At 55.3% G+C, this 55,996-nt stretch carries 53 protein-coding genes and 1 pseudogene; 52 read left to right on the top strand and 2 right to left on the bottom strand.

Features of this window, described 5'->3' with window-relative positions:
- Window positions 1-93 precede the first annotated feature (93 nt).
- The 14 genes from HMPREF7545_RS09050 (at window position 94) to HMPREF7545_RS08985 (ending at window position 12,578) form a co-directional block, all read left to right on the top strand.
- On the top strand, window positions 94-603 hold the full coding sequence (locus HMPREF7545_RS09050; protein WP_006695440.1) for a hypothetical protein: 510 nt from the start codon (window positions 94-96) through the stop codon (window positions 601-603).
- 225 nt (window positions 604-828) lie between these two features.
- A complete protein-coding gene (locus HMPREF7545_RS10480) occupies window positions 829-1,932 on the top strand; it encodes a methyl-accepting chemotaxis protein (RefSeq protein WP_040571363.1) in 1,104 nt (367 codons plus the stop codon).
- A gap of 111 nt (window positions 1,933-2,043) precedes the next feature.
- A complete protein-coding gene (locus HMPREF7545_RS09040; RefSeq protein WP_081443570.1) occupies window positions 2,044-2,532 on the top strand; it encodes a GNAT family N-acetyltransferase in 489 nt (162 codons plus the stop codon).
- A 128-nt stretch (window positions 2,533-2,660) separates the two neighbouring features.
- Window positions 2,661-3,320, top strand: coding sequence for an amino acid ABC transporter permease (locus HMPREF7545_RS09035; protein WP_006697006.1), 660 nt, complete (start codon window positions 2,661-2,663; stop codon window positions 3,318-3,320).
- The gene (locus tag HMPREF7545_RS09030; protein WP_006695436.1) at window positions 3,313-4,032 is read left to right on the top strand and encodes an amino acid ABC transporter ATP-binding protein; all 720 of its coding nucleotides are present in this window, start codon (window positions 3,313-3,315) and stop codon (window positions 4,030-4,032) included. Before HMPREF7545_RS09035 ends, HMPREF7545_RS09030 begins: the two co-directional genes overlap by 8 nt.
- A 3-nt stretch (window positions 4,033-4,035) precedes the next feature.
- Window positions 4,036-4,923 (top strand): DMT family transporter, encoded by an 888-nt coding sequence (locus HMPREF7545_RS09025; protein ID WP_006695435.1) that lies wholly within the window; start codon window positions 4,036-4,038, stop codon window positions 4,921-4,923.
- 18 nt (window positions 4,924-4,941) lie between these two features.
- Window positions 4,942-5,922 (top strand): cell division protein FtsZ, encoded by a 981-nt coding sequence (locus HMPREF7545_RS09020; protein ID WP_006695434.1) that lies wholly within the window; start codon window positions 4,942-4,944, stop codon window positions 5,920-5,922.
- A gap of 31 nt (window positions 5,923-5,953) precedes the next feature.
- Window positions 5,954-6,742, top strand: a complete 789-nt coding sequence (locus tag HMPREF7545_RS09015; protein WP_006695433.1) for an HD domain-containing protein — start codon at window positions 5,954-5,956, stop codon at window positions 6,740-6,742.
- Between the two features lie 30 nt (window positions 6,743-6,772).
- Window positions 6,773-8,440, top strand: a complete 1,668-nt coding sequence (locus tag HMPREF7545_RS09010) for a glutamine--tRNA ligase/YqeY domain fusion protein (RefSeq protein WP_006695432.1) — start codon at window positions 6,773-6,775, stop codon at window positions 8,438-8,440.
- Window positions 8,441-8,495: 55 nt separating this feature from the next.
- Window positions 8,496-8,792 (top strand): hypothetical protein, encoded by a 297-nt coding sequence (locus HMPREF7545_RS09005; RefSeq protein ID WP_040571362.1) that lies wholly within the window; start codon window positions 8,496-8,498, stop codon window positions 8,790-8,792.
- 71 nt (window positions 8,793-8,863) lie between these two features.
- Window positions 8,864-10,150: an ArsB/NhaD family transporter gene (locus tag HMPREF7545_RS09000; RefSeq protein ID WP_006695430.1), complete on the top strand. Its 1,287-nt coding sequence runs from the start codon at window positions 8,864-8,866 to the stop codon at window positions 10,148-10,150.
- 98 nt (window positions 10,151-10,248) lie between these two features.
- The gene (locus tag HMPREF7545_RS08995) at window positions 10,249-11,175 is read left to right on the top strand and encodes a DUF1848 domain-containing protein (protein WP_040571361.1); all 927 of its coding nucleotides are present in this window, start codon (window positions 10,249-10,251) and stop codon (window positions 11,173-11,175) included.
- A gap of 234 nt (window positions 11,176-11,409) precedes the next feature.
- Window positions 11,410-11,703 carry a zinc-ribbon domain containing protein gene (locus HMPREF7545_RS08990; RefSeq protein ID WP_006695428.1) on the top strand — a complete coding sequence of 98 codons (294 nt, stop codon included), beginning with the start codon at window positions 11,410-11,412 and terminating at the stop codon, window positions 11,701-11,703.
- A gap of 101 nt (window positions 11,704-11,804) precedes the next feature.
- Window positions 11,805-12,578, top strand: coding sequence for a basic amino acid ABC transporter substrate-binding protein (locus HMPREF7545_RS08985; protein ID WP_006695427.1), 774 nt, complete (start codon window positions 11,805-11,807; stop codon window positions 12,576-12,578).
- 55 nt (window positions 12,579-12,633) lie between these two features.
- On the opposite strand, the gene HMPREF7545_RS08980 is transcribed toward HMPREF7545_RS08985, so the two are convergent.
- Both HMPREF7545_RS08980 and uraA read right to left on the bottom strand, forming a co-directional pair.
- Window positions 12,634-13,506 (bottom strand): RluA family pseudouridine synthase, encoded by an 873-nt coding sequence (locus HMPREF7545_RS08980; protein ID WP_006695426.1) that lies wholly within the window; start codon window positions 13,504-13,506, stop codon window positions 12,634-12,636.
- Window positions 13,503-14,762 carry a uracil permease gene (uraA, locus tag HMPREF7545_RS08975; RefSeq protein ID WP_006695425.1) on the bottom strand — a complete coding sequence of 420 codons (1,260 nt, stop codon included), beginning with the start codon at window positions 14,760-14,762 and terminating at the stop codon, window positions 13,503-13,505. The genes HMPREF7545_RS08980 and uraA overlap by 4 nt, the downstream gene beginning before the upstream one ends.
- Before the next feature lie 168 nt (window positions 14,763-14,930).
- Here uraA and HMPREF7545_RS08970 point away from each other — a divergent pair, with 168 nt between their 5' ends.
- The 38 genes and pseudogenes from HMPREF7545_RS08970 to HMPREF7545_RS10495 form a co-directional block, all read left to right on the top strand.
- Window positions 14,931-15,896 carry a type I phosphomannose isomerase catalytic subunit gene (locus HMPREF7545_RS08970; protein WP_040571360.1) on the top strand — a complete coding sequence of 322 codons (966 nt, stop codon included), beginning with the start codon at window positions 14,931-14,933 and terminating at the stop codon, window positions 15,894-15,896.
- A 79-nt stretch (window positions 15,897-15,975) separates the two neighbouring features.
- Window positions 15,976-16,902: a DUF2156 domain-containing protein gene (locus HMPREF7545_RS08965; protein ID WP_006695423.1), complete on the top strand. Its 927-nt coding sequence runs from the start codon at window positions 15,976-15,978 to the stop codon at window positions 16,900-16,902.
- Window positions 16,903-17,025: 123 nt separating this feature from the next.
- Window positions 17,026-18,693, top strand: a complete 1,668-nt coding sequence (locus tag HMPREF7545_RS08960) for a 2-isopropylmalate synthase (protein WP_006695422.1) — start codon at window positions 17,026-17,028, stop codon at window positions 18,691-18,693.
- 3 nt (window positions 18,694-18,696) lie between these two features.
- Window positions 18,697-20,526, top strand: coding sequence for an excinuclease ABC subunit UvrC (gene uvrC / locus HMPREF7545_RS08955; RefSeq protein ID WP_006695421.1), 1,830 nt, complete (start codon window positions 18,697-18,699; stop codon window positions 20,524-20,526).
- Window positions 20,527-20,636: 110 nt separating this feature from the next.
- A pseudogene (locus HMPREF7545_RS08950) lies at window positions 20,637-21,646 on the top strand (ABC transporter substrate-binding protein).
- 92 nt (window positions 21,647-21,738) lie between these two features.
- Window positions 21,739-22,806: an ABC transporter ATP-binding protein gene (locus tag HMPREF7545_RS08945; RefSeq protein WP_006695418.1), complete on the top strand. Its 1,068-nt coding sequence runs from the start codon at window positions 21,739-21,741 to the stop codon at window positions 22,804-22,806.
- Window positions 22,803-24,476 carry an ABC transporter permease gene (locus HMPREF7545_RS08940; RefSeq protein ID WP_006695417.1) on the top strand — a complete coding sequence of 558 codons (1,674 nt, stop codon included), beginning with the start codon at window positions 22,803-22,805 and terminating at the stop codon, window positions 24,474-24,476. The genes HMPREF7545_RS08945 and HMPREF7545_RS08940 overlap by 4 nt, the downstream gene beginning before the upstream one ends.
- 7 nt (window positions 24,477-24,483) lie before the next feature.
- Window positions 24,484-26,169 (top strand): sensor histidine kinase, encoded by a 1,686-nt coding sequence (locus HMPREF7545_RS08935; RefSeq protein WP_040571376.1) that lies wholly within the window; start codon window positions 24,484-24,486, stop codon window positions 26,167-26,169.
- The gene (locus HMPREF7545_RS08930) at window positions 26,162-26,929 is read left to right on the top strand and encodes a response regulator transcription factor (protein WP_006695415.1); all 768 of its coding nucleotides are present in this window, start codon (window positions 26,162-26,164) and stop codon (window positions 26,927-26,929) included. The genes HMPREF7545_RS08935 and HMPREF7545_RS08930 overlap by 8 nt, the downstream gene beginning before the upstream one ends.
- A gap of 155 nt (window positions 26,930-27,084) precedes the next feature.
- Window positions 27,085-27,246, top strand: a complete 162-nt coding sequence (locus HMPREF7545_RS08925) for a rubredoxin (protein WP_040571359.1) — start codon at window positions 27,085-27,087, stop codon at window positions 27,244-27,246.
- Between the two features lie 138 nt (window positions 27,247-27,384).
- Window positions 27,385-28,860, top strand: coding sequence for a sodium/proline symporter PutP (gene putP / locus HMPREF7545_RS08920; RefSeq protein ID WP_040571358.1), 1,476 nt, complete (start codon window positions 27,385-27,387; stop codon window positions 28,858-28,860).
- A gap of 75 nt (window positions 28,861-28,935) precedes the next feature.
- Complete coding sequence (locus HMPREF7545_RS08915) at window positions 28,936-29,301, top strand: VOC family protein (protein WP_006695412.1); 366 nt, start codon at window positions 28,936-28,938, stop codon at window positions 29,299-29,301.
- Window positions 29,302-29,367: 66 nt separating this feature from the next.
- Entirely contained in the window at window positions 29,368-30,231 is an 864-nt protein-coding gene (locus tag HMPREF7545_RS08910) for a response regulator (RefSeq protein WP_006695411.1), read from the top strand.
- Window positions 30,232-30,234: 3 nt separating this feature from the next.
- Entirely contained in the window at window positions 30,235-30,699 is a 465-nt protein-coding gene (locus HMPREF7545_RS08905) for a chemotaxis protein CheX (protein WP_006695410.1), read from the top strand.
- A 36-nt stretch (window positions 30,700-30,735) separates the two neighbouring features.
- A complete protein-coding gene (locus HMPREF7545_RS08900; protein ID WP_006695409.1) occupies window positions 30,736-31,167 on the top strand; it encodes a YwiB family protein in 432 nt (143 codons plus the stop codon).
- Window positions 31,168-31,183: 16 nt separating this feature from the next.
- Window positions 31,184-32,842, top strand: a complete 1,659-nt coding sequence (gene argS / locus HMPREF7545_RS08895; RefSeq protein ID WP_006695408.1) for an arginine--tRNA ligase — start codon at window positions 31,184-31,186, stop codon at window positions 32,840-32,842.
- Between the two features lie 26 nt (window positions 32,843-32,868).
- Window positions 32,869-33,198 carry a DNA-directed RNA polymerase subunit delta gene (gene rpoE / locus HMPREF7545_RS08890; RefSeq protein WP_006695407.1) on the top strand — a complete coding sequence of 110 codons (330 nt, stop codon included), beginning with the start codon at window positions 32,869-32,871 and terminating at the stop codon, window positions 33,196-33,198.
- A gap of 23 nt (window positions 33,199-33,221) precedes the next feature.
- The gene (pyrG, locus tag HMPREF7545_RS08885) at window positions 33,222-34,832 is read left to right on the top strand and encodes a CTP synthase (RefSeq protein ID WP_006695406.1); all 1,611 of its coding nucleotides are present in this window, start codon (window positions 33,222-33,224) and stop codon (window positions 34,830-34,832) included.
- Window positions 34,829-38,122: a transcription-repair coupling factor gene (mfd, locus tag HMPREF7545_RS08880; RefSeq protein WP_006695405.1), complete on the top strand. Its 3,294-nt coding sequence runs from the start codon at window positions 34,829-34,831 to the stop codon at window positions 38,120-38,122. Before pyrG ends, mfd begins: the two co-directional genes overlap by 4 nt.
- Window positions 38,101-38,811 carry an SAM-dependent methyltransferase gene (locus HMPREF7545_RS08875; protein ID WP_006695404.1) on the top strand — a complete coding sequence of 237 codons (711 nt, stop codon included), beginning with the start codon at window positions 38,101-38,103 and terminating at the stop codon, window positions 38,809-38,811. The genes mfd and HMPREF7545_RS08875 overlap by 22 nt, the downstream gene beginning before the upstream one ends.
- A 145-nt stretch (window positions 38,812-38,956) precedes the next feature.
- Entirely contained in the window at window positions 38,957-39,229 is a 273-nt protein-coding gene (locus HMPREF7545_RS08870) for an HU family DNA-binding protein (protein WP_006696982.1), read from the top strand.
- A 58-nt stretch (window positions 39,230-39,287) separates the two neighbouring features.
- Window positions 39,288-40,064 carry an SDR family NAD(P)-dependent oxidoreductase gene (locus tag HMPREF7545_RS08865; RefSeq protein ID WP_040571375.1) on the top strand — a complete coding sequence of 259 codons (777 nt, stop codon included), beginning with the start codon at window positions 39,288-39,290 and terminating at the stop codon, window positions 40,062-40,064.
- A 64-nt stretch (window positions 40,065-40,128) separates the two neighbouring features.
- A complete protein-coding gene (locus HMPREF7545_RS08860) occupies window positions 40,129-41,286 on the top strand; it encodes an MGDG synthase family glycosyltransferase (RefSeq protein ID WP_006695401.1) in 1,158 nt (385 codons plus the stop codon).
- The gene (locus HMPREF7545_RS08855; protein WP_040571357.1) at window positions 41,264-41,563 is read left to right on the top strand and encodes an FtsB family cell division protein; all 300 of its coding nucleotides are present in this window, start codon (window positions 41,264-41,266) and stop codon (window positions 41,561-41,563) included. The genes HMPREF7545_RS08860 and HMPREF7545_RS08855 overlap by 23 nt, the downstream gene beginning before the upstream one ends.
- 94 nt (window positions 41,564-41,657) lie before the next feature.
- Window positions 41,658-42,104: a S1 domain-containing RNA-binding protein gene (locus tag HMPREF7545_RS08850; protein WP_006695399.1), complete on the top strand. Its 447-nt coding sequence runs from the start codon at window positions 41,658-41,660 to the stop codon at window positions 42,102-42,104.
- 103 nt (window positions 42,105-42,207) lie between these two features.
- On the top strand, window positions 42,208-43,605 hold the full coding sequence (gene tilS / locus HMPREF7545_RS08845) for a tRNA lysidine(34) synthetase TilS (protein WP_006695398.1): 1,398 nt from the start codon (window positions 42,208-42,210) through the stop codon (window positions 43,603-43,605).
- A complete protein-coding gene (gene hpt / locus HMPREF7545_RS08840) occupies window positions 43,602-44,147 on the top strand; it encodes a hypoxanthine phosphoribosyltransferase (RefSeq protein WP_006695397.1) in 546 nt (181 codons plus the stop codon). The genes tilS and hpt overlap by 4 nt, the downstream gene beginning before the upstream one ends.
- A gap of 17 nt (window positions 44,148-44,164) precedes the next feature.
- Window positions 44,165-46,156, top strand: a complete 1,992-nt coding sequence (gene ftsH, locus HMPREF7545_RS08835; protein WP_040571356.1) for an ATP-dependent zinc metalloprotease FtsH — start codon at window positions 44,165-44,167, stop codon at window positions 46,154-46,156.
- A 208-nt stretch (window positions 46,157-46,364) separates the two neighbouring features.
- Window positions 46,365-47,924 (top strand): glycosyltransferase, encoded by a 1,560-nt coding sequence (locus HMPREF7545_RS08830; protein WP_006695394.1) that lies wholly within the window; start codon window positions 46,365-46,367, stop codon window positions 47,922-47,924.
- Complete coding sequence (locus HMPREF7545_RS08825) at window positions 47,921-49,072, top strand: FkbM family methyltransferase (RefSeq protein ID WP_006695393.1); 1,152 nt, start codon at window positions 47,921-47,923, stop codon at window positions 49,070-49,072. The genes HMPREF7545_RS08830 and HMPREF7545_RS08825 overlap by 4 nt, the downstream gene beginning before the upstream one ends.
- Before the next feature lie 38 nt (window positions 49,073-49,110).
- Window positions 49,111-50,139, top strand: a complete 1,029-nt coding sequence (locus tag HMPREF7545_RS08820; protein ID WP_006695392.1) for a radical SAM/SPASM domain-containing protein — start codon at window positions 49,111-49,113, stop codon at window positions 50,137-50,139.
- 10 nt (window positions 50,140-50,149) lie between these two features.
- Window positions 50,150-51,169, top strand: coding sequence for a radical SAM/SPASM domain-containing protein (locus tag HMPREF7545_RS08815; RefSeq protein WP_006695391.1), 1,020 nt, complete (start codon window positions 50,150-50,152; stop codon window positions 51,167-51,169).
- A complete protein-coding gene (locus HMPREF7545_RS08810; protein WP_006695390.1) occupies window positions 51,166-52,176 on the top strand; it encodes a radical SAM/SPASM domain-containing protein in 1,011 nt (336 codons plus the stop codon). The genes HMPREF7545_RS08815 and HMPREF7545_RS08810 overlap by 4 nt, the downstream gene beginning before the upstream one ends.
- Window positions 52,177-52,299: 123 nt before the next feature.
- Window positions 52,300-53,361: an FkbM family methyltransferase gene (locus HMPREF7545_RS08805; RefSeq protein ID WP_040571355.1), complete on the top strand. Its 1,062-nt coding sequence runs from the start codon at window positions 52,300-52,302 to the stop codon at window positions 53,359-53,361.
- A gap of 27 nt (window positions 53,362-53,388) precedes the next feature.
- A complete protein-coding gene (locus HMPREF7545_RS08800) occupies window positions 53,389-53,994 on the top strand; it encodes an HD domain-containing protein (protein ID WP_006695388.1) in 606 nt (201 codons plus the stop codon).
- A gap of 12 nt (window positions 53,995-54,006) precedes the next feature.
- Complete coding sequence (gene rfbC / locus HMPREF7545_RS08795) at window positions 54,007-54,549, top strand: dTDP-4-dehydrorhamnose 3,5-epimerase (RefSeq protein WP_040571354.1); 543 nt, start codon at window positions 54,007-54,009, stop codon at window positions 54,547-54,549.
- 11 nt (window positions 54,550-54,560) lie between these two features.
- Window positions 54,561-55,850 carry a glycosyltransferase family 4 protein gene (locus HMPREF7545_RS08790; protein WP_006695386.1) on the top strand — a complete coding sequence of 430 codons (1,290 nt, stop codon included), beginning with the start codon at window positions 54,561-54,563 and terminating at the stop codon, window positions 55,848-55,850.
- A 29-nt stretch (window positions 55,851-55,879) separates the two neighbouring features.
- The coding region (locus tag HMPREF7545_RS10495) for a GDP-mannose 4,6-dehydratase (protein ID WP_345908458.1) at window positions 55,880-55,996 on the top strand (117 nt) is incomplete at its 3' end.

The raw sequence follows: 55,996 nt of genomic DNA, 5'->3' as shown, positions 1-55,996 counted from the left end.
GATTGGAGAAAACAGGCGGCTTGCGGCGGGCAGAGTTGCTCTGCCCGCCATGCTTCCTGACGAATAGACAAAGATCTTTTGGAGGAACATCATATGAGCGAGAAATCAGCAGAGGAAAAACAAAATTCGAATACGGTGAAAGCTGAAACTTCGGTCGCTGCGGAAAAGGCATCTGCTTTTCGGTCGTATCTTGAAAAAGAAAAGATTACCGGCGTGCAGTTTCATGATGTGGGAGACGCAGTTCACTCGCATGTCGTCCGCAGTCATCTTCCTGTACAGGGGCAGAGTTTGCCTTTTATGATTTTGATTGACGATAGTGTTTACACACTGATTCAGGTAGAGGTCGCCGCGCAGGTTGTTACAGAGGAGAAAAAGGCCGCTGTTTCGATCTATCTCAATGATCTGAATGATCAGTACCGCATGCTGAAATACAGCAGTGATGAAGCAGGAAATATGATATTGACATGCAGCATTCCGTCTGGTACAGAACAATTCGATCCAGCATTGATTGTTGCGCTTCTGAACCAGATTCAGGGACATTTGAATGCGCTGTATTCAGATATCATGATAAAGGTATGGGATAAAGGGACGGCCAATGCATAATATGGACCGTTTACTATTAGCATCATCATTCATGTGAAATGTTGTGGCCCCCAAAAGTTGGCTCCTTTGGATCTGACTTTTGGGGGTCATGACATTTATGGGACCTTTTGTTTTCCGTTGCAGGTGAATTTTTTGCGATGAAATAAATTTATGGTTGAATCTGTGATTTTATGTGATAAAATGTCCATGAACCATATGGTGTCACTATGTATGGAGGGAAATGTAATGGTTGACCAAAATAGGGAATCTGCGCTGGGGGCGCAGGGATTGTCCGATGTGATTCATGAGATCGTTGCAGGACATGAGAAGAATGAGCTCTTTACGAAGCTGCGCGGGAGCGAGCCGTACGCTGCGGAGCTGAACGAGCTGATCGACTGCGTGAACGAGGAGCTGGAATATCAGCGCTTCCGTCTGCGTACGGTTAACGAGGCGGTCAACTCCGGCATGTGGTACATGAAGATCAATCCGGATTTCAGCATTGCCTATGCGATCTGGTCCGATGAGTTCCGGCGTATGGTCGGTTTCCGCGGTGAGTCGGACTTCCCGAATACGATAGAATCGTGGAGTTCGCGTCTTCATCCGGATGATGTGGAGGAGACATTCTCTTCTTTCAACGCCTGCATCAAAGATCTCAGCGGGAATACGGAGTATAATGCTGACTATCGCCTGAAGGTGCATGACGGCAGCTACCGTTGGTTCCATGCCTCCGGCAATGTTGTGCGCGATAAGAACGGACATCCGGAGGAGATCATCGGCGTGTTTGTCGATATTGATGAGGAAAAGCGGAAATCGGAGGTGCTGGCTCAGACATCACAGAAGAAGGAAAAGTTCTATGGCGAGCTTGAGACGATGCTCAGCAGTCTGTATGCATCGATCGACGCCATTACGACGAGCGTCAGCGAGACGACGGAGCGCACGGTAGAGATCTCAAGCGTGCAGGAGGAGATCACGCAGGCGGCTGAGGATACCCGCAATCAGACCGAGCATACGCTCAAGATGTCCGAGCTTGTTATGACGATCTCGAAGCAGACCAATCTCCTCGCGCTGAACGCCTCCATCGAGGCGGCCCGCGCCGGAGAAGCGGGCCGCGGATTCTCTGTCGTGGCAGAGGAGGTTGGCAAACTCGCCGACAGCAGCCGCGATGCCGCGAGCAAGATCCTTGAGGCGCTCGGCTCGATGGAGAAGGCGGCAAATCATATCGCTGAGCGCATTAAGTCCATCAACGGTCTGATTGAGAATCAGGCGGACAACATGAAGGAGATCAGCGCCTCCGTTGAGGAAGCGAAAGCGATGTCGGACAGCATCGAAGAACTGTCCAAGAATCTGTGATTTTCTCAGGAGCCGTACTGAGTTGAAAGATATTATCCCCCATAAGCTGCTGATACGCTGGTTTGTGGGGGAAATTTCATGTGTTTTTGCAATATGCTGGAGGATGCTGTGATGGCGTATGAGATTTCACTGCGAACGTATCAGCCGGGAGATCCGAGCAAGGTTTGTTCCTTCCAATATGAACTGTACAAGCGGCAATATCACTTTAATGGTTTTTATGAGCAGGAGATGCTGCGCGGGATGGCTGAACTCTATGATGATTTGGAGGGCAATCAGATGTGGATCGCCGAACTTGCCGGGAAGATGGTCGGCGATATCGCGGTGATCAGGAGGGGATCGGAGAGAGCGCAGCTGCGCTGGCTTGGCGTAGATATGGATACGCAGGGCCAGGGACTGGGGCATAAACTGCTCGCCGAAGCGTTGTCCTTTTGCAGAGAAAAAGGGTATACGCATCTCTTTTTGGGGACGCTTGACATTTTGAAACCGGCGCGTCATCTTTATGCCAAGTTCGGTTTCCATAAGACGAAGAGCGAAGCATATAATGAGTGGGATAAAAACAGAGAGATATATCGTGAGATATGGGAATCCGATCTAAAATAATATAGCGGATGATAAAAAGCCTGAATTTATTGACAGCACTCCGCGATTGAAATATAATATGAAAAACGGCTATTTATGCAGGAACATTACAGGAATCACAGATTTCTTCGGAGAGAATGGATGAACTTATGACTTTTGATATGGATCTTGTGTTTAACTCATTCCCGCTGCTGCTTGTTGGTGCGGGGGTTACCATACAGATCACGGTACTCTCCACGGCGATCGGTTTTGTGATCGGTCTGATTGTGGGCGTCGCGCGCATCTCGCATGTGCGTCTCCTGCGGATGCTTGCGGAGGTCTATGTAGAGTTCTTCCGCGGTACGCCGCTGCTCGTACAGATTTTCCTGTTTTACTTTGCACTGCCTGTCCTCACAGGACAGCGCATCGATCCATTTATTGCGGCGATCTCCGCCTGCGGCATCAACTCCGGCGCGTATGTGGCGGAGATTTTTCGTGCGGGCATTCAGTCGGTGGACGACGGACAGATGGAGGCTGGGCGTTCGCTCGGCATGACGTGGCTGCAGACGATGCGCTACATCATCGTGCCGCAGGCGTTCAAGCGCGTCATCCCGCCGCTTGGCAACGAGTTCATCGCGATGCTCAAGGATTCGTCTCTTGTCTCGGTCATCGGCTTTGAGGAGCTTACGCGCCGCGGACAGCTCATTATCGCAAAGACCTATGGCTCGTTTGAAATATGGATGAGTGTCGCCGTTATCTATCTCGTGATGACGCTGACGATCTCGCGTTTCGTCGCATATTTGGAACGGAGGTATCGGGTCAATGATTGAGATCAAAGGACTGTGCAAATCCTTCGGCGCGGATGAGGTCCTCAAGGGGATTGACCTCTCGATTGATGAGAAGGAAGTCGTCGTCATCATCGGGCCGTCGGGATCCGGCAAGAGTACGCTGCTCCGCTGCATAAATCACCTCGAGGAGCCGACGGCGGGCGAGGTCATTGTCGACGGAATTACGCTCTCGAGCGAGGCAAATATTAATAAGGTGCGTGAAGAGGTGGGCATGGTATTCCAGCGCTTCAACCTCTTTCCACATATGACGGTGCTGGAGAACATCATGCTCGCACCGATGAAGGTAAAGCATGCTGTGCGTGCTGAGGCTGAGAAAACGGCGCGCGAGCTGCTCGCACGCGTGGGCCTGGCGGAGAAGGCGGATGCCTATCCGGACAATCTCTCGGGCGGACAGCAGCAGCGTGTCGCGATTGCACGTGCGCTCGCGATGCACCCCAAAGTCATGCTCTTTGATGAGCCGACATCGGCGCTTGATCCGGAGATGGTCGGCGAGGTGCTGGATGTCATGCGCGCACTTGCGCGCGAGGGCATGACGATGGTTATCGTCACGCACGAGATGGGCTTTGCCCGCGAGGTGGGGGACCGCCTTCTCTTCGTGGACGAGGGGCGCATTGTCGAGTCGGGCGTGCCGCGTGAGGTATTCGAACATCCGAAGGAGGAGCGTACGCGCAGCTTCCTGTCGAAGGTACTCTGATCTATGCATCTGCGCGGGAATTTGATGCTGCTTGCGGCATCCTTTTTCTGGGGGACGACATTTGTCGCCCAGATCCTTGGGATGGAGGGGCTCGGCCCATATACGTATGCGGCGTTTCGCTTTGCGCTTGGCGTCATCTTCATGGGAGGGCTGTGGTTCCTTTACCGCGGCAAACGTGCCGCAGAGAGGCGCGCCGGGACCTTTCGCTCCGGTTTTCGTGCCGGGATTCCGGTCGGGGTTGCGATGTTTGCGGGGGTGACGCTGCAGCAGGTGGCTCTCCTCTATACGACAGCGGGCAAGACTGCGTTCATTACGACGCTCTATATTGTGCTCGTTCCGCTTGCGGCCGTCGCGCTTGGACATCGTATCCGTACAGCACAGTGGATCAGTGCGGTGCTTGCATTTGCGGGTGTCTATTTCCTCTCTGCCTATGGGGAGATGACGATCAATAAGGGAGATGTTCTCGTCTTCATCTGCTCCCTCTTCTGGATGGCGCAGATCCTTCTCATCGACCGCTTTGCGCGTACGGTAGATGCGATTGAGCTCTGTCTTACGGAGATGATTGTCTGTATGTTCGGCAGTGCAGCGCTTGCCGCTGCGTATGAGAGTTTTGCATGGACTGATGTCTGGAGCGCGGCGATTCCGATTCTCTACGCGGGTGTTTTCTCCTGCGGCGTCGCCTACACCTGTCAAATTCTCGGGCAGGCATATGTGGAGCCGACGCAGGCGTCGATCCTGCTGTCGCTCGAGGCAGTATTTGCTGCCGTGACGGGCTGGATTGTGCTCGGCGAGACGATGACTGCCGTGCAGATCTTGGGCTGTGCGCTTCTTCTTGGGGGCGCACTTATGACGCAGATTCCGAAGCGGACAGGGAAAAGGCGGAAGAACTGACACATAAGGAGTACATACATGCCGACAGATGGAATTATTAAACCGGAGATCACCATCAAAGTCGTTGGCGTCGGCGGCGGCGGCGGCAATATCGTGCGCTGTGTGCGCGAGAAATATGATCTCGACATCACGCTCATCGGCATCAATTCTGATCTGCGTCAGCTGAATACACTTCAAAAGCAGGGGATCACCATTCTGCCCATCGGGGAGAAGCTGACGAACGGACGCGGTACGGGCGGAAGGGCTGAGATCGGCGAGGAGGCGGCACGACTCGAGGAAAAGAGGATTCGTGCGCTTTTGGACGGGACGGATCTCGTCATCATCGCGGCGACAATGGGCGGGGGCCTTGGAACGGGAGCGGCGCCTGTTGTGGCGGAGATCGCGCATGATATGGGGATTCTCTCCATCGGCGTTGTGACGACGCCGTTCCACTTTGAGATGCCGCGCAGGATGCAGACGGCGCAGGCAGGGATCGCGCGCATGCAGGGGTATACGGATGCGTTCATTACTCTGCGGAATGACAACCTTCTCAAGATTGCGCCGGACCGCAAGATGTCCTTTGTCGATGCCTTTGCTCTTGCCGATGAGGTGCTGCGTCAGACGGTCGGCTGCGTTGCGGAGCTGATTCTGACAACGGGGGTCATCAATGTCGATTTCTCCGATGTGACGACCATTTTCCATCAGAGTACATCGAGTGATACACTGCTCGCGATCGGCGTTGACAGCGACCCGCAGAAAGCGGTGCGCAAGGCGATCGACAGTCCCCTCATCGACCGCAGTATCACGGGAGCGCGCGGCATTGTGCTGAATCTCACGGGTGGTCCCGCGATGAGCCTGCGCGATGTCGATGAGGCGGTGCATTACATCCATGCCCATGCACATCCGGAGGTCAATATCATAGCGGGATTGGTCGTGCAGCCGGAGATGACGGGAAAGGTGCAGGCAACCCTCATTGCGACGGATTTTGACGACGCCTATACTCCGCCCGCAGAGGACTGAGATTTGCCGAGTGCGGAAAGGAGGACCGCATATGCAGAAACTTCTGCAGGAGATGCATCGCTGGATGAACGGTTATATGCGTTCCTTTCGCACGGACGATCCGGATGTTATGCGCGGGATTCGTCTCAAAGAGATCCATACGGGGTATGTTACGGCGAATGCGCGGGCGCTTGCAAACCATCTCGGATGCAATGCGCATGATACGGCACTCGCCGAGATCATCGGGCTCTTTCACGATGTCGGGCGGTTTCGCCAGTACGCTGTCTATCAGACATTCAACGATGCACAGTCAGAGGATCACGCCGAACTTGGGCTGAAGGTACTCGCGGAGGAGAACGATTTTTTGGAGCAGCTTGCTCCTGCGGATGCCGATATTGTGCGCTTTGCCGTCAAGTATCACAACAAGAAGGAAATTGCGGAGACGGACGATGAGCGCAAGATATTTTTTGCGAAACTGATCCGCGACGCGGACAAGCTCGATATCTACCGCGTACTCCTGCCGTTCCTCTCGCCCGATGGGGCGGAGAAGGCGCCGAACTTCGTTCCGTCGGATGCGGCGCAGGAGATCAGTCCGGACTTCGTGGCGGATTTTGCCGCCGGACGGCAGGCGGACTACTATCGGCTGCGTACGCACGGCGACCGCAAGATCGTACGGCTTATGTGGATCTATGACATCAATTTCATGTGGACACTGCGCCGCATTGTGGAACGCGGCTATGTGGACGCGTTTATTGCGAGCCTTCCGGCGCAGGAGGGCGTCTCCGAGGGAGTCGCGCGCCTGCGTGCCTACATTGAGCAGTGCTGTGCACAGAACGACTGATTGGAATCATACGGATCGAGGGGTAGGGACATGGCGGATGTAAAGACATCGAATTTTATCCGAAATATTATTGACGAGGATCTGCGCAGCGGGCGGTATGCACAGGGGATTCATACGCGCTTTCCCCCCGAACCGAACGGCTATCTGCATATAGGTCATGCGAAGTCCATCTGCCTTAACTTCGGTGTTGCAGAGGACTATGACGGCCTCTGCAATCTGCGCTTTGACGACACAAATCCGACGAAGGAGAATGTCGAGTACGTGGACTCGATTCAGGAGGATATCCGCTGGCTCGGGTTCTCATGGGGGGAGCGCCGTTTCTACGCGTCGGATTACTTTGCGCAGCTGTATGAATATGCAGTTGCTCTCATAAGGAAGGGCCTCGCCTATGTGGACGATCTCACGGCGGATGAAATCCGCGCCTATCGCGGCACACTGACGGAGCCGGGGAAGGAGAGCCCTTGGCGCAATCGCTCCGTAGAGGAAAATCTTGACCTCTTTGCGCGGATGCGTGCAGGAGAGTTTCCTGACGGCGCACGTGTCCTGCGTGCGAAGATCGATATGGCCTCGCCGAATCTCGTCATGCGCGATACGGTCATCTATCGCATTGCGCACGTGCCGCATCACCGGACGGGAGATGCGTGGTGCATCTACCCGATGTATGACTTCGCTCATCCGCTCTCGGACGCAGTTGAGGGCATTACGCACTCTCTGTGCACGCTTGAGTTCGAGGAACATCGTCCCTTCTATGACTGGCTGCTCGAGTCCCTCGGATTTCCTGCGGGAGAGCGGCCGCGTCAGATCGAGTTTGCCCGGCTGAATCTCTCGGGAGCGATCACGAGCAAGCGCAAACTGCGCCAGCTTGTCGAGGAGGGACATGTGCGCGGCTGGGACGATCCACGCATGCCGACCATTTCAGGGATGCGACGGCGCGGCTATCCGCCTGCGGCCGTGCGCGCATTCTGCGAAGAGATCGGCGTAGCAAAGAGCAACAGCACGGTGGACAGTGCCATGCTCGAACACAGCGTGCGTGACGAACTCAACCGCAATGCACCGCGTGTTATGGCGGTGCTGCGCCCGCTGAAACTTGTCCTCACGAACTATCCGGAGGGCGAGACGGAATATCTTCTGGCAGAAAACAGTCCGACGCACGGCGGGCAGCGTTATGTGCCCTTCGGCCGTGAGCTCTATATCGACCGCGAGGATTTCATGGAGGACGCACCGAAGAAGTTCTTCCGTCTGAAGCCGGGCGGCGAGGTCCGCCTCAAGCATGCCTATATTATTAAATGTGATGAGGTCATCAAGGATGCATCGGGCGAGATCACGGAACTCCGCTGCACCTACGATCCGGATACGCGGAGCGGCGGCACTGCGGCGAACCGCAAGGTCAAGGGAACGATCCAGTGGGTGTCTGCAGAGCATGCGCTCACCGCAGAGGTGCGGCTCTATGAGAGCCTTCTCCGCGAAACCGCGGAGGGGGAAGAGGAGCCGGAGCATTTCATCGATGCGCTCAACCCGCATTCACTCGAGATTCTGACGGATGCAAAGGTGGAACCGAGCCTTCGGCTTACGGCGGCAGGCGCACGCTATCAATTCCTGCGCGTCGGCTATTTCGCTGTTGACCCGGATACGACGCCGGATCATATCGTGTTCAACCGCATCGTCGGACTAAAGGATTCATGGAGCAAGCTGAAATAGAGTCCCTCTCCGACTGCGCAGAACTGCCCTTTCAGGCGGTATAAGGAGGTTTGCTGTGGCAAAAATACCGAAGAACCGATCCGATAAAGATATGATGCAGGGCTATGAGGAGGAGGAAACTCTTGCCGATGTCCTGCTGAAACGGGAGCGGCAGGCAGCCGAGCGCAGCCGTGCGGAAGCGGCACAGGAACCTCCTGCCGATCTTGCACGCGCGGGGCTGACCTCTGCGCAGACAGCAGAACTCGGCCGGGCGCTGCTGGAACTCAAACTGGCATTGGCACAGGAAGATATCCAGCACTATAAACTCAAGATCCGGCGCGAGGGCAGGCAGGTGACCATCACGGCAACGTGATATGGAAGTACGGATAAATTTATTTTATCCATGACTCCTCGTAGTTCTCATAACGAGAAGAAGGATGTGTAATGATGGAAACAGCAACGATTGTGGCGATTGTTATCTTCGTCGCCGCGTATGCGCTCATCATCTCCGAAAAAGTGCACCGCACGATTGTCGGACTGTTTGGCGCAATGCTCATGATACTCTTCGGGATCCTGGATCAAGAGACGGCAGTTCACCACATTGACTTCAATACGCTGGGCCTCCTCATGGGTATGATGATCATTGTAAATATTACGAGTGAAACGGGGCTCTTCAACTTTCTCGCCATCTGGGCCGCGCAGAAGGTAAGGGCGCGGCCGATCGCACTCCTCGTTGTTCTTTCGAGCATCACAATGGTCTGCTCGGCGCTGCTCGACAACGTTACGACCGTCCTGCTCACCGTGCCGATCACGTTCAGCATTACCTCACAGCTCAAGGTCGACGTCATGCCCTATCTCATATCGCAGATCTTGGCGTCGAACATCGGCGGTACGGCAACGCTGATCGGCGACCCGCCGAACATCATGATCGGCAGCGCAGTCGGGCTTGATTTCATGGCGTTTGTACAAAACCTGACACTGATCTCAATCATCATCTTTATCCTTGTCCAACTTATCCTTATTGCCCTTTATCACAAGGAACTGCATACGCAGCCGGAGCTGCAGGATAAGATTATGCGCCTGCCTGCCGATGCGCAGATCACGGATCATGCGCTCCTGCACAAGTGCCTTGCCGTCATCTTCCTCACGATCACGTTCTTCGTCCTGCACGGCAGCCTTGGGCTCGAGTCCGCGACCGTTGCGCTCTCCGGCGCAGGACTTCTGCTCCTCCTCACGGCGACGCGTGACGAGGAGAAAATCGCCAAGGTGCTTTCCAAGATCGAGTGGCCGGCCATCTTCTTCTTCGGAGGACTCTTCATCCTTGTCGGCGCGCTCGTCGAGACCGGCGTCATCCGCATGCTCGCAGCCGAGGCGATCAAGGCGACCGGCGGAAACGTCGAGGCGACGGCGATCCTCATCCTCTGGATGAGTGCGATTGCCTCTGCCTTCATCGATAACATTCCGTTCGTTGCGACGCTCATTCCGCTCATTCAGGACATGGGGCAGATGGGCCTCACGAATCTCGACCCGATGTGGTGGTCGCTTGCGCTCGGCGCATGTCTCGGCGGCAACGGCACGCTCATCGGCGCGAGTGCGAATGTCGTCGTCGCGTCTATGTCGGCGCAGCGCGGACGTCCGATCTCCTTCCTCGGCTTTATGAAGATTGCGTTCCCCGTTATGATCTTCACTGTCCTCATCTCGAACATCTACGTCTGGATCCGTTATCTCTAAGCGGCTTTGATATCCAAAATCCCCGACCGCATTGGCGGTTGGGGATTTATCTTTGCGTGAACGTATGTTATTCTATGCGAAAGGAGGAGGGGAAAACGGTGATTCTCAATACGGGCATGCGTACGGACATTCCTGCATTCTATGCGGAGTGGCTTGCAAATCGCCTGCGCGCAGGCGAAGTATGCGTGCGCAATCCCTATAATGCTGCGCAGGTTACGCGCTATCGTCTTGTCCCCTCTGTCGTCGATCTCATCGGTTTCTGTACGAAGAACCCTGCGCCCATGCTTCCCTATATGGATCTTCTCGCGCCGTTTGGGCAGTTCTGGTACGTCACGATCACACCCTACGGCAGGGACATCGAGCCGAATGTGCCTGCGTGGCAGGAGACCGTGCGCATATTTCGGCAGCTCTCGGCGATCGTCGGCGTGCGTGCGATTGGCTGGCGCTACGATCCCATCGTGATCGATGAACGGCATACAATTGCTTTCCATCGCAGAATGTTTGCCGAGATGGCGGCGGCACTTGCAGGTACGACCGAGATCGTCGTTATCAGCTTCGTTATGTGTTATGCCAAGACGCGGCGAAATTTTCCCGGCGTACGGGAGGTTATGCAGGCGGAGCGGATGGAACTCGGCGCATATATCATTGAGACTGCGAGAGCATATGGCATGACGGTTTATCCCTGCGGCGGGGAGACGGAGCTCGCGCCCCTCGGGGCGGATACGGGCGGCTGCATGACGCCGCGCATCTACGAGCGGGCGCTCGGGCGGCGGATGCATTTTCCGAACTATCAGCGCCAGCGCAGGGAATGCGACTGCTATCTCGGCGCGGACATCGGCGCGTATGACAGCTGTCCGCACCTTTGCTGCTACTGCTATGCAAATACGCATGCTGCCCGCGTACGGAAAAACAGGTGTCGCCACGATCCGCAGTCGCCCTTCCTGATCGGGCATGCCGAGGCGGACGACCGCATCCATACGGCGCGGCAGGAGAGCTGGCTGGAGGCGCAGGAGAATCTGTTTTGAGGGGATAAAACGATAACTGCCGCTTCTATGAAAAAAAACTTGCACTCGATGAAAAAAATCTGTATAATACAGAGCGTTGAATCCGTTCCTCAAGACTTGATCGCCGTTCAATGAACGCGTGAAGCATTGTTTATGTAATCAATGCTTGCCCGTGCCATAATCTCAGTGAACGCTTTCCCAGTGCGACGAATGGAGAGTTGACTAACTTTTATTTTTAAGGGAGATTGTGGAAGAATGGCATTTGAAGACAAGACACTCGTATGCAAGGAATGCGGCAACAACTTCGTATTCACGGCCGGAGAGCAGGAGTTCTATGCAGAGAAGGGCTTTGAGAATGAGCCTGCACGCTGCCGTGACTGCCGCGACAAGCGACGCCGCAGCCGCGACGAGCAGAGCGGCGAGCGTCAGATGTTCCACGTGGTCTGCGCCGAATGCGGCAAGGATACGGAAGTCCCGTTCGAGCCGAAGACAGATCGTCCGGTGTACTGCCGCGACTGCTTCAACTCGAAGCGCGCAGCACATTTCTAAGGAGTTCTGAGGAGGCTTTGCTTCCTTCTATGGAGGGATTGCTGCACATTGCTGCAGCATCCCTCCTTTGATTTTTTTACCATGTATGAGGAGGTTTCCCAATGAAACTGAAGAAATTGGCACTCGTCCTGACCGGCGCTCTCGTGAGCCTCGCGCTCGTCGGCTGCGGCGGCAGCAACGATCAGGCAAAGCAGGAGAGCAAGGTGCTCCGCGTGGGCTCCGCGATTGACTTTGCGCCGTTTGAGTTCCAGGATGAGGGACAAAAGGACTATCAGGGCTTCGATATGGATCTCATCCGCGCGATCGCGAAGGAGATGGGCAGTGAAGCAGAGATTCAGAACATTGGGTTTGACGGGCTCATTCCCGCACTGCAGGCAAAGAACATCGACGTCATCATCAGCGGTATGACGATCAATGACGAGCGCAAGGAGCGCGTCAACTTCTCCGATCCGTACTATCAGTCGGGTCTGACGATGGTCGTTCGCAGCGATGAGGAGAACATCAAGTCGTTCAGCGATCTCAAGGGGCATAAGGTCGCCGTTCAGATTGGAACGACCAGCGCAAAGATGGTCAAGGAGATGGAGGGCGTCACGATCACTGAGCTCAACACTCCGGCGGACTGCTTTATAGAGCTCAAAGCGCGCGGCGTAGACGCCGTCGTCAACGATCGCCCGGTTAACGACTACTACATCAATCAGAGCCAGGCTGTCGGCGTGAAGTCGCTCGATGACAAACTCTCGGCAGAGGATTACGGCATCGCGATGGCGAAGGATAATGTCGAGCTTCAGAAGAAGATCAATGAGGCTCTCAAGAAGCTCCATGACAACGGCGAATACGACAAGATCTATCAGAAGTGGTTCGGTACGGGCAAGTAAGCCCTGCATGCAGCATAAAAACACCGCAGACAGTTTGGTCTGCGGTGTTTTTTCTTTAGCGCAGCTGCTTTGCGATGCGCGCCATATCCGGCGGGAGGGGAGACTCGAACACGAGCATTTTCTGTGTACGCGGGTGCGAGAGGGTGAGGCGCGCGGAGTGGAGTGCATGCCGTTTTATTTCATCGGCATTTCCTCCATAGAGGTCGTCGCCGAGCAGCGGATGCCCCAGATGGGCGAGGTGAACACGGATCTGATGTGTGCGTCCTGTCTCGAGATGCAGGCGGAGGAGTGTATGTGTACCGTCTGTTTGCTCCGTTTGGTAATGTGTGCGCGCAGGCTTACCGTCGGGTGCAACATGCCGCAGAATAATGCTCGGCAAGGCGCGCGCGATCGGCGCATCGATGCACCCTTTCTCCGGCGAGAGCATTCCTTTGATTAGCGCAAGGTACTCACGCGTAAGTGTATCCTGCCTTGCAATCTGATACTGCACTTCGGGATGTTTTGCGATGAGCAAAAGGCCCGTTGTGTTGCGGTCGAGGCGGTGGCAGGGATGAAAGCCGAGGGGAGCACGGCGCGCTGCATAGAGACCGAGCACTGCGTTGGCGACGGTCCCGTGCGCCTCCTTCGTCGTAGGATGAACAAGCTGTCCCGCGGACTTGTCGATGACGAGCAGGTCGGCGTCCTCATAGACAACGGTAAGCGGCAGCTGTTCGGGAATGACAGAGGAGATGACGGGCAGCTCATAGGAGACCATGTCTCCTGCGCGCAGAACGGTGCGCGCGGCGATGACGGGCATGCCGTTCACGGCGAATGTTCCGCTGTGTTTGATTCTCTTCCAAAGCCCCGAAGAAATCCCACATTCACGCATGAGATAGGCCCTTGCGGGGCATTCCGTGCCCTCCGGCAATGTGACGAGGATCTCCGTCATTCGCTTTCCTTTTGTCCTTGGCGGCGCAGGGCGAGAATGGTGCGAAAGGAGACAGAGAGAATGATGGCGATGACGGTGGCGAGCGACATGCCGCGCAGCGTGACGGTGCCGATGGTGAGGCTGGCCGTTGATACACCGACGCCCATGACGATGGAGGTTAGGAGGAGGTTCATCGGGTTGTTGTAGTCCACCTTTGCCTCGACGAGGATGCGGATGCCGGACGCCGCGATAACACCGAAGAGCAGCATGGAGACGCCGCCCATGACGGGCGTTGGGATGCTCTGGATGAGCGCCGCGAGTTTGCCGAGGCAGGAGAGGAGAATGGCGAAGAGTGCTGCGCCGCCGATGACCCACGTGGAGTAGACCTTCGTGATGGCAAGCACGCCGATGTTCTCTCCATAGGTCGTATTTGGCGTCGAGCCGAAGAGGCCGGAGAAGATCGTCGAGACCCCGTTGCCGAGGAGGGAGCGGTCAAGCCCCGGGTCCTTTGCAAGATTTTGTCCGACGATGTTGCCTGTCACGATGAGATGTCCGATGTGTTCTACAATGACGACGATGGAAGCGGGCAGAATGATGAGAATGGCGCGCAGGTCGAATTCTGGCGTGTAAATGGTCGGTATTGCCAGCCACGGCGCGCTCTCGACATGCGAGAGGTCTACAATGCCCGCGGCGAAGGCAATGATATAGCCTGCGACTACGCCGATGAGGATGGGGATGATGGAGAGGAAGCCGCGGAATGCCATCGAGGCAAAGATGGTGACGGCAAGTGTTGCAATCGAGACAAAGATGACGGTGGCATCCGTATTTTCTCCTGTAAGTCCTGCCATATTTGCTGCTGTCGGCATGAGCTCGAGCCCGATGACGGCGACGATCGCACCCATCGAGGCGGGGGGGAAGATGACGTCGATCCAGCTGGTTCCGATTGCATGGACGATAAGGCTGACCGCACAGAAGACCATGCCGACGACAATGAATCCGCCGAGCGCCGCCTCATAGCTGTACTCCGAGAGTACAAGAAAGACGGGGGAGAGAAACGCGAAGCTCGAACCGAGATAGGCCGGAATCTTCCCCTTGCAGAGGATGAGGTAGAACAGCGTGCCGATACCATTGAACAGCAGTACGGTCGCGGGGTTGACGTGAAAGAGGATCGGCACGAGCACCGTTGAGCCGAACATCGCGAAGAGATGCTGCAGGGAGAGGGGGATGGTGGTCAGGAGCGGCGGTCGTTCTGCCGTATTGATCGTCTTTTGTGACATGATGAATCACTCCGTTTCAGATCAGAGATTCTTATAGGCGCTCCTATGATACCATAGACGGCGGCGGGGAACAATCACCATTTATCGGAGAGCTCTTTTGACATCCAATTTTTCATGGGATATGATATAAAGGAATATATTGCAGAACTTAAATGAAGGAAGTGACCTATGCGATATCCGATGAAACTGATCGCGCCGCTGAAGGATTATCTCTGGGGCGGGACGCGTTTGAAAGAAGAATACGGCAAAGAGACAGAGCTGACGAAGGTCGCCGAGAGTTGGGAACTTGCCTGTCATCGGGACGGCAAGAGCGTGATTGCAAACGGTGCGGCGAAGGGACAGACGCTCGAGAAATGGCTGGCGGGAGAAGGCCGGGGCGTGCTCGGCAAAAATGCGGAGAAGTTTTCGTATTTCCCGCTGCTCATCAAGCTGATCGATGCACGCGATGATTTGTCCGTGCAGGTGCATCCGAGCGATGCGTACGCTTTGCGTGTTGAAGGAGAGCACGGAAAGACAGAGCTGTGGTACATTGTGGACTGTGCGCCCGGTGCAGAGATTCTCTATGGATTTCAGCATGAGCTCACGCGGGAGGAGTTTCGCCGCCGCATCGAAGACAATACGCTGCGCGAGGTTGTACGCCGCGTGCCGGTACACAAAGGAGACGTGTTCTTCATCCCTGCGGGTACGCTGCACGCGATCGGCAGGGGGATCCTCATCTGCGAAATTCAGCAGAGTTCCAATGCGACTTACCGTGTCTATGATTATGGACGCGTCGGTGCCGACGGAAAGCCGCGCACACTTCACATCGAGAAGGCTCTCGATGTGACCCGTCTGACTCCCGCCGTCTCGGGAGCCTCCTCTGCAGTGTCCGTCGATATCTTTGCAGGCGTACAGGTGCGCCTGCTTGGTGCATGTGATTATTTTACCGTATATCATCTCGCTGTCACGGGAGAATGCGCGCTTATGGCGGGAGAAGATTCCTTCCAATGTCTGACGATGCTCTCCGGCAGTCTCGTGCTGCGTTCCGGCAGTGGGGAGATCTGTATGAGAAAGGGCGAGAGTGCATTCCTGCCAGCAGGTCTCGGCTGCTATATGCTCAATGGAGAAGCGGAGATAATTCTCAGCAAGGTCTGATATATGATGACATGAGCAGGGCTTGACGGCTTTGCTATAATGAAACCGTCAGGAGAACTTTTAGAATGCCAAATGGAAGGTGAGAGAGATCGAATTTCATGCCTTGACGAAGGAAGACAAGCCTCTGCTTGATCGATATTTTCGTGCGAATTATTATGAGAATTCGCATTTTAACTTTACAAATCTCTACATGTGGCGCGAACCGTTCCATGTTCATGTGGCGGAGGAGGATGGTGTCCTCTATGTTGTGAGCGAGTGGAAAGCGCGCGTATCGGCGCTGCAGCCGTTCTGTGATCCCACACGCTACCCGGAGGCGACGAAGAAGCTGCTCGCGTACTTCGAGGAGATAGAGCAGCCATTTCACATCTACGATATGGAGCGCGGCTACGCGGACTTTCTCCGCAGCTGTGACTGCGCGAACTTCGAAGTAGTCGCTGACCGCGACAACTATGACTATGTGTATCTGTCTGAAAAGCTCATTAGTCTCTCGGGGCGTAAGCTGCACTCGAAGAAGAATCATCTGAATGCGTTCCGCAAGGAGCATCCGGACGCGCAGTTCCTGCCGATCACGGACGAGATCGTGACACAGTGCAAGCTGGAGCTGAACAGTTGGTACAAGCAGCATCGCCAGGAGGACGGTACAGTCGATCTGTTCATTGACTATGAGCGCACGGCGATTCTCGAGGTGCTGAATAATTTCGCAGATTTCGGCCTGAAAGGCGGAGCGATCCTCTTGGATGGACGCGTGGTTGCCTTTACGTTCGGCGAGCAGCTGAATACGGATACGGCAGTGATTCATGTGGAGAAGGCGGATCCAGAGGTGCGCGGCGCATATCCCGCGATCAATCAGGGATTCGTGGAGCACGCGTGGAGCCATCTTACCTATATCAACCGCGAAGAGGATATGGGGATCGAGGGACTGCGCAAGGCAAAGGAGTCTTATAAGCCCGAGAAGCTGATTGAGAAATTCAACGCAACCCTTGTGGGATTTGCAAACTGTTCGTGAATATGGTAAGATAGCACAACGCTAGGATAAGGTAGGCTCGTCCTTCGCCCCACATAAGCGGCGGAGGACTTTCTTGTTTACATTTATTCAGATGATGCAATGTTGTAATACGGGGGAACGATCATGAACCACACGAAATATGCCAAGGGATACTATATGCCGCCCGAGATCCGTCTGGACTGGCTGCGCAAAGATGCGCCGGAGAAGGCGCCGATATGGTGCTCGGTCGATCTGCGCGACGGCAATCAGGCGCTCATCATTCCGATGAGCCTCGATGAGAAGCTGGCGTTTTTCGATCTCCTCGTACGAGTGGGGTTCAAAGAAATCGAGGTCGGTTTTCCTGCCGCATCGGAAACGGAGTATGAATTCCTGCGCCGCCTCGTGGAGGATAATCTCATTCCAGACGATGTAACGGTGCAGGTGCTGACGCAGGCACGCGAACATATCATTCGCAGGACATTCGATGCGCTGCGCGGTGTGAAGAATGCCATCGTACACGTCTATAACCCGACCTCTGCGGCGCAGCGTGAGCAGGTATTCGGCCGCTCCAAGGAGGAGATCCTGCAGATCGCCGTGGACGGCGCGCAGCTGCTCAAGCGGCTGACGGAGGAGGCAGGGGCAGACTACCGCTTCGAGTATTCGCCCGAGAGCTTCACGGGGACGGAGCCGGAGTATGCGCTTGAGGTCTGCAATGCCGTGCTCGATGTGTGGCAGCCGACGCCCGACCGCAAGGCCATCATTAATCTGCCCTCGACAGTGCAGATGTCAATGTCGCACGTCTACGGCATGCAGATTTCGTACGTCAACGAGCGCTTGAAGTATCGTGACAGCGTTGTCCTCTCCCTACACCCGCACAACGACCGCGGCTGTGGCGTAGCGGATGCGGAGCTGGGGCTGCTCGCCGGCGCGGACCGCGTCGAGGGTACGCTCTTCGGCAATGGAGAGCGTACAGGCAATGTCGACATCATCACGGTGGCTATGAATATGTTCGCCCTCGGCGTCGATCCGAACCTTGATTTTTCTGATCTGCCGCATCTCGTAGAGGTATATGAGAAGGTGACGCGCATGCAGGTCAATCCGCGCCAGCCGTATGCCGGCTCGCTCGTCTTTGCCGCATTCTCAGGCTCGCATCAGGATGCCATCGCCAAGGGGATGAAGCATTGGGACGAGAACAAGCCGAAGCATTGGTCGTTGCCGTATCTCTACATCGACCCGAAGGATGTTGGGCGCACCTACGATGGTGACGTGATCCGCATCAACAGCCAGTCGGGCAGGGGCGGCGTCAGCTATATCATGGAGCAGCAGTACGGCATCAGTATGCCGAAGAAGATGCGCGAGGATTTCAGTTACCGTGTGAAGTCCGTCTCCGACAACGGACACAGGGAACTCCTGCCGGATGAGATCTACAAGGTGTTCACAGATACCTATGTCAATGTCGGCTTTCCATTCGAACTTTCGGATTTCCATCTGAAAAAGCAGCCGGACGGCACGCGTACGGGCGATGTCCATCTCAAAGTGGACGGCGAGGAGCGTACCTATGAGGCGCGCGGCAACGGACGTCTTGATGCAATCTCAAATGCTCTGCAGGAAAACCTTGGCCTCCGCTATACGAACCTGACATACAGCGAACATGCATTGGAGATCGGACAGACCTCGCGCGCCATCTCGTACATCAGCATCACGGGCGAGGACGGCAAGGTCTACTGGGGCGCAGGTACGGACACGGACATCATCACCTCGTCTATCCTGGCCCTGTTCAGCGCAATCAACCGGATGAAAGCAGGACACTAACTTGTGACGGATACAATCGCAGAAAAACTGAAGCTGCTCCCGGACTCTCCGGGTGTCTATATTATGAAAGACGCCCGCGGGAAGATCATCTATGTGGGCAAAGCCATTGTTCTCAAGAACCGTGTGCGGCAGTATTTTCAGAGCAGCCGGAACCAGGCGCCGAAAGTGCGCGCGATGGTCTCGCACATTGCTGACTTTGAGACGATTATGACAGCGAATGAAGTCGAGTCATTGATTCTTGAGGCAAATCTGATCAAAAAACATCGGCCGCGCTATAATATCCGGCTGAAGGACGACAAGAGTTACCCCTATGTAAAAGTGACGGTGCAGGAGGAATTCCCGCGCGTCTTCATCACGCGGCGCGTTCTGCGTGATGGTGCGCGCTACTTCGGCCCCTATACGAATGTGACGGCGCTGCGGGACAGCTTAAAGCTCCTGAAGCGCCTTTTTCCTCTGCGAACGTGCAGGATTATGCCCGACCGTCCCTGTCTTGAATACCATATCAAACGCTGTCTTGCGCCCTGTGTAGAGAAGGTAACGGAGGAGGATTACCGTGCGATGATCCATGCGGTCCTGCTTTTTCTCGAGGGACGGACGGACGACGTGGAGCGGGAGCTGGAGCATCGCATGGATCTGGCGGCAGAGGGGTATCACTTTGAGACAGCCGCGCGTCTGCGCGACCAGCTGACCGCTGTGCGCAAGGCTGCCGAGCGGCAGAATATCGTGACCGGAGCGGGCGATCAGGATGCGATCGGCATGGCACGCGCGGCGATGGGTGTCTGTGTGCAGATCTTTTTCATCCGCGGCGGCAAGATGATCGGACGCGAGCACTTCCATCTGCGCGGGAGCGAGGAGGAGAGCGATGCGGACATTTTGCGCGCCTTTCTTGAGCAGTACTACAATCGGGCGACGTTCGTCCCGCGTGAGATTCTGCTTCCGCATGCGATCGACGGCATGGGGCGGGAGGTTATTGAACGCTGGCTCACAGAGCGCAGGGGCGGGGGAAAGGTCACTCTCCTGACGCCGCAGCGCGGAACGAAACATGATATCGTCGTAATGGCGACGGACAATGCGGAGAAATTTCTCGCCGATGAGGAGACGCGCCGCAGTCTCGCCGATGCAGAGACCATGGGTGCGGTTGAGGAGCTTGGGCGTCGTCTCGGTCTGAAAAATCCGCCGTACCGCATGGAGTGCTTTGATATCTCGCACAATCAGGGGCAGGAGACCGTTGCCTCCATGGTCGTCTTTGAGGGCGGTCTGCCAAAGAAGTCCGACTACCGCCGCTTTAAAATTCGGAGTGCCGAGGGCAAGCCCGACGATTTCCTTTCTATGCGTGAGGTAACAACGCGTCGTTATGTGGGCCTTCCAGAGAAGGAGCTGCCCGATCTTATTATTATCGACGGAGGCAAGGGGCAGCTCTCCTCCGCACTCGAGATCATTCGGAACGAGGCGGGACATAAAAATGTTCCTGTCGTCGGTCTTGCCAAGCAGTTCGAACTTGTCTTTACGGAGGGAAACTCCGAACCGATCGAACTGCCGCGCCGCAGCCAAGCGCTCTATCTCATTCAGCGCATCCGCGACGAGGCACATCGCTTTGCCGTCACCTTCCATCGAAAGCTGCGCGGAAAACGCAACCTTGTCTCCGTCCTTGATCATATTGTCGGGATCGGGGCAAAGCGGCGGCAAAGTCTGTGGAACCACTTCGGAACGATTGACAAGATTAAGGCGGCTTCGATCGATGAACTTCTCAAAGCCCCCGGAATGAATCGCCCTTCTGCGGAAGCTGTCTACTATTTCTTTGAAGCGCAGCGTCAACTTCGTGGGAAACAATAAAAGATAGGATTGTCATACCAAAATGATGAATCATCTAATTGCGGCTTGGTTCTGATAATTCTATAATAACAAAAAATAAAATATTAACTGTGCTTAAGGAGGTCTTGCCCGTGCTTTTTCATCGAAAAGCGGCGCTTGCCGCAGCAGTGCTCATGTCCCTGTTGATGGTGCTTGTGGGTTGTGGCGGCTCGGAGCAGTCATCCAAGGCAGAGGACAATATTCTCGTCGTATACAACTGCAATACGGACGACTGGACTGCTCCAATTGTTAAGGAATTCCAGGAGCAGACCGGGATTCAGGTGCAGCTTGTCGCGGGCGGCTCGGGCGAGCTGATGGCGCGCGTGCGTGCAGAGAAGGAGAATCCGCTCGGCGATATCATGTGGGGCGGTTCAGCTGATGCATACGTTGCGTTGGAACCTTTTTTGCAGCCCTATGAATCAACGGAGAAAGCTGCGATCGATCCGAATTTCGTTCGGGAGAACAACGCCTTTTATAATGTGACGATGGATCCCTATGTCATCGCTTATAACACCGATCTCGTCAGTGAGGCGGATGCACCGAAGGGGTGGAAGGATCTGCTCGATCCGAAATTCCGCGGACGCATCTCGTTGGCGGATCCGGCAAAGTCGAGTTCCACCTACGCGGGCTCCTCACGATGATGGATAAACTTGGCGGCGATACCGCCGTCATCGGACAGCTCGTCGACAATCTGGACGGCAAGATCATCAGCGGTTCAGCGGCTCAGATCAAAGCCCTGTCTGACGGAGAGTATGCAATTACGGCTACCTTTGAAGAGCCTGTACTGAAATATATTACGAACGGCGCACATATGAAGATTGTCTATCCCGCGGAGGGAACTGCGATTTCATCCGGCGGCATCGGCATCATCAAAGGCGCTAAACACGCGGAAAATGCAAAAAAATTCCTTGATTTCGTTATGAGCAAGCAGGTGCATGAACGCTTCGGCAATTACCAGCGGCGTTCAACGCGCACTGATGTTCAGCCTCCCGCGTCTCTTCGCCCCGTGTCGGAGATTCGCTACACACCGTTTGATACCCAGCGTGCCGTATCTTTTAAGGACGAGTTCCTGAGCAAATGGCGCGCCGCGGTTATCAAATAAATCCCCATTTCCCCCATCCCCCCATTCCCATATTTTCCCCTTCCAAGACCGTCACAGTGCGTGACGGTTTTTCTTTTGAAAGGTTGTGTATTATGAGTTTGTCTGTTCGGATACAGGATGCGGTAAAACGCTATGGTGATTTTTGCGCGGTCAATCACATCAGCCTCTCCATTGAGGGCGGCGAGTTCTTTACGCTGCTCGGACCTTCGGGATGCGGGAAGACAACGCTGCTGCGCATGATTGCGGGCTTCAATGAAATCGACGGGGGAAAGATCTTTTTCGGTGACCGCTGCATCAACGATATCCCGCCCCATCGCCGCAATACGGGGATGGTGTTTCAGAACTACGCTATTTTTCCGCATCTGTCTGTTGCGGATAACGTTGCCTACGGACTCCGCGCGCGGGATGCCGGTGCGGCAGAGCAGAAGGAGCGTACAGCGGAAGCACTTGCCCTTATGCAAATTGAGAACCTTGCAGATCGGATGCCGTCCCAGCTTTCCGGCGGGCAGCAGCAGCGTGTGGCGCTCGCACGCGCAATCGTCATCCGTCCCGATGTCCTGCTCATGGACGAGCCGCTCTCGAATTTGGACGCCAAGCTGCGCCTCATGATGCGGACGAATATTCGCCGTATCCAAAAGGAGCTCGGCATCACGACGATCTACGTAACGCACGATCAGGAGGAGGCACTTGCAATCTCGGATCGGATCGCGGTTATGCAGGCGGGAACCGTGATGCAGCTCGGCACCCCGCGCGAGATCTATACGCATCCGGCAAATACGTTTGTTGCAGACTTCATAGGAACGTCCAATTTCCTCACAGGAAAGGCAGAAGCGGAATCGTTTGATGTTTTGGGGACACTTTCCTTTTCCGGCGGACTTTCAAGCGGCTATCAGGGGCCGCTGAAGATCTCTGTGCGTCCCGAGGATGTGGGGCTTGTCTCGCCGGAGTCGAGCGCCCTGCGCGGGACCGTTCGCCGCGTTACCTATCTCGGCACGAATGACGAGTATGAGATTGCCCTCGCGGATGACCTGAGTCTGATCAGCAAGATCTATCGAACACGCGGGGGACAGGCCTACGATATTGGGGATATGGTGGGCATCACGCTCGAGCCTGCAGCGCTGACGCTTTATACGGAGGATGGGAAGGAGGCCCTCTCATGAAACTCTCCCATTTGCGTGAAAATCCGTTGGATCGTCTGAATTTCTGGACGGCTGTTACGGTTCTCGCCATCCTTTTAATCCTGCTTTTTATCGTTTATCCATTTTCACATTTATTGATTCGCTCCTTTGTGATGGAGAATGGGAGCATTTCCTTTGCACACTACGCCGAATTCTTTCAGAGCAAATATTATCTGCATACATTGTTCAACAGTTTCATGGTGTCTGCATCGGCGACGGTGCTCGCCCTTTTGATTGGCCTGCCCATGGCGTACTTTACCGCGCGCTATCGCATTATAGGAAAATCCATTGTCGATCACCTCTGCATTCTTGCAATGCTCTCGCCGCCCTTTATCGGCGCCTACTCATGGATTGTACTGCTCGGGCGTGCGGGCGTCTTTACGCGGTTTGCCGAGGATACGTTCGGACTCTCTTTGCCGTCTATCTATGGATTTTCGGGGATTTTACTCGTCTTTACGCTCAAGTTGTTTCCCTATGTATATCTCTACGTTTCGGCGGCGCTGCAGAGCATGGACGCCTCACTGGAGGAGGCGGCGGAGAATCTCGGTACAAGTGGTTGGCGCCGCTTCCGTGAGATCACGTTTCCCCTCATCCTCCCGACAATTCTTTCCGCTGCACTTATGGTCTTTATGACGAGTCTTGCGGATTTCGGAACGCCTGCGCTCATCGGCGAGGGATTTCGTGTCCTGCCGGTATCCATCTACGATGCGTACATGAGCGAGCTTGGGGCCGGGAATACGGCTTTTGCAAATGTTCTCAGCGTGGTTGTCGTCGTCTTTGCGCTGCTGGTTCTGCTGCTTCAAAAAAAGGCGCTCGCCGGACGCGATTACATGATGTCGGGCCTTCGCCCGATGAAGCGAAAGACACTCTCCGGCGTGCGCAGCGTTCTCGTTGCGCTGGGGATTTACTTCGTTGCTTTTCTTGCTGTGCTGCCACAGCTGACGGTTGCCGTAACATCTTTTGTCAAGACGAGCGGGCCGGTCTTTCTTCCCGGTTTTGGATTCGAGAGCTATGCAGAAGCGTTCGGAAAGATGTCCGATGCAATTCTCAATTCCTTCTTGTTTTCTCTTTCCGCCATTGCGATCATGGTGCTCTCCGCGCTGTTGATTTCATATCTGATTGTGCGGGAGCAGTCACGCGCGAGCACGCTCATCGACATGATGGTAATGTTCCCCTATGTGATTCCGGGGGCTGTGCTCGGCATTATGCTGTCCTCGACATTCAATGGCATGCCTCTCCCCTTGACAGGGACGGCATTTATCCTTATTCTGTCTTATGTGATCCGAAAACTTCCGTTTACGCTGCGCTCGAGCATCGGCATCCTGTATCAGATCGACCGCAGTGTGGACGAGGCTTCGATCAGCCTTGGCGTGACGCCGGTGACAACATTCTTTCGGGTGACGGCGCGGCTGATGCTGCCCGGCGTCATGTCGGGCGCGATTTTGAGTTGGATTGCGACAATGAACGAGTTGAGCTCGTCTCTGATCCTCTATACGGGCGGAACGCAGACCATTTCTGTGGCGATCTTCAACGAGATTACGAGCAAAGCGCATTTTGGCACGGCGGCGGCGCTTGCGACGATCTTGACGGCGGCGACGGTTCTTTCTCTTGTTGTTTGTCGCAGACTTGCGGGTGGGAAAATAGAACTTTGAACTTATGATGCTCCATTACGGTATCAACTATCAAAAGAGGCTGCTCATCTATCTGCTGGCCGGCGGATTTTTGCCGCTGCTGGTGGTCTCTGCGGTCATTCTCTATGCAGCTGATCATATGTATGAGGCGATGCAGGAGCAGGGCGGACATGCAGAGGTGCAGCGGATCTCTGTAGAGATCGACCATCTTATGCTGCGTTATCAGCAGATGATTGAGCCGCTTCTTGCGCGGGATGAGACGGAATCGTTTCTGAGAGGAACGCGCACGGAGGCCGAACACATTTACAGCGACTTGTACGCGGCCCTTGCAGGCAGATCCGGCGAGGCGGCGATCTATCTGATCTCAGCCGATGGACACCAGATCATTGCTACGGATGATCTGCCGCGTGCCTATCATCTGCCGGAGAACTTGCACTGGGGCCTCATTGGGCGAGCAATGCAGGAGCAGGGCTGGGTCGCTCTGGCTGCCGATCGCTATGCGGCAGACCAGAAGGATACGGTCTTCTCGATGGCATATGCCGTTCGGCGGGGCGGAGAACTGCTCGGCTTTGCCGTTATCGATATGAGGTACGAGGCTCTTATCCCGCTCATCCAGCGTGTGCAGGACGGCAATGAGGGGCAGATTATCCTGACGGATCGCTACGGCTATGTCATGATGGATATGCTCAATCGTCACCGCGAGGGCTTTCCCCCTGCTTTTTCCCCGCCTCATGAGGGGGAGAGGACATTCCGTGACAATTCATACGCCTCGCCCAATACGGGATTTGAGGTGCATCTGCGGCAGCGCATGGATCCTGCGCCGCTGAATTATCTATTTCGCCTCGTTGTCGCAGCGGATATCATTGCACTCTGTCTGACGGCATATCTTGCCTGCCGACTGAGCCGTCATCTTTGGCGCCCGCTGCATACGCTGACGACGGCAATGCGCCGCGTGCGCCGCCGGGATGATTTCTCTGTGCAGGTTGACATTCAGCGCAGTGATGAGATCGGTGAGCTCGCGCTCACGTTTAACAATCTCATTGCGCATATCCGAACGCTTCTTGCCGAGAACCGCGCGCGGGAACGGACTCTGCGCATAGCACAGGTCAAGTCGCTGACGGAGATGATCCGGCCGCATTTTATGTATAATACGCTCAATCTGATCAAGTGGAGCGCCAAGCTCGGCGACAATGAAGGTGCTGCGGATATTGCCGTCCAGCTCGGAAAACTGCTGCGCGCCTCTGTCAGCATGAAGGAGTATGTGACGATCGCAGAGGAACTCGTCTTTCTCCGTACGTATCTGAAGATCCAGCAGCGGCGTTTTGCCGGGCGGCTGAAGGTTGACATCCGCGTGGATTCCGCAATCCGCGGATACTATGTACCGAAACTGATCCTGCAGCCGCTCGTTGAAAATGCGATACAGCATGGAATAGAGCGTGCAGAGAGCAGCGGACGTATTGCGATTACGGGGCGCTGCGAGGATGATCATATCGTCTTTCGCGTGAAGGATAACGGACAGGGGATCTCGGCGGAGCGTCAGAGGGAAGTGCTTGCGCGGCGGGATGACAATCATTTCGGACTTTATAACGTGCATATGCGCGCCGTGCTGAACGGAGACCGGGCCTGTGGGATCGCCTTGGACAGCGCGGAGGGAAAGGGGACAGAGGCAATACTGACGCTGAAATGTTGGGAGGAGGTTCCTCGTTATGATTAAGGTGCTTGTGATCGATGACGAGCCCATGCAGCGGCAGGGCATTGTTCGCTTAACGCCGTGGGGAGATTTCGGTGCCGAAGTGATCGGTGCTGCAGGCAGCGGCATGGAGGGGATTCTGCTGGCCCGTGAGCATCGTCCCGATGTGCTCATTGTGGATATCAAGATGCCGGGACTCTCAGGGCTCGATGTGATCGCACGTCTGCGTGAGGAGTTGGAGGCAGAGTATATTATTCTGTCCGGTTACGGCGAGTTCGAATATGCCCAGCGGGCAATTGCACTCGGCGTATGCGCCTATCTGCTCAAACCGATTGATGATGAAGATCTTGCTGCAGCGGTGAAGCTCGCGGCAGCGCATATTGACGAGAGGCGCAGGCGTCTGCGCAGTGCCTCGGCCGTACAGGAGTCTTCTGGATCCCTCCGTCTGCCGCAGGAGGAACCGATCCGCGGCTACCTCCTGCGTGCCATGCGGCATATGGAGGAGCATATGGCGGAGCCGATTACTGCGCGTGAGGTGGCAGAGGCGCTCGGACTCAGCGTCAGCTATCTGCACAAGCTTTTTGCACGCTGCGGCACTTCTTTCAGTGCTTATCTTACTGATTGCCGCCTGCGCCGCGCGCGCCGCATGCTGCGCGAAAGTGATGAGCGTATCTACACTGTTGCCGCTGCCTGCGGTTATCAGGATACACGCTATTTCAGCAAGATTTTCCAAAAACACATGGGTATTAAGCCGACGGAATATCGGTACGAAAAAAATTTATAAAAATTTTACGCACCCCCTAGCCAAGACAGAAAAAATATTGTAATATAATAATAGTTATTGGGTAGTAACTTGTATATAAGTCGAATATCCCAATACTGTTGTGTATTATATGCTGGCGCTGTGTCTGTGTATTCATTATGAAAGGGGAGCTTTCCATGAAGAAATGGGTTTGTACGGTTTGCGGCTGGGTCTACGATGAGGCTGTCGGAGATCCGGATTACGATCTTGCCGCCGGCGTGGCGTTCGAAGATCTGCCGGAGGATTTTGTCTGCCCGCTCTGTGGTGTGGACAAGTGGCTGTTTGAGCAGCAGGAATGACACTGACCTTTCGGAGTGCAGCCCCGCGCATGCGGGGCTTTTTTCTGTCAAGAGGCAAGTACGCCTGAAATATTTTTGCTTTTCGCCGAAAAATCCCGTATAATAAACGACATATTTTTTACTGGAGGAGACTTGTCTTTGGCAGAACAGCTTGAAATCAGCATGGTATTTCTGGTCTATATGCTTTTGATGATGGCGGTCGGCGTTTACTACTATCGCCGCACGCACAATATGAGCGACTATTTCCTCGGGAATCGAAAGCTCGGCGCATGGGTCACCTCAATGAGCGCCGAAGCATCGGATATGTCCGGGTGGATGCTCATGGGCGTTCCGGGATTTGCCTATGTTGCGGGACTGAACGCAGGGTGGATCGCGCTCGGCATCATCATCGGGACATGGGCAAACTGGCACTTTGTCGCGGCACGCCTGCGCATCTATACGGAGCTGGCAAATAATTCGCTGACGCTGCCGGATTTTTTTGAAAATCGGTTTCTGGCTTCTTCAGGGGCATTGCGCGTCATCCCTGCGGTCTTCATCCTGATTTTTTTCATTTTGTATACATCGTCCGGCTTCGTGGCGGCGGGACGCCTCTTTGAGACGATCTTTCAGCTGCCGTATGTGCCGTCGCTCCTCCTCGGTGCGGGGGTCGTCGTTTTCTATACGCTCGTCGGCGGCTTTCTTGCTGTGTCGCGCACGGACTTCATCCAGGGTGTGATGATGTTCTTTGCTATCCTCGTGGTTCCGATCGGGGCGGCCATGATGCTGGGCGGATTTACGGCGACGGCAGAGATGATTGCGCGGGATCACGCTTCGTTCTTTGCGCCGCTTACGAAGGCAGACGGTTCGACGCTCGGATTTATCGAGTTTATTTCGCTGATGGCCTGGGGGATCGGTTACTTCGGACAACCACACATCCTCGTGCGTTTTATGGCCATCCGCCATGCGGAGGAACTGCCGCAGGCGACGCGCATTGCGATGGCATGGGTCATCATCTCTCTTGCAGCAGCGCTTATGGTCGGCATGGTCGGTGCGGTCTATCTGCAGACTCCTCTGGAGGGGACGGCGGCAGAGACCGTTTTCCTCGTGATGGCAGAGGAGCTTTTTCCTCCAATTGCAGCGGGGTTGATTCTCGCTGCAGTGCTCGCGGCGATCATGAGTACGGCGTCGGCACAGCTGCTCGTCGCCGCATCAGCGTTTGCACAGGATATCTATCGGCGCAGCTTTCGCCCCGCAGCGCAGCAGGCGGAGTTGGTCTGGGTAAGCCGACTCTCGGTGCTCGCAATTGCAGCGGCAGCCATCTACCTCGGACTCAGTCCGGATAACTTTATCTTGGATATGGTGGCCTATGCGTGGGCGGGATTCGGCGCGGCATTCGGCCCCGCGCTTCTCATGTGCCTCTTTTGGCGGCGCGTGACGGAGCGCGGCGTGCTCGCCGGCATTGTGACGGGCGGCATTACCGTGCTCATATGGAAACAGGCTGCGCTCTTGGGACTCTATGAGATTGTTCCAGGGTTTCTGCTCGCTTTCCTGGCGATCTATACGGTGAGCAAAATGGATGCAGAACCGCCGGCGAAAGTTACAGAGCTCTTTGATCGCGTGAACCGCAGCGGCTGAGGATCGTTCTTACTGCGCTTGCCGTTCAGGCACGGCGTTTTTTCGACATCATGTCTGTTTGGACGGGAGGATAAAATGGCATTTACATTTACGCACGTGAATTTCAATGTGCTCGATCTCGCGCGCAGTATGGAGTTCTATGAGCAGGCGTTCGGCTTTCGCGAGAAGCGGCGCATGGAGACGCCGGATTTTACGCTGGTCTATCTGTGGGACGGCGTGACGGACTTTGAGTTGGAACTGACCTTTCTGCATGGGCGCAGAGAGCCCTATGATCTCGGGGAGAAGGAGTTTCATCTTGCGCTTCATACGGATGATTATGCTGGGGCCCGTGCAAAACATGCGGCGATGGGAGTTATCTGCTACGAGAATGCAGAGATGGGCATTTATTTCGTCGAGGATCCGGACGGATATTGGATAGAGGTCCTTCCAAAAAACATGTGACGAAAGCAATTGTTTCGTGTATAATAGGAAATACATGAAATAATCCTTAAAAGAGGGTGAGCTTGTATGGGAAAACTGCGGGTGTTGATTGTGGATGATTCCAAGATCAGCCGCATGATGATCGCTGAGCATTTAAGGGATACCAATTTTGAGGTCTGCGGCATGGCGGCGGACGCTGTGGAGGCGTCGAAGCTCTATGCAGAGCTGCGTCCTGATGTCGTGACGATGGACATGAATCTGCCCGATGCCAACGGACTCGAATGCAGCAGACGCATTCTTGCCGAATATGCGGATGCGAAGATTCTGATGATCAGTGCGATGAAGGATCTGAAACTCATCACGCAGGGGAAGGCGATCGGGATTCGTGCATTTCTGCAAAAGCCGGTATCAAAACTCGATCTGATGGACACGCTTCATCTCGTGTGCGAGGTATCGGCGAGCCAGGAGTCCGCGTTTCGAGAACTCTACGCCAAGCCGTTTGAACGTGCGCTCCAAGAGGGGATTGCCGGGCTCCTTCATATGAAGGGAGCGACGGAGATCTCCTCGTATAAGCCGCGTTCGCTCGATGTGAGCGGTGCCGCGGTTATTATCGGCATTACCGGATTTACAACGGGCCGCGCGATCTTTTATGTCGACGAAGCCCTGCTCAAACCCTTTGCGATGCATATGCTCGGGCGTTCCTCAATAGAGGCGCTCAGGGATGACGAGGCTGTTGACGCTGTGGAGGAGGCCGCGAATATTATCGCGGGCCGTGCAGTCTCAAAGGTCAACAACGTACTTGAGGGGAAAGAACTGCGCTTGACGCCTCCGGGCACGATTCGCGGAGCACAGGTACATATTGTGAGCCCGCGCATGACGACGTTCTGTGTCAGCATGCACCTGCCGATCGGAATGGTGCAGATGAATGTGGGCTTTGCAGAGGGAGAGTAATCGATGGACGCAAAACTGATCAATCCTTTTGTGGATGCCTTTATAACGGTGATGCCGATGCTGGGCTTTCCAGAGCCCACGCGGACGAAGCTCTACGCTGCCTCCGCTCGGGCAAAGAGCCTCGGCGTATCGGTTTTGGTGGGATTTACAAAGCAGATTCGCGGGAATGTTGTCTACAATATGAGTGAGGATACGGCAAAGTTTATCGCATCTACGATGATGATGGGGATGCCGGTCGAGTCTTTTGACGAGATGGCACAGAGCGCGATCTCAGAACTGAGCAACATGTTGACGGCAAATACGGCGACGAATATTACGGGACTCGGTCTCGATGTCGATATTTCGACACCGTCGCTGACGGTCGGCAGTGACTTTGAGGTAAAGATCAGCGACGGTCAGTACCTCGTCGTGGAGATGGACCTGAGCGGCAAGCTTGTGGAGCTGGATATTGCTGTCGATCAGAACTAGGGTGATGCGGACACTTTTTATCGGAGGGAGAATTCGATGAAGGGTGCGGAGCAGGTGCGTGTCTTCCTCACGGGGCGACAGGTGGATGCTGCCGGTGAAGAGAGCCGCATAGCGCTGTCCGTCAAGGGACGGCGTTTTTTGCGTGGAGAGAGCCGTTATGTGAGCTATGACGATACGGAGCTCATCGAGGGGGAGATGATCCCGACGATGCTGCGGGTCGGCACCTCTGAGGTGATGCTGCGGCGCAGCGGCGTTGTCCGCCATACACAGAGATTTGCCGCAGGACAGGAGTGCCCCAGCAGCTACCGTACGCCGTATGGTACCCTCGCGCTCACAACGGTGACGCGCCGTCTGCGTGCGCGCGTGCTTCCAGATGGCATAGAGGAGGTGTATATTTTCTACGCGCTCTATGTGGACGGCGTGCGCCAAAGCGATAATATGCTGGAAATAAGAATCGAGCCAATATAAAGGAGATCAAGTCAAGTTGGATATCAAACAGCAGATTGAGCAGGCGATCATGCGTGCCGTGGAGGCAGCGAAAGCCGAAGGACAACTGCCGGAGAGCGGTGCATTGCCGCGTATTCTTCTGGAGGAGCCGCCGGAAAAAGAGCTTGGAGATTTTGCGACAAACTTTGCCATGCAGTCGGCGCGTGTCTTTCGTCAGCCCCCGCAGAAGATCGCAGCGGCAATCAAAGAGCATCTCATGGGCGATTGGCTCGATCATGCGGAGATCGCAGGACCCGGTTTCCTCAATCTCTACCTTAAAAAGACCGTGCTCGCCGATACGCTGCGTGCCGTACTTGCCGCGGGAGAGGAGTATGGGCAGCTGCCCGCGCAGGAGGCAGGGCATATTCAGGTTGAATACGTCAGCGCCAATCCGACGGGGCCGCTCCACGTTGGGCACGGACGGGGCGCAGCGGTCGGCTCTGCATTGGTAAAGCTGCTGCGTACAGCGGGCTATGCGGTGGACAGCGAGTACTACGTCAATGATGCGGGCAACCAGATGAATCTCCTCGCTGTGTCTGTGAATGCACGCTATCTGGAGCTCCTCGGCAAGCCGGCGGTATTCCCGGAGAACGGGTATCATGGTGCGGATATTGTGGACACAGCGCAGCGCATTATTGACCGTGATGGAGACAAGTATCTCCTGCTCTCGGAGGAAGAGCGCCTGCAGATCTTCCAGGACCTTGCCTATCGAGAGAAACTCGCGGCACTCGAGGAGGACCTTGCGGACTTTGGCGTGACGTTTGACCGCTGGTTCAGCGAGCGCACGCTTCATCCGGGGGCCGTGCGCCGCGTGGTCGATGTCCTGCTTGAGCGCGGTTCGGCATATGAGAAGGACGGCGCTGTATGGCTCCGTTCGACAGATTATGGGGATGACAAGGATCGCGTAATCTTTCGCGATAACGGTGTACCTACTTATCTGGCGGCAGACATTGCCTATCATGCAGATAAATATGCGCGCGGCTACGGGCGCATGATCAATATCTGGGGCGCCGATCACCACGGCTATGTTGCACGCGTGAAGGCGGCGATTGCGGCGCTCGGAGACGATCCGGAACGGCTGACGGTGCTCCTTTTGCAGATGGTGAGCCTCTATCGTGACGGTGCGCTCGTAAAGCTGAGCAAACGGACGGGGGAGACCGTGACTCTGCGTGAGTTGATGGAGGAGGTCGGCGTCGATGCAGCGCGCTACTTCTTCCTCATGCGCTCACTCGACAGCCAGCTGGACTTTGATCTCGACCTTGCGAAGAAGAGGACCAACGAGAATCCCGTTTACTACATCCAATATGCGCATGCGCGTATCTCGAGCATCTTCCGTCAAGCGGATGAAGCAGGAATTGCGGCGAAGGACGGGGCAGAACTGGAACTCTTGACGGATGAGACGGAAATTGCTCTTATTAAGAAGATTGCTGCTTATCCCGAGGAGATTGCACGTGCGGCAGCAGAACTTGCGCCGCAGCGCATCGCACGCTACAGCCACGAGTTGGCGGGTGCATTCCACTCGTTTTATAATAAGTGCCGTATCATCGGTCAGGAACCGGCGCTTGCATCTGCGCGCCTTGCCCTTGTCTCGGCAGCGGGGCGCGTGATCCGCAACAGCCTCGGGGTCCTTGGCGTATCTGCGCCGGAAAAGATGTAACTGTTTTGCTTGGAAGGAGTATATCTATGGATTATGAACGCATGTCGGAGGTTGACGTCGCCTATCACATCCTCGCGCAGAAGAAAGTTCCGGTTCACTATAAGGAACTGATCCAAGAGGTGATTGAGGCAAAGCATAAGCCGGTGCAGTCGCTTGCGATGGCAATCTCTGAGATTTACACGATGCTCAATATGGACAGCCGCTTTCACTATGAGGGAGAGAGCAAATGGGGGCTGACCGAATGGGTTCCTCCCGAAGTCAAGCGTTCCTCCTCGCGTTCCTCCTCCGGTACAGCAAAGACTGCTGTCACGAAGGAGAGCACGCGCAAGAAGAAGCTCGAGAGTATTCAGAACTGATTGAAGTCTAGCGGAGGAACGGCATGGCAAAGTATATTTTCGTCACGGGCGGCGTTGTTTCATCTCTCGGCAAGGGCATCACGGCGGCATCGCTCGGCCGCCTGCTCAAGAATCGCGGACTGAAGGTAACGATTCAGAAATTTGATCCCTACATCAACATTGATCCGGGAACGATGAGCCCGTATCAGCACGGCGAAGTATTTGTCACCGATGACGGGGCTGAGACGGATCTTGATCTCGGTCACTATGAGCGCTTTATCGACATCAATCTGACGAAGCGTTCGAATATCACGACGGGGAAAGTATATTCGTCTGTGCTGAATAAGGAGCGCCACGGTGACTATCTCGGTTCAACCGTGCAGGTGATTCCGCATATTACAAACGAAATCAAGCAGCGTGTCTACGATGTGGCGAAGGCAGACAACGCCGACGTTGTCATCACGGAGATCGGCGGGACCGTCGGCGATATCGAAAGTCTTCCGTTCTTGGAAGCAATCCGTCAGGTCAAAAAGGAAGTCGGCAAGAACGATGCTCTCTACATCCATGTAACGCTCCTTCCTTACATCAGCGCGGCGGGCGAGCTCAAAACAAAGCCGACACAGCACAGCGTCAAGGAACTGCGCGCCATCGGGATTCAGCCCGATATCCTCGTCTGCCGCACAGAGCAGCCGATTCCGCGCGATATGAAGGAGAAAATTGCGCTGTTCTGCGATGTGGATGCGGATGCCGTCATTGAGAACCGTACGGCATCGACAATCTATGAGGTTCCCCTCATGATGCAGCAGGAGGGACTGGACCGCATTGTGCTCGAGAAGATGGCAATGGACTTCGACCCCTCCAATATGGAGGCGTGGGAAAAGATGGTCTTTAAGATCAATCATCCTGCGAAGAGGGTAAAGATCGCCGTCGTCGGAAAGTATGTCGCGCTGCCCGATGCCTATATGTCGGTGACGGAAGCACTCCATCATGGGGGCATCGAGAACGATGCGCAGGTAAAAATCGCATGGATCAACGCCGAAGAGCTGGAGGAGGCGCATACGGATCTTGACGAGCTCTTTGTCGGATGCAGGGGGATCCTTGTGCCGGGCGGTTTCGGCGACCGCGGTGTCGAGGGCAAGATCCGCGCAATCCAATACGCGCGCGAGAAGGGGATCCCATTCCTCGGGCTTTGTTTGGGGATGCAGTGTGCGGTTATTGAGTTTGCCCGCAATGTCGCGGGGCTTTCCGGCGCGCACAGTACGGAGTTTGTTCCTGAGACGCCGCATCCCGTCATCGCGCTGATGGAGGATCAGCACGATGTGGAGGAAAAGGGCGGAACGATGCGCCTTGGTGCATATCCCTGCACGCTCAGAGAACCTTCGCTGTCGCGTACAGAATACGGATCAGCAGAAATCAGCGAGCGGCATCGGCATCGTTTTGAGTTCAACAATGCTTATCGTGCGCAGCTTGAAGAGAGAGGGATGCGCATTGCAGGGACGAGTCCGGATAATCGGCTCGTGGAGGTTGTGGAGATTGCGGATCATCCTTGGTTTGTCGCCTCGCAGTTCCATCCGGAGCTGAAGTCGCGCCCGAATCATCCGCATCCGCTCTTTGCCGGCTTTGTCCGCGCGGCGCTTGCAGCTGCTCCGAAATGAACGCACTTTTTTCCGTATTGCGTACGGACGGTCCTGTGCGTCAGCTTGCGGAGGCGCTGGATGATACCCCTCAGCGAATCCTCGCGTATGGATTTGCCGGCTCTATGAAGCATGCTGCCGTCGCTACCGCCTACGATGCCGCGCCGCGTCCTCTTGTCGTCATAACAAGCGGGCGTGATGCTCTGCGTGCGTGGCAGGAGGATTTGGTCACACTCCTGCCGGAAGCGGATATCTATGAACTTCCGGAGCTGGACCGTATCGACTTCGCTGCGCCCGGTGCAGCAAAGGGCCTCGAGCGGTCGGCACAGCGCATGAATATCCTTGCGCGGCTTTTACGACACGAGCCGATTATCGTGCTTGCGGATATCGGCGCAGCCGCGCAGAGAGGGCTGAGTGCAGCGGAGTTCGCGCGTGCCTCGCTTACTCTCAGCCTCGGGATGATGCTCCCGCATGAGGACCTGATGGCGCGGCTGGATACTCTGGGCTATGAGCATGTGATGGAGGTCGAGCACGTCGGACAGTTTAGTGTGCGCGGCGGCATTGTCGATATTTTTCCCATCAATGCCCTCTTGCCCCTCCGTATCGAATTTTTCGATACGGAGATCGACTCCATGCGCGAATACGATGTCTTGACCAAGCGTTCTATTAAAAATATCAGCACGGCTTCCGTTATGCCGCTGCACGCAGCGGACGATGAAGGGGAGGCGTGCTTTTTGAGCTACCTTGGCGCAGGTGCCGTAACGGTGTTCGATGAGCCGGCACGCCTCATCTCGGCACTTCAGGATGCCGTTCAGGAAGATGCCACACGTGCTGCGCGCAGCTTTTCATGGGAGGAGCTTGTCGCAGCGGGGGCGGCGGGGCACGAGCTCTTTGCTTCACTGATGAACCGCGTGGTTCCTTCCTGTGCGCCGGCGGCTCTCATTGGCTTTCAGATGATGCCGATGACGGCGTTTCAGCGGCAGTTTTCCCTGCTCGAGAGCGAATTGCGCCGCTATCTTGCGGATGAAACGCGCGTACTGGTGCTCGCAGGCAGCGGAGAACGGGCGAATCTGATCCGCGAGATGTTCACCGGATGGAATCTCCCTGCGGTCATCCTGCGCAAAGAAGGGGATGCGCAGGATGGCGCAGTCGGCATTGCATCCGGGGCACTGCGCGCGGGCTTTGAGCTGAGCACATCTCATATTGCTGTGCTCACGGAACAGGACATTTTCGGACGACATAAAGCAAAGCTGCACCGCATGGCACCCGCAGGCGACCGCATTCGCCATTTTCGAGAGATCGCGCCTGGCGACTACGTTGTTCACGTTTCGCACGGCATCGGGAAATATATCGGTGTCGAAACCCTCGAGGTCGCGGGCGTGCATCGCGACTATTTGCACATTCAGTACGGAGGCGACGACAAGTTATTTGTGCCGACGGATCAGGTCGGGCTCCTGCAAAAGTACATCGGGGCGGAAGGATCCGTACCGCGTCTGCACCGCATGGGAACTGCAGACTGGGCGCGCGCGCGCGCGAAGGCGCAGAAATCCGTGGAGGATATCGCCGACAAGCTCCTCGAAATCTATGCGGAGAGACAGCTTGCGAAGGGACATGCATTCACGCCGGATGATGCGGGACAGCGCGAGTTTGAAGAGGCGTTTCCCTATCAGGAGACGGACGACCAGCTGCGTGCGGTGGCGGAGATCAAGCGTGATATGGAGAGCGAGAAGCCGATGGATCGTCTGCTCTGCGGCGATGTCGGCTTCGGAAAGACCGAAGTCGCTGTGCGCGCGGCATTTAAGGCGGCGATGGATGGATTTCAGGTTGCCGTGCTTGTGCCGACGACAGTTCTGGCACAGCAGCACTACCAGACCTTTGCTGCCCGCTTCGCAGAATTTGCTCCGAAGGTGGATGTCGTCTGCCGCTTTCGCAGTCTGCGCGAACAGGCGGCGACGCTGCGCGACGTGGCGCGCGGACGCGTGGACATCCTTATCGGCACGCACGCGATTCTCAACCGAAAACGTGTGCGGTTTCAGAATCTCGGCCTTTTGATTGTGGACGAGGAACAGCGTTTCGGCGTCACGCAGAAGGAGAAGATCAAGGAATTTGCAGCGGGAGTGGATGTGCTGACGCTCTCTGCAACCCCAATCCCGCGCACGCTGCATATGTCGCTTGCGGGCGCGCGTGATATGAGCATCATCGAGACGCCGCCGGCCGACCGCCTGCCCGTTCAGTCCTATGTTGTGGAGAGCAGCGACGCGATGATGCGCGGCGCGATTGAGCGTGAGCTTTCCCGCGGGGGGCAGGTCTATTTTATCTACAATCGTATAGAGAGTATTGATCGCATGCGCGAACATCTGATGCGGCTGGTGCCGGAGGCTCGTATCGCCTCCGCGCACGGGCAGATGAACGAAGATATCCTGGAGCAGGTGATGATGGACTTTTATGAGGGGCATTATGACATCCTGCTCGCGACCAGTATTGTCGAGAACGGCATTGACGTTGCCAACGCGAATACGATTATCGTCTACGATGCCGACCGTTTCGGTCTCTCACAGCTCTATCAGATGCGCGGGCGCGTCGGGCGTTCGGCAAAAATGGCATTTGCGTACTTTACCTATCGGCGCGATAAAGCTCTTAGCGAGACGGCCGAAAAGCGCCTGCAGGCGATGAAGGAATTCGCGCAGCTCGGCTCCGGTTTTAAAATTGCTATGCGCGATCTTGAGATCCGCGGCGCGGGGAGCCTTCTTGGCGCGCAGCAGCATGGGCATATCGCAGGAGTCGGCTTTGAGATGTACGTCAAGCTGTTGGAGGAGGCTGTCGCAAAGAAGAGGGGCGAGGCACCGCCGGCAGCGCCTGTGGAGACGGTCATTGATCTGCCTGTGGAGGCGTATCTTGACGGCGGGTATATCGAAGATGCCATGCATAAGATTGAGATCTATCAGAAGATCGCCGCTGTCCGCACGAACGATGATATTGACAGTCTGCTGGATGAGCTGATCGACCGCTTCGGCGAGCCAAGTCCGCCCGTGCTTGCCCTGCTCGATGTCGCACGTATTAAGAACTACGCGCGTACATTCGGCGCACGCAGCATTGCTGTCAAGGGAGAAACGTTCGATCTTGTTCTGCCTGCGGGAGAAAAGCTGCCGCTTCCAGCGCTCATGCGTCTTGACCGTGCGTTTGGCCGACGCATCGGTCCTCTGCCCGAGGGAGACGGCTATCGGATACGCCTCCTGCCGCAGGAACGCAAGGAAATTTTGGATACGGCGCTCGAAGTTGTGCAGATGGCATGCGAGGAGGGGACGACGTGACGGGAAAATTGACCGCAGCAGGACTCGGCCCGGGCGGAGCAGGCCTGATTACACGCGAGACGTGGACGCGCATCGAGGAGGCTGGGCATATCCTTCTGCGGACGCGCATTCATCCGGCAGCTGCGGCGCTTGATGAGGCCAATATTTCCTATGAAACGTACGACGCTTTTTACGATGCCGCCAAGGATTTCGACGAGCTCTATGAAGCGATCACAAATGATTTGCTCGTGCGCACAAAAGAAACGGACATCCTCTATCTTGTGCCCGGCAGTCCGTTCGTTGCGGAACGTACGATACAGCTCCTGCGTGAAAAGTCAATGAAGGCAGGGATCCTTCTTGAAATTTTGCCTGGCATGAGCTTTTTGGAACCGCTCTTCGCTGCCCTCGGCATCGATCCGGTGCATGGGCTTTCGATTGTCGACGCATTGGATGAGGATACGATTGCATCACCTCCCGCGCAGGATCTTGTTATCACGCAGCTCTATTCACGCGAACTTGCCTCCGACTTGAAAATTCTGCTGATGGAGCATTTTCCCGATATGCAGGAAGTTGTCTATCTGCACCATCTTTCTCTCCCGGACGAACAGATTCGACGTGTGCCGCTTTTTGAACTCGATCGGCAGGAAGATATTGATCATTTGACCACGCTTTTTATTCCATATACCCCTATTTTTTGGGAAAAAAGCTAAAAAAAACGCTTTTTTTACGAAAAAAACGCTTTTTTTTTATTTTCCCCCTTGATTTTTCTAGGTAATTCTGTTAAATTCTCTCATGACAGAGCGACCCTATGTGGTCGCCGAGGAAATGGAGAATATCTTAAAGGAGGACGCTACTTTGAACAAGCAGGAATTGGTCGCAAACGTAGCAGAACAGGCAGGTCTCACGAAGAAGGACGCAGAAAAGGCTGTCAACGCCGTCTTTGAGACGGTGAAGGGCGCACTTTCCAAGGGCGACAAGATTCAGCTCATCGGCTTCGGAACATTCGAGGTGAAGGCGCGTAAGGCACGTAAGGGTCGCAATCCGCAGACGGGTAAGGAGATTAACATCCCGGCTTCGAAGAACCCTGTGTTCAAGGCTGGCAAGGCTCTGAAGGATTCTGTGAACTGAGACTCCAAGACGACTGGGTTCCCTCCGGGGGACCCAGTTTTTATGTTGTGAGATGCATATGGAAAAGACCGTTTTTGCCGCTGATGCATTTGCTGGAAAAACAGTGCTGATCTCGGGCGGGACCTCGGGCATCGGCCTCGCTGCCGCAGAGACCTTTCTGCGCGCAGGTGCGTGCGTGATGCTCATGGGGCGTGACGAAAAAAGAGGGAACCATGCGCTTGCTGTACTCTCAGCGGAAGAGCGCGTCCGTTTTTTTGCCGGTGATGTACGCAGCCCCTCGGACTGCCGCAAAGCCGTGGATGCGGCCGTCCGCATATGCGGCGTGTTGGATGTTCTCGTGAACTCTGCAGGCATCTATATGGAAGGTGCTGCGGAGACGCTCTCTGCAGAAGATCTGGATGAAATGATCGACACCAACCTGAAGGGGACGATCTATTTGACGCAGGCCGCGATGCCGCACTTGCGCAGAGCCCACGGCAATATTGTCAATGTCGCTTCTGATGCCGGGCTGCGCGGCAACTATTTTTGTGCGGCATATGCGGCGACAAAGGGAGCAATTATTGCTTTTACGCGTTCGCTTGCACGCGAGACGGCACACGAGCATCTGCGTGTCAATGCTGTTGCGCCGGCCGATGTTCTGACGCCGCTCACGGAGCGTCAGCTCTCCCCGCATGTGCCGCGTGCGGAGCAGCTGCGGCAGATGGCAGATATCTATCCGATGGGGCGTATCGGCAGATCGGAGGAAGCTGCCGCTGTGATCGTATTTCTTGCCTCGTCCGCAGCCTCATGGATTACAGGGAGTATCTACACCGTCGACGGCGGATTGCTTGCGTAAGAAAAAAATTGTCCGCTGTTCAAAATTGTGATACAATAATTATGATTGTGCGAGGAGGCGGCGAATGGAACAAGCCCATATTCTCATTCTGGCAGCCTCTATCGGTGCGGGGCATATGCGGGCAGCCGAGGCGATACGTGCGGCCCTTGCAGAGCATCCGAATGCCGCAGGGATGAAGATTGATGTTGTGGACTTCATGGCGCGTGAGGTAAGTTCGATTCACTATCTCATGAAGCGCATCTATTTGACAATGCTGCGCTTTGTCCCCGATCTCTATGATGTGTTTTTCCGCATCGCGGGAAAGAAGTCAAGCGGGGGACTTGTACGCAGCGCATTCGCGCAGGTGATGGTGCGCACAATGGGGCGGCTTGTACGCTCGTATCAACCGGATCTCATCGTTGCAACCCATCCGTTTCCCGAGGGAGCAGCTGCGCTTTGGCGCGCTAGGAACGGCGGCTCTTTTCTCTTGGCGGCGCTTCTGACAGACTATGCCCTGCATGAGATCTGGCTCGCAGGCCGTGTGGATACGTACTTTGTCGCGACGGATGCGATGGCGCAGCAGATGGCGGAGCTTGGCTTTGATTCCCGTAAAGTTCATGCAACGGGCATCCCGATCATTCCGCCGAACTGCAGCCTCGGGCAGCATGAGGCGCGCAGGAAGGCCGGACTGACGGAGAACCTGCCGACGCTCCTGCTCATGGGCGGAGGACTTGGCCTCGGCGATATTGAACGGACACTGGATGCGCTCGAGATGGTGCGGGAACATCTCTCCATCCTCGTTGCCGCGGGGCACAACAGTGCACTCGAGGCACATGTGCGCCGAGCGGCAGAGAAGTCGCGGCATGATATTCATGTCTGGGGATATACGCGTGAGGTGCCGGTTCTGATGCGTGCGGCAGATCTCCTCATTACAAAACCCGGAGCTCTCACGATCAGCGAGGCATTTGCGGCGGGACTTCCGCTGCTTCTCCACGATCCAATTCCGGGGCCTGAGACGGAGAATGCAGTTTACGCGACTCGGCGCGGTGCGGCTGTATGGCTGCATCCGGGCGAGCGAATGGCCCCTGCGGTGGAGGAAATCCTCGCTCATCGCATCCCCACAATGCGGGAGGCAGCACGCGCATGCGCGCGCGAGGGAGCTGCACAGCGGACGGCAGAGATTCTGATGAAGATGCTCACAAGGAAGAGAGGAAATACAGATGGCTCGGAGAAGACGCTCTAGGAGACCGCGCTGGTTTGTCATCGCCATGCTGATCGTTTTGGGCTATTTTGGCTCGATGATCGTATCGCAGGGCATCTACCTCTCTCATGTTCACGAGGATCAGCAGATCGCAGCAGAGCGACTTGCGGCGGCGCAGGCAGAAAATGATCGCCTGCAGGCGGAGAAGACGCATCTTGGCGAGCTTCCCTATATCGAGAAGCTGGCGCGCGAGGAATTGGGAATGACAGGGGCGGGAGAGCTTCCCTATGCACCCGGAAGGCGCGTGAGCGGCAATTGAATTTCTTGACATGCGGTATATTCGCCCTGTATAATGAACGGGTCATGAAAACTGGGGGAGACCCCGTTGGTTGTAGCTGAAGGGAAGAGATGCTTTGGCCATCGAAGTTGGCAGTATAGTGGAGGGCGTCGTAACGGGCATCACCAATTTTGGCGCTTTTGTCGAGCTCCCCGAAGGAAAGACGGGACTCATTCACATCTCGGAAGTTGCCGATGTCTATGTGAATGATGTGCACGATTTCCTCAGGGAGCGTGATCAAGTTAAGGCCAAGGTGCTCACCATCGATGATCGCGGAAAAATCGGACTGTCGATCAAGGCTCTTCAGGCTAAACCTGCCGTGCCGACACAGCCGTCTGCGGCACCTGCACGGCCCTCGCGGCCCCCGCGTGATATGCGGCGCACTGCCGCTGTACGGCAGATGGGCTCTCCCTCCTTCGAAGATAAATTGTCGCGCTTTCTGAAGGACAGCGACGAGCGGCTGACGGACTTGCGCCGCAAGACAGATTCTAAGAGGGGCGGACGCGGATCGCGCCGCGGCTGATTACAGGGAAGTGCTGATGCGGAAATGACTGCGTATATATGCCCCGGCGGCACACGCATCATAGAAAGAGAAAAAGGGCACTCCGTCCGGAGTGCCCTTTTTCATGGAGTTGATTGTGCAGAAAATTGTGGAATGCGTTCTGCGCGCACATGATCTTTTCTATCCTGTGCGCAAGCTTCTCGTCGCCTGTTCCGGCGGGACGGATTCGCTTGCCCTGCTGGACGCGCTGGATATCCTGCATACGGCGGGCGGCGCGCAGCTCATCTGCGCGCACTATGAGCACGGGATACGCGGCGCAGATTCGCTGGCGGATGCGCGTTTTGTGGAGGCGTTCTGTGCGATGCGCGGGATTCCGTTCGTCCTTGAGGCGGGCGATGTGCCTGCCTATGCGCGTATGCATAAATGCTCGCTCGAGACGGCGGCGCGCATCTGTCGCTATGACTTTCTCTACCGTGTGTGTGATGAACGGAAATGCGATGCCATCGTGCTCGCGCACCATGCGGATGATCTCGCGGAGACGGTGCTCATGCGCATCCTGCGCGGCACGGGACCTGCAGGACTCGCGGCAATGCGGGAAAGGGACGGACTGTATCTGCGCCCCCTCCTCACTGTCATGCGTGCGGAGGTCGAGGCGTATGCGGTGAAGCGGGGGCTGATGCCGCGCCACGATGCGACGAATGATGCGATGGACGCGCGGCGCAACCGCATCCGTCACGAACTCCTGCCGGAGCTTGCGCGCACCTATAATCCTGCGGTGCGCGATGCACTCACGCGCCTTTCTGCACTTGCCGCAGAGGAGGACGATTTGCTCGCAGAGCTCGCGGAGGATGCATATACACACGCTTTGTGTGTGGGCGGGCTTTCGATTCCTGCCTTGCGTGCACTGCATCCCGCACTGCAGCGGCGCGTCCTGCGCATCTTTTGGATGTGGGAGACGGGCGCGGCGCAGGACTTCTCCTATCTCCATGAGGAGCGGATGCGAGCCCTCCTCGCTGTCGAGGGGACGGCGCGTATCGAGATGCAGGGTGGTTGGTACGCTGCTGCGCGCTGCGGTGTGCTGAGTCTGCTGCGTCCTGCACAGGAAAGTGTACAAAATAAAGAAATTAGGCTTTCTTTCACCTGCGAATATGTTATAATAAATTTTCAGGGCATACAGTTTGAGTTTCGTCGTCTGTCCCGTATGACAGCGGACGATTGGGTGCGGATGGCGCGGCGCGAGGCAGTCTATGCCGATTGCGCGCAGCTCCCGCCGCTTGTCCTTCGGACGCGGCGCGCAGGAGACTATATGCGGCTTCCGATCGGGCGGAAAAAGCTCAAGGAAATTCTGATTGACGATAAAGTTCCGCGTGAGCGGCGGGATAGCATCCCTCTCATAGCGCTTGCGGATACGCAGGAGATTTTCTGGATTGCAGGCGGGCGGCGCAGCTGCCTTGCGGAGGTTGCTGAATCCAGCAGAGATATTATGAAGATTGAATGTGTGAAGGAGACAACCACCGAATGATGAGCAGCGATATTGAGCGCGTTACCTTTTCCGAGGAGCAAATTCGCATGCGCGTGCAGGAACTCGGGGTGCAGATCGCACGAGACTACCGCGACGCGGCAGAGACTGTCTACTGTGTCGGAATCCTCAAAGGCGCCGCTGTCTTTTTTACCGATTTGGTGCGTGCGATTGATCGTCCCGTTGCCTTTGACTTTATGATTGTTTCCAGCTATGGCGATGCGGCCGTTTCCAGCGGTCAGGTCAAGATCCTCAAGGATCTCGATTTCCCCATCGAGGGAAAGCATGTCATCATTGTGGAGGACATTATCGACTCGGGAACGACCATGCACTATCTGAAGCAGATGCTGATGGGGCGTCATCCCAAGAGCATCCGTATCTGTGCATTCCTCTCAAAACCATCGCGCCGCGTAGCACCTGTGGAGATCGACTATCTCGGACATGAGGTCCCGGATGAATTCCTCGTGGGCTACGGTCTTGACTATGCGGAAAAATATCGAAATCTGCCCTATATCGGAGTGCTGCGGCGTTCCGTTTACGAATAATCCGGAGGAGGCATCACTTGAATCAGTCAATTCTACGTACGATTATTTTTTATGCACTCATGATCGCTGTTGTTGCTACAGTTGTCGACTATGCGACGCACGAACAAAAGACAACTGCGGTCTCCATCGGATACAGCGACTTCACGGGCAAGATCAATGCCGGCGAAGTAGACAAGGTTGTCATTGTTCAGAACAACATCCGCGGTACGCTCAAAGACGGGACGGAGTTTACGACCATTGCGCCGGATGCGCCGAACAGCGACCATGACTTTTATACGCGCCTTGCGGATAAGGGAGTCAATATCTCTGCGGAGAACCCGCCCGAGCCGCCGTGGTGGCAGGCGATACTCACCTCGCTTATTCCGATTGCCCTGCTCATCGGATTTTGGTTCTTCATGATGCAGCAGTCGCAGATGGGCGGCGGACGCATGATGAACTTTGGAAAATCGCGCGTACGCCTCATGGTGAGCGATAAGAAAAAGGTGACGTTCGCTGATGTTGCGGGCGCGGATGAAGCCAAACAGGAGCTCGAGGAAGTCGTCGAGTTCCTCAAGATGCCGGATAAATTCAACGAACTCGGCGCACGCATTCCGAAGGGCGTCCTGCTCTTCGGCCCCCCGGGCACGGGCAAAACGCTGCTTGCCAAGGCGGTTGCCGGCGAGGCAGGGGTCCAGTTCTTCACGATCAGCGGCTCCGACTTTGTCGAGATGTTCGTCGGTGTCGGTGCCTCTCGTGTACGCGATCTCTTCGAGCAGGCGAAGAAGTCTGCGCCCTGCATTGTATTTATCGACGAGATTGATGCTGTCGGACGCCAGCGCGGTGCGGGACTTGGCGGCGGGCATGACGAGCGCGAACAGACCCTCAACCAGCTGCTTGTCGAGATGGACGGCTTTGCCTCCAATGAGGGGATTATCATCATTGCGGCGACGAATCGCCCTGACGTTCTTGACCCTGCACTTCTGCGCCCTGGCCGATTCGATCGTCAGATTGTGGTAGATAAGCCGGATGTACGCGGACGCGAGGCGATCCTGAAGGTTCATACGAAGGGAAAACCGATTGCGGATGATGTCGATCTTGATGTGCTCGCACGCCGGACTCCCGGATTTACAGGTGCAGATCTCAGCAATCTCGTGAACGAGGCCGCGCTCCTTGCCGCGCGCCGCGACAAGAAGCAGATTCATATGGCGGAGATGGAGGAGGCGATCGAGCGTGTGCTCGCAGGTCCGGAGCGCAAGTCTCATGTCATGACAGATGAAGAGAAGCGTCTTACGGCATATCATGAGGGCGGACATACGCTTGTGGGGATGCTTCTTGAGCATGCCGATCCTGTGCATAAAGTCACCATCATTCCGCGCGGGCGTGCCGGCGGCTATATGCTCTCCCTGCCGAAGGAAGATCGTTCCTATCGTACGCGTTCCGAGCTCTTTGACCGTATTAAGGTCGCGCTCGGCGGACGCGTTGCCGAAGAGGTCGTGCTCGGCGAGATCAGTACGGGGGCATCCAGCGATATTCAGAACGCGACGCAGATCATCCGCAGCATGATTATGCAGTACGGCATGAGCGATACAATCGGCCCCATTGCCTACGGCGAGGAGAATCATCAGGTATTTCTCGGACGAGACTTTAACCGCGACCGCAACTATTCTGAGGAGATCGCCGGCGAGATTGACCGCGAGGTGCGCCGCTGCGTCGAAGAGGCGTACGAGGCATGCCGTGTGATCATTACGGAGAACCGCGATAAGCTTGATCTCATTGCAAACGCCCTTCTCGAACGCGAGACGCTCAATGCGAGCGAGCTGGAAGAGCTGATGACCAAGGGCGTCATCAGCGACAAGGATGAAAAGGACGATGACGCGGATGATACCGGGAAGCCTCTGCCGATTCCCGTCGATGTGGTGATTGACGACTCCACGCAGACGAGCGAGGAGGCAGAGCACGCCGCGGAAGAGCGGTCCGCTCCCGTTCCGACGACGGAGCCGAAGTTCAACGTGACCCAATGGGATAAATGATAGAGTCAAAGCGCCGCTGCATAAACGGATATGCAGCAGCGCTTTTTCTTTAGGGATACATATATTTTAACGATAATATAAGAGATGTGCTGCACACGCAAAGGCAGTTCGAGAAATAGAGAGATTCCCATGCGGTGAGTTCTGTCGGGGGATGTCGTTGTCATCTGTATTGTGTTAAGGAATAATCTGGAGAAAGCCGAGGGATACGATGGATATGCGGCCAGAGCAGACGGAAATAACGATTGTTGATTCGGAGAGAAGAGAGCCGGTTATTTATGGGGAAGTATTAGATCTCTATGCAAATCGCGAAAAGAGTGCTGCGGCGGTCTCTGAGCCTGATGATCCGTTCGTGAGCATCTATTTTCAAGCGTACAATCATCTGGAGGATTATACAAAGCCTGCTCTTGAAGCCCTTTTTAAGTATACCGCAGATATTGACTATGAATTGATCCTTGTCGACAACGGCTCCTCTGACGGAACCTTTGAGTATTTTAAGAGCTTGCAGCATCCAAGAAAGCGAATCTATCGAATTACGAAAAATATCGGAGCGTTTTTCGGCTATATTGCAGCGAAGAATGCTTCGCGCGGACGATTCCTGCGCGGCAAGTATTTTGTCGGTTTCCCCAATGATATATTGGTGACGAAGAACTGGCTGAAGAATATGCTCATCTGCATGGAGTCCGACGAACGCATTGGATTTGTCGTGCCGATGTCCGACAATGTGACGAATCTTCAGCATGTTGACCTGGGATATTCTGATTTCGAAGATATGCAGGAAAAGGCAGCGGCGTTCAATGTATCCGATCCGCATAAGTGGCATGATCGTCTGCGTCTGATTCCAACGGTGTGTGTGATACGTACAGCTCTGCGTGAATTCTATGAGGGAGATTACGCATTTATTTATGATTTTTCGGACGATGATATTTCGTTTGTCTATCGTCGGTTGGGCTATCGGATCGTCCTATGCGGGGATGTGTTCGTCCATCATGAGGGCAGTACCATCGGCGGGGCAGATCCGGCGAAGTACGCTGAGAGTATTCAGGGAGGCCGTGCTCTGTTTCGGCGTAAATACCATGGCATTGATGCATGGGATGATGTTACTAATTTCGAAATATATATGAGGAAGATTCTGTTTGAGCATGCGAAGATGCGCGATGATGTGCGTATCCTTGGCATTGATGTACGCTGCGGCACCCCTATCATGGAGATACGGAATACACTCAGAGAACATGGAGTTGAGCATGTTGAGGTCACTGCATATACAACGGATCCGAAATACTGGCAGGATCTGTCATCTTTTTGTGACGGCAGGGTATACTGCGGCGATGTAGATCGGCTGACCCGTAAAATTGGAAACGAACGATATGACTATATCATTATGGGCGAATATGTGGACCGCTACGAGGATGCGCTTGCCGCCATCCGAACTGCTGCGGAACACCTGAGAGAGGGCGGCGCATTTGTCTTTAAGATGCGGAATTATGATATTCCCTACGACCCGCAAGCGGCTGTCAATGCAATGCAGAATCCGCCGAGTCCATTGAAACAAGGACTGCGGGGACTCGAAGAGGAACTCAGGCAATTACCCTATGATGCAGAGATTTATCCCTATATGGAAGAAGTATATGACATCAGAGAAAGACTTTTTGCTGAGTTGAGGCAGATGGAGGAGTATCGGAGCAATCCCGGCATTCGCGAAATCTTTTCAGAGGAACGATTTGATGCGCTTATGACCCAGTATGCCGTTGTATTGAGGAAGAGCGTATGAACTTATCTGCGGATATCAATCCACTTGATCAATTTTTTGAATCCCTTTACGAGAACGCAGAGACACATGGATTTTCAGACTTTCGCGCATATCCCATCCTTCTTTACGGCGCGGGGAATCTCGGGAAGAAACTTTATTCCTGTCTTGTGGGAAACGGTATTCAGCCGCTCGGCTTTATCGATCGGAATGCGTCCCGATGCAGTGCGCCTGCGCCGGTCTTTTCCGTGGACACAGCAGCGCTGATGCTGCAGTATCGTGATGCCGCTGTGATTTTGGCAGGGCTGTTCGGGCGAACGCAGGATAGGGAGATACGCCGGATACTTGAGAGCGTTGGGTTTCAGCATATCTATGCCCTGCATGAGATCAACTGGCAGGCCCTCGAGAGCCGCGCATTCCTCGCGCATATGTTTATCGGCTCCTACGATCCGGCCAATATCCTGCGTGATGAACGGCAGATACGGGCTGCGTATGAGCTTTTTTCGACCGAGGAAGAGCGCACCTTCTTCCTTACGGCACTCACTGCGCATCACGCACACGATGTTACACAGTTTCCCCTGCCGCTCCCCTTGGAGGGGCAGTATCTTGCGGCAGATGTTCCGGAGCGAATGGATTATCGGCGTTTTATCGACTGCGGTGCATATGACGGCGACACCCTGCGCAGCGTGCTGCAAAGCGGTATGGATATCGAGGCATATGCTGCGTTTGAACCGCAGGGCGATCTCTGTGCGGGGATTCAGACGTACATTCGGGAACAAACAGGGATTCAGGAGGCACACATCCTCCCGCTCGGCGCATCCGATTGCTATGAACAGCTGCGGTTTACGGCAGTTTCCGACGGCCGCTCCGCAGCAAAGGCGGATCCGACCGGAACAACAGTCCTTTCCTGTGCACCTCTGGACAGCGTACTGCGCGGATTTGCACCAACGATGATCAAGATGGACATCGAGGGCATGGAGCCGCGCGCGCTTGCGGGGGCAGCAGAGATGATCCGTCAGTATCATCCGCAGCTTGCCGTCTGCGTCTATCACGACATTTCGCATCTGTGGTCGATTCCCTTGCAGATTAAGGAACTCTACGAGGGCTATCGGCTCTACATACGCAACTATCAATTTATGGGATTGGAAACGGTCGTGTATGCCGTTCCATAACCCCGCGGCGAAGGGAGCCGCTAGGAGAGAGGAGAGCAATGGCAGAGATCAAGCCAAACTACGATACCAAGAGAAAGAAGCTTGCGGAGGTTATCCCGTTGGCCGCCCCGTTCACCGTTTATATTGAGCAGACGAAATACTGCAATTTCAAGTGTTTCTACTGCATACACTCCACACGAGATGAGGCAGGCGGGGAGTTCCGTGCGCTCGGGCACCGTGAGCAGCATATGGACGAAGCATTTTTCGAGAAAATCATTCGTGAACTGAAGGAATTCCCGCATGACGGTATCAAGCGCATTGTCTTCTCGGGACTCGGAGAACCGCTGATGAATCCCCATCTGCCCGAATACATCCGCATGGTTGTCGAGGCGGGCATTGCGGGGCGCGTCGAGATTATCACAAACGGTCTCCTCTTGACGCCGGAGAAGAGCCGTGCGCTTGTCGCAGCGGGCATTACGAACATAAACATCTCCGTACAGGGGCTTGATGCGGCGGGTTACGAGGAAACTTGCGGCATCTGCATCGACTTTGAACGCTATCTCGAGAATCTGAAATACCTCTACGAGCACAAGGGGAATGTTCAGATTTACATCAAAGCGATTGACGCGACACTGAAGACGAAGGAGAACGAGGAAAAGTTCTTCGAGATTTTCAGCCCCTTTGCCGACCGCATCTATATCGAGCATCTCGTCGTCATGCAGCAGCAGATGGACGGGCTGCGCGAGATTGTCGACGGCACGAAGAACTTCTATGGCGAAGAACTTGACGTGAACCGCAAGGTCTGTGCGCAATCGTTTTACTTCATGCAGATCGGCTGCGAGGGGGACATTTTCCCCTGCCCCGTACCCGGACTGGGCAAGAACCTCTCCATGGGGAATGCGAAGGAGCATACGCTCATGGAGATCTGGAACGGCAGCCGCCGCAGGGGCTTCCTGCGCAAGATGCTGAAGAAGGAAAAGGACCAGATTCCAGACTGCGCGACATGCACCTGCTTCAATGCGATCAATAATCCGATGGAGCAGCTGGATGATGATGCGGAACGTCTGCTGCCGCTCTTTGCAGACTAGGGGAGGGACTATGGCATCCGAAATCAAGCCAATCTATGGAACGGAACGCGTCCAGCTCGCCTCCGTCCTCCCGCTTGCCGCACCGTACAGCGCATTCGTCTTTCCGACGACGTTCTGCAACTTCAAATGCGCCTACTGCGGGCATTCGCTTGGCTTTGCCGAGATGAAGAAGCAGTATGACTTCACGCCCGAGCACATGACAATGGAGACGTACGAAAAGACCATCGAACAGCTCGCAGAGTTCCCGCAGAAACTCAAGATGCTCTCGCTCACGGGGCAGGGGGAACCTCTGCTCAATCCGCATATTGCGGATATGGTGCGCATCGCAAAGGAAAAAGATGTTGCCGAGCGCATAGAGATCATCTCGAATGCCTCCCTGCTGCGTCCCGCCCTTGCCGACGCACTCATTGATGCGGGGCTGGATACACTGCGCGTCTCTCTGCAGGGGATGTCCTCGCAGAAATACGAGGACATTTGCCGTGCAAAGGTCGATTTCGATGAGTTTGTCGCAAACATTCGATATTTCTATGCACACAAGAAATCGACGAATCTCTTTCTCAAGGTGATGGATGTCGCCTTGGACGAGGGGGAGGAGGAGAAGTTCTATCAGCTCTTCGGAGACTGCACGGACCGCATGTACATCGAGCATATGCTGCCCGCCTACGACGGCGTTGAGATGACGAAGGATATGGTGATTGAGACCGACCGCAACGGCGTCAAGACTGACCGCATCTATCAGGTCTGTCCGCTCGCGTTCTACATGCTCGGTGTCTTCCCAAACGGCGACGTTGAGCCGTGCGATACGATCTACAAGCCCATCGTGCTCGGCAATGTGTACAATGGCCGGATTCTCGATATGTGGCACAGTGAGCAGATGCACGAATTCTGGCGAATGCAGCTTGAGGGACGGCGCAGCGAGAACAAACGCTGCGCGATCTGCTGCGCGGCGAACGATGTCGCACACCCTGAGGATCACCTCGACGACGATGCGGATGCGATCCTCGCACGCATCGAGGAGTTACGGAGATGAGGGCGCAGCGTATCGACGGGCAGACACCCGGCGGAAAACGCACACGGCTTGCCGACGTGCTGCCTCTGGATACGCCCTTCTCTGTGCAGATTTTTCCCGTCTATGGCTGCAATCTTGCCTGTGCGTACTGTATTCATTCCGTTCCGGCAGAGCAGCGCGGCTTTGTCGCGGGCAAGGTCATGCTCGACTATGGCCTCTACGAAACATGCATCGACGGACTCGCAGAGTTTCCGCGTCCCTTGAAGATGCTGCGCTTTGCCGGGACGGGGGAGCCTCTGCTTCATCCGCGCATTGCCGACATGGTCGCCTATGCGGCAGAGCGCGGCGTTGCCGATACGATTGACATTGTGACAAACGGGCTTGCGCTTACAGAGGAACTTTCGCGTGCGCTGATTGCGGCGAACCTTGGCCGCATCCGCATCTCGATCCAGGGACTTGATGACGAGGCATATGCCCATACGCGCCGCCGCGGCGTCTTTCATGAACTGGTTGAAAAAATCCGGTTTTTTTACGAGTATCGCGGCAGGACGAAGATCTATGTGAAGATCATCGACTGTGCTCTCAAAGAAGGCGAGGAAGAACTGTTCTTGGAGACGTTCGGCGACATATCGGACTTTATCGCTGTGGAGCATCTCATTCCCGCTGTGCCGCAGATTGACTATGACGTGCTTGGAGGTGCTGCAGAGGTGACGCAGAATGGGGCCGCGGTCGGGAGTGCCGTTGTCTGTCCGCAGCCCTTCTACATGATGCAGCTGAATCCCGACGGGATGATCATTCCGTGCTGCTCGATGGAGACCCCGTATATATTGGGGGATCTTGCAAAAGAATCCATGCGTGCGATCTGGCAGGGCAGGAAGACGGAGGCATTCCGACGCGCACAGCTCGCGTTTCAGAAAGAAAAATATCCGGTCTGTGCCAAGTGCAGACAATACCAATACGCAATGTTCGAGGAGGATATCCTCGATGGGGATGCCGCCATCCTTATGGAACGCGGTGTGATCCGATAGGGAGATTTAGATATATTTATGAGAGCGAGAAGAATTGATGGGCAGGCGGTGAACGGGGCGCGGTGGAGGACCGCTGCATCAACATATCGGACTTGATTTGGGCGATTGAGGAGGGCGAGGCTCTTGTACGCTGATGATGTAGATACTTTTTCCGATTTGCGCGGCATAGATTATGTGCTCTGGGGAACGGGGCGTGTTGCGCAGGCCTTTTATCAAAAATACTGCGTTGCGCAGAAATGCCTGCAAGATCCGCTTTGTTGGTGCGATAATGCTGCACATAAGCAGGGCACAGAGATGGATGGAATTCCTGTACAGTCATCTGAAAAAGTATTCGAGCTTAGCCGTGTGTATTACTTAAAGGGAAGGCCTCTTGCAATTGTCATCGGAGCGACGGGCATCAATCTGCTGCAAATTGTATCGCAGCTTGAGCAGCAGGCGGTCCGAGCGAAGATATGCTCTGCTGTTCAGCTGGATGCGGCGCATTACTTTACGGAGCACAGGCGGGATATTGAGGAAATCAGCACCATGTTTGCTGATGAAAAATCGCGGCAGCTCTATCGTCGCCTGATTGACAATATGATGTGCGGCCGGCCTGTGGATTTTTCACTTGCTGAGACCGATCAGTATTTTTCCAATGACGTAATTCCCTCTCTTGATGATGAGGTGTTCGTAGATGCGGGTGTGTGCGGCGGTGAGGAGATTGACAAGGCTCTTACGATGAACTCCCGTATCCGTGTGCATGCTTTTGAACCGGATGCACAGAGCTGTGGGCTGCTTCGAGAAAAGTATTCGGACTTCCCGCAGGTTGTACTCTACCCCTATGCGCTCTGGAACGAGGAGGCGCAGCTCATGTTCAGCGGGAACCAGGCGACCCCCTCAGCATCACGGCTGGAGACCGGAGCGGATGCACAGGGAGATGTGATTCGGGCAATGCCGCTCGATGCCGTACTGACGGAATCGCCCACGCTCATCAAGATGGACATAGAGGGGGCAGAGTACAATGCGCTTCTTGGCGCAGAGCAGATGATACGTGAGCATCATCCAAAACTTGCCGTTTGTGTCTATCACAGCATCGAGGACTACATCCGCATTCCGCTGCTGATTCGGTCATTTTACAGCGGCTACCGTTTTTATTTCCGCCATCACAGCGTGACGAGCGGGGAGTCTGTACTCTATGCACTTTGAAGTGCGGAGAATCCTGCCGAAAGGAAGATGTCGGACGTGAGAATTACGAGAGCAGAGGCCTTGGCATGTCTGGATGAGGCGCGCACACGGAACGACGGCGGCTGGATTGCGCATTCTTTTGCCGTCGGAACGGCCGCAGAGCGTATTGCTGCTCGCATTGATCATCTGGATGCCGAGCGTGCCTTTGTCTTTGGCTTGCTGCACGACATCGGCCGCAGATTTGGTGTGATGCAGATGAATCACGTCATTGCCGGATATCGTTTTCTATTGGAGCAGGGAGATGAAGAGGCGGCGGAGATCTGTCTGACGCATTCGTTCCCGGTACAGCAAATTACGGCGGTGAACAGCGGATGGGATTTAATGGCTGAGGACTACGCATTTCTGGATCATTTTCTGCAGGAGAGAAAATATACCCTATATGACCGCCTCATACAACTGTGTGATGCGATGGCGACGGATGAGGGAATCGTGGCGATCGAGCGGAGGATGATGGACATCATGCTTCGCTATGGCGTGGATGAGACGAGTCTGCCGCGCTGGCGGCAGCTCTTTGCGATGAAAGAGGATTTCGAACGAAGAATGGGGGAAAGTGTAGAATCCGTGCTCGGCCTGCGTACCGTTGTGCCATTATGAGGAGGTGTGTTCGTGTTTGATGTCGAGGAAACCGCGCTGCAAGGATGCGTGAGGATTCTTCCGGTCGTGTGGGAGGACAGCCGCGGTGTATTTATCAAGACGTTTCACGTAGAAGTCTTTCGGCAACTCGGGCTGCCGACTTCTTTTGCGGAGGAATACTTCTCCGTTTCGCGGCGCGGCGTTCTGCGCGGGCTTCACTTCCAAACGCCGCCGATGGACCATGAAAAAATTGTCTGCTGTGCGGAGGGGGAAGTGACGGATGCTGTTGTGGATCTGCGGAGATCTTCGCCTACCTATGGAAAGTATGCACTTTTTCATCTGAAATCCTCCGAGGGAACAATGCTTTATATCCCAAAGGGAATGGCACACGGATTTTATACACGCAGCAGCACGGCGCTGATGCTGTATCAGGTGACAAGTGTCTATGCGCCCGCCTGTGATGCCGGGATTCGCTGGGATACGGCGGGAATCCCGTGGGATGTCGAGCACCCTATTCTGTCGGAACGGGATCAGTCGTTCCCCGCTCTTGCCGATTTTGTCAGCCCGTTCGCATAAAGGAGCTCACTATGCCTGAGGTACTGCATATCACAACGCATATGGGCGGCGGCGTGGGCAAGGTGCTCTCCGGGGTCGCTGCATATGCTGCACGAACGAGGGCAGGGTGGCGTCATCGTATCCTCCTGCTCGAGCCGCCGGAGAAAACGAACTTCATTGATGCCTGCCGTGCAGACGGTGTAGAGATCCTCTGCGGCGCGGGAGAGCAGGAAGTGCTGGCAGCCATGCGTTCTGCCGATCTTGTTCAGATCGAATGGTGGCACCATCCGCGCATGGCGGCGTTTCTGGCAGATTTTCCGAAGATCGAGATGAATCTGACCATCTGGGCACACGTATCCGGTTGTTGGTATCCATATATTCCTGCGGAATTCCTGCGTATGCCGCAGCGATTTATCTTCACCTCGCCCTATTCGCTTGATAATCCGTATTGGAGTGAGGAAGAGCGTGTATGGGCGCAAAAACATACGGCGGTCGTGCACAGCTCGGGCGGTTTTGCTGCGATTTGTCCGCGTGAGGAGCGGGTGAGGGATCGGCGTTTTGTCGTCGGATACATCGGAACACAGTCCTATGCGAAGCTGCATCCGGATTTTGTGGCGTACTGTGCGCGTGTGTCGCATATTCCGGGCATTGAATTTGTGCTTGTGGGGGATCAGACGAATGCAGCGCAGATTCGTGCGGAGGCAGAGACGTTTGGCATCGCTGAGAAATTCCGTTTTATTGACTATGTGAGTGATGTGAACGCGGAACTGGCGCAGATGGATGTATTCGGCTACCTGCTGAGTCCGCGGCATTTCGGAACGACGGAGAACGCGCTCCTCGAGGCGATGGCGGCAGAGGTTCCTGTCATTGCGTTCGATCAGTGTGCGGAGCGGTACCTTATCGAAAATAATGAAACGGGACTGCTCGTCAAGGGGAAAGAGGATTATGGCAGAGCACTCGCATATCTCTATGAGCATCCTGCGGAACGGTGCCGCATGGGAAGAGCAGCACGGCAGAGAGTTCTGCGGGATTTTGCTGTGGAGCGTACGGCGGCACAGCTGCATGATATATATGATGAGGTTGTAGAAGAAGAGCAGCGGAGCTATGATTTTCGGGCGGCGTTCGGACGTGCGCCGCATGAGTTTTTTTTGAATGGGCTGCCGCATGAGCTGCGGTCAATTTTTACAGCTCGAGGGCCCGCGGCACAGGAACTGCCGCCGATTCTCAGAGAGCAGAGCAAGAGCTCTCTTCCGCATTTTTCCCGTGTGTTTCCTGCGGATAAGCAGCTGAAGAACTGGCAGGAGCGTTTTTGCAGCGGTTGATATACGGCGTGTTTGGGGAGGAAGAAAAAATGACGTACAGGGCGTTGCTTACAGGGGGCACGGGATTTATCGGCGGGTATTTGGCGCGCTGCCTGTTGGATGACGGCTGGCAGCTTTCTGCTGTCGTACGTACATCATCGAATGTA

The organism is Centipeda noxia ATCC 43541, from assembly GCF_000160555.1.
GTDB classification, from domain to species: Bacteria; Bacillota; Negativicutes; order Selenomonadales; family Selenomonadaceae; genus Centipeda; species Centipeda noxia.
Note: the sequence above shows the minus strand (reverse complement) of the source record. Positions and strands in the feature narration are given on the sequence as shown.

Excerpts from the sequence above, each read along its gene's own strand:
- HMPREF7545_RS09015 (WP_006695433.1), top strand. The coding sequence starts at position 5,954 with ATGCAGAAACTTCTGCAGGAGATGCATCGCTGGATGAACGGTTATATG.
- HMPREF7545_RS08875 (WP_006695404.1), top strand. The coding sequence starts at position 38,101 with ATGCGAGGAGGGGACGACGTGACGGGAAAATTGACCGCAGCAGGACTC.
- HMPREF7545_RS09000 (WP_006695430.1), top strand. The coding sequence starts at position 8,864 with ATGATGGAAACAGCAACGATTGTGGCGATTGTTATCTTCGTCGCCGCG.
- HMPREF7545_RS08900 (WP_006695409.1), top strand. The coding sequence starts at position 30,736 with ATGAAGGGTGCGGAGCAGGTGCGTGTCTTCCTCACGGGGCGACAGGTG.
- HMPREF7545_RS08940 (WP_006695417.1), top strand. The coding sequence starts at position 22,803 with ATGAAACTCTCCCATTTGCGTGAAAATCCGTTGGATCGTCTGAATTTC.
- HMPREF7545_RS09035 (WP_006697006.1), top strand. The coding sequence starts at position 2,661 with ATGACTTTTGATATGGATCTTGTGTTTAACTCATTCCCGCTGCTGCTT.
- HMPREF7545_RS09040 (WP_081443570.1), top strand. The coding sequence starts at position 2,044 with ATGGCGTATGAGATTTCACTGCGAACGTATCAGCCGGGAGATCCGAGC.
- hpt (WP_006695397.1), top strand. The coding sequence starts at position 43,602 with ATGATGAGCAGCGATATTGAGCGCGTTACCTTTTCCGAGGAGCAAATT.
- pyrG (WP_006695406.1), top strand. The coding sequence starts at position 33,222 with ATGGCAAAGTATATTTTCGTCACGGGCGGCGTTGTTTCATCTCTCGGC.
- HMPREF7545_RS08855 (WP_040571357.1), top strand. The coding sequence starts at position 41,264 with ATGGCTCGGAGAAGACGCTCTAGGAGACCGCGCTGGTTTGTCATCGCC.
- HMPREF7545_RS08935 (WP_040571376.1), top strand. The coding sequence starts at position 24,484 with ATGCTCCATTACGGTATCAACTATCAAAAGAGGCTGCTCATCTATCTG.
- HMPREF7545_RS08925 (WP_040571359.1), top strand. The coding sequence starts at position 27,085 with ATGAAGAAATGGGTTTGTACGGTTTGCGGCTGGGTCTACGATGAGGCT.
- uraA (WP_006695425.1), bottom strand. The coding sequence starts at position 14,762 with ATGTCACAAAAGACGATCAATACGGCAGAACGACCGCCGCTCCTGACC.
- HMPREF7545_RS08825 (WP_006695393.1), top strand. The coding sequence starts at position 47,921 with ATGAACTTATCTGCGGATATCAATCCACTTGATCAATTTTTTGAATCC.
- HMPREF7545_RS08905 (WP_006695410.1), top strand. The coding sequence starts at position 30,235 with ATGGACGCAAAACTGATCAATCCTTTTGTGGATGCCTTTATAACGGTG.
- HMPREF7545_RS09025 (WP_006695435.1), top strand. The coding sequence starts at position 4,036 with ATGCATCTGCGCGGGAATTTGATGCTGCTTGCGGCATCCTTTTTCTGG.
- HMPREF7545_RS08915 (WP_006695412.1), top strand. The coding sequence starts at position 28,936 with ATGGCATTTACATTTACGCACGTGAATTTCAATGTGCTCGATCTCGCG.
- HMPREF7545_RS08815 (WP_006695391.1), top strand. The coding sequence starts at position 50,150 with ATGGCATCCGAAATCAAGCCAATCTATGGAACGGAACGCGTCCAGCTC.
- HMPREF7545_RS08910 (WP_006695411.1), top strand. The coding sequence starts at position 29,368 with ATGGGAAAACTGCGGGTGTTGATTGTGGATGATTCCAAGATCAGCCGC.
- HMPREF7545_RS09020 (WP_006695434.1), top strand. The coding sequence starts at position 4,942 with ATGCCGACAGATGGAATTATTAAACCGGAGATCACCATCAAAGTCGTT.
- HMPREF7545_RS08820 (WP_006695392.1), top strand. The coding sequence starts at position 49,111 with ATGGCAGAGATCAAGCCAAACTACGATACCAAGAGAAAGAAGCTTGCG.
- HMPREF7545_RS08960 (WP_006695422.1), top strand. The coding sequence starts at position 17,026 with ATGAACCACACGAAATATGCCAAGGGATACTATATGCCGCCCGAGATC.
- HMPREF7545_RS10480 (WP_040571363.1), top strand. The coding sequence starts at position 829 with ATGGTTGACCAAAATAGGGAATCTGCGCTGGGGGCGCAGGGATTGTCC.
- HMPREF7545_RS08865 (WP_040571375.1), top strand. The coding sequence starts at position 39,288 with ATGGAAAAGACCGTTTTTGCCGCTGATGCATTTGCTGGAAAAACAGTG.
- HMPREF7545_RS08860 (WP_006695401.1), top strand. The coding sequence starts at position 40,129 with ATGGAACAAGCCCATATTCTCATTCTGGCAGCCTCTATCGGTGCGGGG.
- HMPREF7545_RS08800 (WP_006695388.1), top strand. The coding sequence starts at position 53,389 with ATGTCGGACGTGAGAATTACGAGAGCAGAGGCCTTGGCATGTCTGGAT.
- mfd (WP_006695405.1), top strand. The coding sequence starts at position 34,829 with ATGAACGCACTTTTTTCCGTATTGCGTACGGACGGTCCTGTGCGTCAG.
- HMPREF7545_RS08985 (WP_006695427.1), top strand. The coding sequence starts at position 11,805 with ATGAAACTGAAGAAATTGGCACTCGTCCTGACCGGCGCTCTCGTGAGC.
- rpoE (WP_006695407.1), top strand. The coding sequence starts at position 32,869 with ATGGATTATGAACGCATGTCGGAGGTTGACGTCGCCTATCACATCCTC.
- HMPREF7545_RS08990 (WP_006695428.1), top strand. The coding sequence starts at position 11,410 with ATGGCATTTGAAGACAAGACACTCGTATGCAAGGAATGCGGCAACAAC.
- HMPREF7545_RS08970 (WP_040571360.1), top strand. The coding sequence starts at position 14,931 with ATGCGATATCCGATGAAACTGATCGCGCCGCTGAAGGATTATCTCTGG.
- HMPREF7545_RS08980 (WP_006695426.1), bottom strand. The coding sequence starts at position 13,506 with ATGACGGAGATCCTCGTCACATTGCCGGAGGGCACGGAATGCCCCGCA.
- HMPREF7545_RS09050 (WP_006695440.1), top strand. The coding sequence starts at position 94 with ATGAGCGAGAAATCAGCAGAGGAAAAACAAAATTCGAATACGGTGAAA.
- HMPREF7545_RS09030 (WP_006695436.1), top strand. The coding sequence starts at position 3,313 with ATGATTGAGATCAAAGGACTGTGCAAATCCTTCGGCGCGGATGAGGTC.
- HMPREF7545_RS08930 (WP_006695415.1), top strand. The coding sequence starts at position 26,162 with ATGATTAAGGTGCTTGTGATCGATGACGAGCCCATGCAGCGGCAGGGC.
- HMPREF7545_RS08810 (WP_006695390.1), top strand. The coding sequence starts at position 51,166 with ATGAGGGCGCAGCGTATCGACGGGCAGACACCCGGCGGAAAACGCACA.
- tilS (WP_006695398.1), top strand. The coding sequence starts at position 42,208 with ATGGAGTTGATTGTGCAGAAAATTGTGGAATGCGTTCTGCGCGCACAT.
- HMPREF7545_RS08945 (WP_006695418.1), top strand. The coding sequence starts at position 21,739 with ATGAGTTTGTCTGTTCGGATACAGGATGCGGTAAAACGCTATGGTGAT.
- HMPREF7545_RS08790 (WP_006695386.1), top strand. The coding sequence starts at position 54,561 with ATGCCTGAGGTACTGCATATCACAACGCATATGGGCGGCGGCGTGGGC.
- HMPREF7545_RS09010 (WP_006695432.1), top strand. The coding sequence starts at position 6,773 with ATGGCGGATGTAAAGACATCGAATTTTATCCGAAATATTATTGACGAG.
- HMPREF7545_RS08830 (WP_006695394.1), top strand. The coding sequence starts at position 46,365 with ATGGATATGCGGCCAGAGCAGACGGAAATAACGATTGTTGATTCGGAG.